The organism is Methylocystis sp. H62 (assembly GCF_015709515.1).
Taxonomy (GTDB): Bacteria; Pseudomonadota; Alphaproteobacteria; order Rhizobiales; family Beijerinckiaceae; genus Methylocystis.
On record NZ_JADNQZ010000042.1, the window covers coordinates 1 to 52,821 of the forward strand.

Annotated in this window: 60 protein-coding genes, 2 tRNA genes and 2 pseudogenes (1 of these 64 only partly in view); 44 read left to right on the top strand and 20 right to left on the bottom strand. The window is 61.4% G+C overall.

The features are described 5' to 3' along the window. Positions 1–369: pseudogene (locus IYY11_RS22755) on the top strand (transposase); the annotation flags it as partial. A 262-nt stretch (positions 370–631) separates the two neighbouring features. Here the strand turns inward: IYY11_RS22755 and IYY11_RS03595 are convergent. After that, the gene (locus IYY11_RS03595; RefSeq protein ID WP_196402826.1) at positions 632–1,657 is read right to left on the bottom strand and encodes an IS110 family transposase; all 1,026 of its coding nucleotides are present in this window, start codon (positions 1,655–1,657) and stop codon (positions 632–634) included. Positions 1,658–1,733: 76 nt separating this feature from the next. Here IYY11_RS03595 and IYY11_RS03600 point away from each other — a divergent pair. Next, positions 1,734–1,988, top strand: a pseudogene (locus IYY11_RS03600) (transposase); the annotation flags it as partial. A 200-nt stretch (positions 1,989–2,188) separates the two neighbouring features. Here the strand turns inward: IYY11_RS03600 and IYY11_RS03605 are convergent. Together IYY11_RS03605 and IYY11_RS03610 are read right to left on the bottom strand one after the other, a co-directional pair. Continuing rightward, positions 2,189–2,265, bottom strand: a tRNA-His gene (locus IYY11_RS03605). Between the two features lie 70 nt (positions 2,266–2,335). Beyond that, a complete protein-coding gene (locus tag IYY11_RS03610) occupies positions 2,336–2,887 on the bottom strand; it encodes a DUF721 domain-containing protein (protein WP_196402758.1) in 552 nt (183 codons plus the stop codon). Positions 2,888–2,974: 87 nt separating this feature from the next. On the opposite strand from IYY11_RS03610, the gene IYY11_RS03615 reads away from it, so the two are divergent. Further along, complete coding sequence (locus IYY11_RS03615; RefSeq protein WP_196402759.1) at positions 2,975–4,036, top strand: A/G-specific adenine glycosylase; 1,062 nt, start codon at positions 2,975–2,977, stop codon at positions 4,034–4,036. A gap of 22 nt (positions 4,037–4,058) precedes the next feature. Continuing rightward, entirely contained in the window at positions 4,059–4,325 is a 267-nt protein-coding gene (locus IYY11_RS03620; protein ID WP_196402760.1) for an Imm74 family immunity protein, read from the top strand. 19 nt (positions 4,326–4,344) lie between these two features. On the opposite strand, the gene glpK is transcribed toward IYY11_RS03620, so the two are convergent. Next, a complete protein-coding gene (gene glpK / locus IYY11_RS03625; protein WP_196402761.1) occupies positions 4,345–5,841 on the bottom strand; it encodes a glycerol kinase GlpK in 1,497 nt (498 codons plus the stop codon). Positions 5,842–5,936: 95 nt separating this feature from the next. Between glpK and IYY11_RS03630 the strand changes: the two genes are divergently transcribed. From IYY11_RS03630 to bfr, 3 genes are all read left to right on the top strand, one after another. Beyond that, positions 5,937–6,311, top strand: coding sequence for a hypothetical protein (locus tag IYY11_RS03630; RefSeq protein ID WP_196402762.1), 375 nt, complete (start codon positions 5,937–5,939; stop codon positions 6,309–6,311). Positions 6,312–6,598: 287 nt separating this feature from the next. Next, positions 6,599–6,835 (top strand): bacterioferritin-associated ferredoxin, encoded by a 237-nt coding sequence (locus IYY11_RS03635; RefSeq protein WP_014891379.1) that lies wholly within the window; start codon positions 6,599–6,601, stop codon positions 6,833–6,835. Positions 6,836–6,862: 27 nt separating this feature from the next. Beyond that, complete coding sequence (gene bfr / locus IYY11_RS03640) at positions 6,863–7,345, top strand: bacterioferritin (RefSeq protein ID WP_196402763.1); 483 nt, start codon at positions 6,863–6,865, stop codon at positions 7,343–7,345. Positions 7,346–7,399: 54 nt separating this feature from the next. Here bfr and IYY11_RS03645 read toward each other — a convergent pair whose 3' ends face one another. Further along, positions 7,400–8,017 (bottom strand): helix-turn-helix domain-containing protein, encoded by a 618-nt coding sequence (locus IYY11_RS03645; protein WP_196402827.1) that lies wholly within the window; start codon positions 8,015–8,017, stop codon positions 7,400–7,402. A 188-nt stretch (positions 8,018–8,205) separates the two neighbouring features. Here IYY11_RS03645 and IYY11_RS03650 point away from each other — a divergent pair, with 188 nt between their 5' ends. The 3 genes from IYY11_RS03650 to IYY11_RS03660 all read left to right on the top strand — a co-directional run bounded on the left by IYY11_RS03650 (position 8,206) and on the right by IYY11_RS03660 (position 11,084). Continuing rightward, positions 8,206–9,096 (top strand): UDP-2,3-diacylglucosamine diphosphatase, encoded by an 891-nt coding sequence (locus tag IYY11_RS03650; protein ID WP_246719603.1) that lies wholly within the window; start codon positions 8,206–8,208, stop codon positions 9,094–9,096. Further along, a complete protein-coding gene (locus IYY11_RS03655) occupies positions 9,096–10,196 on the top strand; it encodes a glycosyltransferase family 1 protein (RefSeq protein WP_281431670.1) in 1,101 nt (366 codons plus the stop codon). Before IYY11_RS03650 ends, IYY11_RS03655 begins: the two co-directional genes overlap by 1 nt. 105 nt (positions 10,197–10,301) lie before the next feature. Continuing rightward, positions 10,302–11,084 carry a molybdopterin-synthase adenylyltransferase MoeB gene (locus IYY11_RS03660; protein ID WP_196402765.1) on the top strand — a complete coding sequence of 261 codons (783 nt, stop codon included), beginning with the start codon at positions 10,302–10,304 and terminating at the stop codon, positions 11,082–11,084. Here IYY11_RS03660 and IYY11_RS03665 read toward each other — a convergent pair. The 5 genes from IYY11_RS03665 to IYY11_RS03685 all read right to left on the bottom strand — a co-directional run bounded on the left by IYY11_RS03665 (position 11,068) and on the right by IYY11_RS03685 (position 16,005). Next, complete coding sequence (locus IYY11_RS03665; RefSeq protein ID WP_029649346.1) at positions 11,068–11,421, bottom strand: RidA family protein; 354 nt, start codon at positions 11,419–11,421, stop codon at positions 11,068–11,070. The two genes, IYY11_RS03660 and IYY11_RS03665, sit on opposite strands and share 17 nt — an antisense overlap. 337 nt (positions 11,422–11,758) lie before the next feature. Next, positions 11,759–13,660, bottom strand: coding sequence for a sulfate adenylyltransferase subunit CysN (cysN, locus tag IYY11_RS03670; protein WP_196402766.1), 1,902 nt, complete (start codon positions 13,658–13,660; stop codon positions 11,759–11,761). Continuing rightward, a complete protein-coding gene (gene cysD, locus IYY11_RS03675) occupies positions 13,660–14,562 on the bottom strand; it encodes a sulfate adenylyltransferase subunit CysD (protein WP_196402767.1) in 903 nt (300 codons plus the stop codon). Before cysD ends, cysN begins: the two co-directional genes overlap by 1 nt. A gap of 462 nt (positions 14,563–15,024) precedes the next feature. After that, positions 15,025–15,603 (bottom strand): HdeD family acid-resistance protein, encoded by a 579-nt coding sequence (locus tag IYY11_RS03680; RefSeq protein ID WP_026222690.1) that lies wholly within the window; start codon positions 15,601–15,603, stop codon positions 15,025–15,027. Between the two features lie 186 nt (positions 15,604–15,789). After that, positions 15,790–16,005: a hypothetical protein gene (locus IYY11_RS03685; protein ID WP_210331226.1), complete on the bottom strand. Its 216-nt coding sequence runs from the start codon at positions 16,003–16,005 to the stop codon at positions 15,790–15,792. Between the two features lie 430 nt (positions 16,006–16,435). Between IYY11_RS03685 and IYY11_RS03690 the strand changes: the two genes are divergently transcribed. Next, positions 16,436–17,182 carry a hypothetical protein gene (locus IYY11_RS03690; RefSeq protein ID WP_196402768.1) on the top strand — a complete coding sequence of 249 codons (747 nt, stop codon included), beginning with the start codon at positions 16,436–16,438 and terminating at the stop codon, positions 17,180–17,182. Positions 17,183–17,282: 100 nt separating this feature from the next. On the opposite strand, the gene IYY11_RS03695 is transcribed toward IYY11_RS03690, so the two are convergent. Further along, complete coding sequence (locus IYY11_RS03695) at positions 17,283–17,747, bottom strand: hypothetical protein (protein ID WP_196402769.1); 465 nt, start codon at positions 17,745–17,747, stop codon at positions 17,283–17,285. An 855-nt stretch (positions 17,748–18,602) separates the two neighbouring features. Here IYY11_RS03695 and IYY11_RS03700 point away from each other — a divergent pair. The 6 genes from IYY11_RS03700 to IYY11_RS03725 all read left to right on the top strand — a co-directional run bounded on the left by IYY11_RS03700 (position 18,603) and on the right by IYY11_RS03725 (position 21,663). After that, positions 18,603–18,678, top strand: a tRNA-Phe gene (locus tag IYY11_RS03700). A gap of 251 nt (positions 18,679–18,929) precedes the next feature. Next, positions 18,930–19,214 (top strand): peptidoglycan-binding protein, encoded by a 285-nt coding sequence (locus IYY11_RS03705; RefSeq protein WP_196402770.1) that lies wholly within the window; start codon positions 18,930–18,932, stop codon positions 19,212–19,214. Positions 19,215–19,227: 13 nt separating this feature from the next. Continuing rightward, positions 19,228–19,713 (top strand): peptidoglycan-binding domain-containing protein, encoded by a 486-nt coding sequence (locus IYY11_RS03710; RefSeq protein WP_196402771.1) that lies wholly within the window; start codon positions 19,228–19,230, stop codon positions 19,711–19,713. 98 nt (positions 19,714–19,811) lie between these two features. Continuing rightward, on the top strand, positions 19,812–20,273 hold the full coding sequence (locus IYY11_RS03715) for a peptidoglycan-binding protein (RefSeq protein WP_196402772.1): 462 nt from the start codon (positions 19,812–19,814) through the stop codon (positions 20,271–20,273). 62 nt (positions 20,274–20,335) lie between these two features. Then, complete coding sequence (locus IYY11_RS03720; protein ID WP_196402773.1) at positions 20,336–20,782, top strand: peptidoglycan-binding protein; 447 nt, start codon at positions 20,336–20,338, stop codon at positions 20,780–20,782. Positions 20,783–20,913: 131 nt separating this feature from the next. After that, positions 20,914–21,663 carry a L,D-transpeptidase gene (locus tag IYY11_RS03725; protein ID WP_196402774.1) on the top strand — a complete coding sequence of 250 codons (750 nt, stop codon included), beginning with the start codon at positions 20,914–20,916 and terminating at the stop codon, positions 21,661–21,663. Positions 21,664–21,798: 135 nt separating this feature from the next. Here the strand turns inward: IYY11_RS03725 and IYY11_RS03730 are convergent, their stop codons facing one another. Then, positions 21,799–22,848, bottom strand: coding sequence for an alkene reductase (locus tag IYY11_RS03730; protein ID WP_196402775.1), 1,050 nt, complete (start codon positions 22,846–22,848; stop codon positions 21,799–21,801). Positions 22,849–23,201: 353 nt separating this feature from the next. On the opposite strand from IYY11_RS03730, the gene IYY11_RS03735 reads away from it, so the two are divergent. Continuing rightward, on the top strand, positions 23,202–23,816 hold the full coding sequence (locus tag IYY11_RS03735) for a hypothetical protein (protein WP_210331227.1): 615 nt from the start codon (positions 23,202–23,204) through the stop codon (positions 23,814–23,816). A gap of 72 nt (positions 23,817–23,888) precedes the next feature. Here the strand turns inward: IYY11_RS03735 and IYY11_RS03740 are convergent, their stop codons facing one another. Next, positions 23,889–24,383, bottom strand: coding sequence for a DUF302 domain-containing protein (locus IYY11_RS03740; protein ID WP_246719604.1), 495 nt, complete (start codon positions 24,381–24,383; stop codon positions 23,889–23,891). Positions 24,384–24,637: 254 nt separating this feature from the next. Next, positions 24,638–25,057 (bottom strand): DUF3617 domain-containing protein, encoded by a 420-nt coding sequence (locus IYY11_RS03745; RefSeq protein WP_196402777.1) that lies wholly within the window; start codon positions 25,055–25,057, stop codon positions 24,638–24,640. A 164-nt stretch (positions 25,058–25,221) separates the two neighbouring features. Here IYY11_RS03745 and IYY11_RS03750 point away from each other — a divergent pair, with 164 nt between their 5' ends. Further along, positions 25,222–25,875, top strand: a complete 654-nt coding sequence (locus IYY11_RS03750) for a pentapeptide repeat-containing protein (protein ID WP_196402778.1) — start codon at positions 25,222–25,224, stop codon at positions 25,873–25,875. Positions 25,876–25,985: 110 nt separating this feature from the next. After that, entirely contained in the window at positions 25,986–26,849 is an 864-nt protein-coding gene (locus IYY11_RS03755; RefSeq protein ID WP_196402779.1) for a c-type cytochrome, read from the top strand. Position 26,850: 1 nt separating this feature from the next. Here IYY11_RS03755 and IYY11_RS03760 read toward each other — a convergent pair whose 3' ends face one another. After that, positions 26,851–27,720, bottom strand: a complete 870-nt coding sequence (locus IYY11_RS03760) for a serine protease (RefSeq protein ID WP_196402780.1) — start codon at positions 27,718–27,720, stop codon at positions 26,851–26,853. Between the two features lie 323 nt (positions 27,721–28,043). Between IYY11_RS03760 and IYY11_RS03765 the strand changes: the two genes are divergently transcribed. The 12 genes from IYY11_RS03765 to IYY11_RS03820 all read left to right on the top strand — a co-directional run bounded on the left by IYY11_RS03765 (position 28,044) and on the right by IYY11_RS03820 (position 38,456). Next, entirely contained in the window at positions 28,044–29,918 is a 1,875-nt protein-coding gene (locus IYY11_RS03765; RefSeq protein ID WP_196402781.1) for a methanol/ethanol family PQQ-dependent dehydrogenase, read from the top strand. 110 nt (positions 29,919–30,028) lie between these two features. Further along, a complete protein-coding gene (moxJ, locus tag IYY11_RS03770) occupies positions 30,029–30,934 on the top strand; it encodes a methanol oxidation system protein MoxJ (RefSeq protein ID WP_196402782.1) in 906 nt (301 codons plus the stop codon). Between the two features lie 35 nt (positions 30,935–30,969). Beyond that, complete coding sequence (gene moxG, locus IYY11_RS03775; protein ID WP_196402783.1) at positions 30,970–31,551, top strand: cytochrome c(L), periplasmic; 582 nt, start codon at positions 30,970–30,972, stop codon at positions 31,549–31,551. 68 nt (positions 31,552–31,619) lie between these two features. After that, positions 31,620–31,910: a methanol dehydrogenase [cytochrome c] subunit gene (locus tag IYY11_RS03780; RefSeq protein WP_196402784.1), complete on the top strand. Its 291-nt coding sequence runs from the start codon at positions 31,620–31,622 to the stop codon at positions 31,908–31,910. A gap of 104 nt (positions 31,911–32,014) precedes the next feature. Further along, entirely contained in the window at positions 32,015–33,070 is a 1,056-nt protein-coding gene (locus IYY11_RS03785) for an AAA family ATPase (protein WP_196402785.1), read from the top strand. Next, positions 33,067–33,912: a DUF58 domain-containing protein gene (locus tag IYY11_RS03790; RefSeq protein WP_196402786.1), complete on the top strand. Its 846-nt coding sequence runs from the start codon at positions 33,067–33,069 to the stop codon at positions 33,910–33,912. The genes IYY11_RS03785 and IYY11_RS03790 overlap by 4 nt, the downstream gene beginning before the upstream one ends. 8 nt (positions 33,913–33,920) lie before the next feature. Continuing rightward, positions 33,921–34,814 (top strand): nonribosomal peptide synthetase MxaA, encoded by an 894-nt coding sequence (locus IYY11_RS03795; RefSeq protein ID WP_196402787.1) that lies wholly within the window; start codon positions 33,921–33,923, stop codon positions 34,812–34,814. Beyond that, positions 34,811–35,812, top strand: a complete 1,002-nt coding sequence (locus IYY11_RS03800) for a vWA domain-containing protein (protein WP_196402788.1) — start codon at positions 34,811–34,813, stop codon at positions 35,810–35,812. Before IYY11_RS03795 ends, IYY11_RS03800 begins: the two co-directional genes overlap by 4 nt. 17 nt (positions 35,813–35,829) lie before the next feature. Beyond that, the gene (locus tag IYY11_RS03805) at positions 35,830–36,417 is read left to right on the top strand and encodes an MxaK protein (RefSeq protein ID WP_246719605.1); all 588 of its coding nucleotides are present in this window, start codon (positions 35,830–35,832) and stop codon (positions 36,415–36,417) included. Continuing rightward, a complete protein-coding gene (locus IYY11_RS03810; protein WP_196402790.1) occupies positions 36,417–37,421 on the top strand; it encodes a vWA domain-containing protein in 1,005 nt (334 codons plus the stop codon). The genes IYY11_RS03805 and IYY11_RS03810 overlap by 1 nt, the downstream gene beginning before the upstream one ends. After that, on the top strand, positions 37,418–37,942 hold the full coding sequence (locus IYY11_RS03815; protein WP_196402791.1) for an SRPBCC family protein: 525 nt from the start codon (positions 37,418–37,420) through the stop codon (positions 37,940–37,942). The genes IYY11_RS03810 and IYY11_RS03815 overlap by 4 nt, the downstream gene beginning before the upstream one ends. A gap of 7 nt (positions 37,943–37,949) precedes the next feature. Then, positions 37,950–38,456, top strand: coding sequence for a hypothetical protein (locus IYY11_RS03820; protein WP_196402792.1), 507 nt, complete (start codon positions 37,950–37,952; stop codon positions 38,454–38,456). A gap of 119 nt (positions 38,457–38,575) precedes the next feature. On the opposite strand, the gene IYY11_RS03825 is transcribed toward IYY11_RS03820, so the two are convergent. Then, complete coding sequence (locus tag IYY11_RS03825; protein ID WP_018406713.1) at positions 38,576–39,208, bottom strand: response regulator transcription factor; 633 nt, start codon at positions 39,206–39,208, stop codon at positions 38,576–38,578. Between the two features lie 109 nt (positions 39,209–39,317). Between IYY11_RS03825 and IYY11_RS03830 the strand changes: the two genes are divergently transcribed. From IYY11_RS03830 to IYY11_RS03845, 4 genes are all read left to right on the top strand, one after another. Beyond that, positions 39,318–40,706 carry an ATP-binding protein gene (locus IYY11_RS03830; RefSeq protein ID WP_196402793.1) on the top strand — a complete coding sequence of 463 codons (1,389 nt, stop codon included), beginning with the start codon at positions 39,318–39,320 and terminating at the stop codon, positions 40,704–40,706. A 156-nt stretch (positions 40,707–40,862) separates the two neighbouring features. After that, the gene (gene pqqA, locus IYY11_RS23675) at positions 40,863–40,940 is read left to right on the top strand and encodes a pyrroloquinoline quinone precursor peptide PqqA (RefSeq protein WP_409455217.1); all 78 of its coding nucleotides are present in this window, start codon (positions 40,863–40,865) and stop codon (positions 40,938–40,940) included. A 261-nt stretch (positions 40,941–41,201) separates the two neighbouring features. Next, on the top strand, positions 41,202–41,471 hold the full coding sequence (locus IYY11_RS03840) for an usg protein (RefSeq protein WP_018406715.1): 270 nt from the start codon (positions 41,202–41,204) through the stop codon (positions 41,469–41,471). Between the two features lie 75 nt (positions 41,472–41,546). Next, positions 41,547–42,002 (top strand): hypothetical protein, encoded by a 456-nt coding sequence (locus tag IYY11_RS03845; protein ID WP_312029693.1) that lies wholly within the window; start codon positions 41,547–41,549, stop codon positions 42,000–42,002. A gap of 112 nt (positions 42,003–42,114) precedes the next feature. Here IYY11_RS03845 and nifA read toward each other — a convergent pair whose 3' ends face one another. Further along, complete coding sequence (nifA, locus tag IYY11_RS03850) at positions 42,115–43,857, bottom strand: nif-specific transcriptional activator NifA (protein WP_196402795.1); 1,743 nt, start codon at positions 43,855–43,857, stop codon at positions 42,115–42,117. A gap of 841 nt (positions 43,858–44,698) precedes the next feature. Here nifA and IYY11_RS03855 point away from each other — a divergent pair. Beyond that, positions 44,699–44,905 (top strand): molybdopterin-binding protein, encoded by a 207-nt coding sequence (locus IYY11_RS03855; protein WP_196402796.1) that lies wholly within the window; start codon positions 44,699–44,701, stop codon positions 44,903–44,905. Positions 44,906–44,928: 23 nt separating this feature from the next. Here IYY11_RS03855 and IYY11_RS03860 read toward each other — a convergent pair whose 3' ends face one another. Then, a complete protein-coding gene (locus IYY11_RS03860) occupies positions 44,929–45,354 on the bottom strand; it encodes a group III truncated hemoglobin (protein WP_196402797.1) in 426 nt (141 codons plus the stop codon). A gap of 43 nt (positions 45,355–45,397) precedes the next feature. Continuing rightward, complete coding sequence (locus IYY11_RS03865; protein WP_196402798.1) at positions 45,398–45,835, bottom strand: response regulator; 438 nt, start codon at positions 45,833–45,835, stop codon at positions 45,398–45,400. 505 nt (positions 45,836–46,340) lie between these two features. On the opposite strand from IYY11_RS03865, the gene IYY11_RS03870 reads away from it, so the two are divergent. From IYY11_RS03870 to IYY11_RS03900, 7 genes are all read left to right on the top strand, one after another. Further along, a complete protein-coding gene (locus IYY11_RS03870; protein WP_196402831.1) occupies positions 46,341–48,824 on the top strand; it encodes a TonB-dependent receptor domain-containing protein in 2,484 nt (827 codons plus the stop codon). Positions 48,825–48,837: 13 nt separating this feature from the next. Then, on the top strand, positions 48,838–49,521 hold the full coding sequence (locus IYY11_RS03875) for a Fe2+-dependent dioxygenase (protein ID WP_196402799.1): 684 nt from the start codon (positions 48,838–48,840) through the stop codon (positions 49,519–49,521). A gap of 5 nt (positions 49,522–49,526) precedes the next feature. Continuing rightward, positions 49,527–50,210, top strand: a complete 684-nt coding sequence (locus tag IYY11_RS03880) for a Fe2+-dependent dioxygenase (RefSeq protein ID WP_196402800.1) — start codon at positions 49,527–49,529, stop codon at positions 50,208–50,210. Further along, positions 50,207–51,016 carry a tonB-system energizer ExbB gene (gene exbB / locus IYY11_RS03885; protein ID WP_196402801.1) on the top strand — a complete coding sequence of 270 codons (810 nt, stop codon included), beginning with the start codon at positions 50,207–50,209 and terminating at the stop codon, positions 51,014–51,016. The genes IYY11_RS03880 and exbB overlap by 4 nt, the downstream gene beginning before the upstream one ends. 3 nt (positions 51,017–51,019) lie before the next feature. Beyond that, positions 51,020–51,445 carry a TonB system transport protein ExbD gene (gene exbD, locus IYY11_RS03890; RefSeq protein WP_196402802.1) on the top strand — a complete coding sequence of 142 codons (426 nt, stop codon included), beginning with the start codon at positions 51,020–51,022 and terminating at the stop codon, positions 51,443–51,445. Beyond that, positions 51,442–52,233 carry an energy transducer TonB gene (locus IYY11_RS03895; RefSeq protein ID WP_196402803.1) on the top strand — a complete coding sequence of 264 codons (792 nt, stop codon included), beginning with the start codon at positions 51,442–51,444 and terminating at the stop codon, positions 52,231–52,233. Before exbD ends, IYY11_RS03895 begins: the two co-directional genes overlap by 4 nt. A gap of 211 nt (positions 52,234–52,444) precedes the next feature. After that, complete coding sequence (locus tag IYY11_RS03900) at positions 52,445–52,651, top strand: NepR family anti-sigma factor (RefSeq protein WP_196402804.1); 207 nt, start codon at positions 52,445–52,447, stop codon at positions 52,649–52,651. 23 nt (positions 52,652–52,674) lie between these two features. Here the strand turns inward: IYY11_RS03900 and IYY11_RS03905 are convergent, their stop codons facing one another. Then, positions 52,675–52,821: the 3' portion of a hypothetical protein gene (locus IYY11_RS03905; RefSeq protein WP_246719606.1), read on the bottom strand. 48 nt of this gene lie beyond the right edge of the window; the window shows 147 of its 195 coding nt (coding positions 49–195); its start codon lies beyond the right edge, outside the window; the stop codon is at positions 52,675–52,677.

The following is a 52,821-nucleotide window of genomic DNA, read 5'->3' on the forward strand; positions in this document are numbered from 1 at the left end:
TTGCGGTCTGACGTTCAAAAAAAGACCGCCCATGCGAGCGAACAGGACCGCCCGGACGTAAAGGCGCGGCGCGAAGCCTGGTTCGAGAGCCAGCTCGATCTCGATCCGGAAAGGCTCGTCTTCATCGATGAGACCTGGACCACGACCAACATGGCGCGCAAATGCGGGCGCGAACAGAAAGGCGAGCGGCTGCGCGCGAGCGTTCCGCACGGACATTGGAAGACGACGACCTTCATCGGCGGTCTGCGCTGCGACCGCATGACGGCGCCGATGGTTCTCGACGGGCCGGTCAACGGCCAATGGTTCCAAGCCTATGTCGATCAGGTTCTCGTCCCGACGCTCTCGCGGGACGACATCGTGATCATGGACATGTATGGACGCCCCCGCCGGTGCAAGAAGAATCTTCGAAGTTGCGCAGCGCATGGTCAGGTGCTGACATGTATCCGGCCTCTGATGCGGCGCAGTCACATGCCGCGGGCCCGTATGGGAGTTCGCGGATCGGATCCATTACAATCTCGCGCGCTCGTGGCGCTCGTCCATGAACTGGTTTTCCCGATCCCGTCTCGTCGACCGTTGCGCCATACCCTCCGCTTGACCTTCCTACGCCGTCGACAACCCTCGCGATCCCGCCCTATGCGGCCACGATCGGAGTTCGATATACCCCACCATTGGCGAGCAGAGCCCATGCGACGCGCGCCATCTTGTTGGCCAATGCCACCCGCACCAGCATGGGCGGCTTACGGCGCAACATTCGATCGAGCCATGACCCGGCCAACGCTCCCTTGCGAGCAGTCCAGGCTGCAACTGAGCTTGCCCCGATGATCAGCAAGCGTCGCAATGTTCGCTCGCCCATTCTCGAAGTCCTGCCGAGGCGTTCCTTGCCGCCGGTCGATCGTTGGAGAGGTGTCAATCCGAGCCAGGCTGCAAAATCGCGCCCACGCTTGAAGGTCTCAGGTGATGGTGCGAGAGCGGCCAATGCTACGGCTGTCACCACGCCGATGCCTGGAATCGTCATCAGCCGACGAGCGACCTTATCCTCCTTCGCTCGACCTGCGATCTCCCGATCAAGCCTGGTGACGCGTTCTTCAAGCGCGCGTAATTGTTCGACCAGCAGCGCGAGAATTGAACGTGCGGCTTCCGGCAGGTGAGAAGTTGGGTCGCCCACCATCGCGATGAGCTTGGACAGGTGTTGCGGCCCCTTCGCGATGATCATGCCGAACTCGGCCAGGTGACCACGCAACGCGTTGATCGTCTGCGTGCGTTGACGGACAAGCAGATCGCGAGTGCGGAATACGATCGCCGCAGCTTGCGCCTCTTCGCTTTTGACGGATACGAATCTCATCGTCGGTCGTTGCGCGGCTTCAGAAATTGCTTCGGCGTCGGACGCATCGTTCTTCTGCCGCTTGACGAACGGCTTCACATAGGCCGGCGCAATCAGTTTGATAGAGTGGCCGAGCTTGCCGATCTCGCGCCCCCAGTAGTGGCTGCCGGCGCAGGCTTCCATGGCGACGGTGCAAGGCGGGAGGGTGGCAAAGAACGGCAGAACCTGTTGGCGTCGTAGCTTCTTACGAAAGACCACAGCGCCGCTCTTATCGGCTCCATGCGCTTGGAATACGTGCTTCGCGAGATCGAGGCCGATTGTGCTAACATTCTTCATGGACGCATCCTTTGCGAGTGGCTTGAAACACCACCACTCTGGCACACGATGCCGTCGAGGGGGCGTCCACCCCATCAATCTTGGCAGCCACAAGGGCGCCGGCGTGCGCAAGGCCATCGAGGCGGCGGGCGCGACCCTGCTGTATCTCCCGCCTTGCAGCCCTGACGTCAATCCGATCGAAAAGGCGTTCTCAAAACTCAAGGCCCTGTTGCGCAAGGCCGCAGAGCGAACCGTCGACGCGCTATGGGACAGGATCGGCCTGCTGCTGAAGGAGTTCTCGCCGACAGAATGCGCAAACTTCTTCGCCGCCGCAGGATATGAACCGGTTTAAGGCGAATCCGCTCTAAGCGTAAAGGGCTTGCCCGGCGCCGAACTGCCCAAACTGCGTCACGCAAGCACAGCGATGATCCCCTCGTTGTCGGGCTCAAAGCCACAACGTCTTGGAAGCTGTGTTCTGCTTACCGAATGCTTACCGAGAGTGATTGGCCAATGCAAAACAGAAAAAAACGTGACATAACTAATTTATATACATGGTACCGCCACCCCGGCTCGAACGGGGGACCCCCAGATCCACAATCTGGTGCTCTAACCAACTGAGCTATGGCGGCGTTTAGCGGCGCGAACCTAAAAGCAAGCGTTCGCGATTGCAAGCCTTCGCAAGGGCGGATCGGGGCGCCGTCAAGCGTCGCCGGGCGCGCCGCTCGGGCCGGCGAGCGCATGTTCGCCGAGCCTGATGAGCGCGTCGCGCAGGCCTTCCTCGGCGACGCCCTCGGCCGCCGCGATGGCGCGGGCGCGCGCCGCCGCGTCGGGCTTGGGCGCCCGGGCAAGGCTTGGCCGAGACGCCGTTGCGAGGGGGATGGCTTCCTGTCGCAGCGCGATCCGCGCGACGCAGCGCCAGCCAAGATGCGCATTGACCCGATCGATGATGGTCGGGGCGAGATGCTGCGCCTCAAGCCCGAAGCCCGGGTCCACCCGCAGCACGAGAGTCGCCGGCTCGCGCGGCGTCTTTTCGCGGCGCTTCCCCGGCGAGGGGTCAGCCGGCTTCGCCCGCCGCTGCGGCGGCCACTGCAGCGAGGCGGGCGCGCAGATTCGCGCGATTCGGACGCCGACGATCTCGCGCCAGCACAAGAGCAGCGAGGCTTCCCCGAAGCCGCGCGCGGCGATGAGCGGGTCGAGTTCGCGCGCAACGTAATCGGCGAGCGAGCGCGCTTTGAAGCCTTTGGCGCGCATGGGGACGCTCGAAGATACGCTCATCGGACTTGCGGCGACGCCGCCCTCCTTGCCGGGGCGAGGCTTCGCCCTCTATCAATCGCTCTCATGATAAAGCCTCGCGCGAGATCGACCAAACCGGGCGCGGCGCTGCTCGTCTGGTACGACGTCCATCGGCGCGACTTGCCCTGGCGCGCGCGGGCCGGCGAAGCGCCGGACCCCTATCGAATCTGGCTTTCCGAAATCATGTTGCAGCAGACGACCGTCGCGACGGTGAAGGAGCGTTATGCGGCCTTCCTGACGCGCTGGCCGGCGATCGATGATCTGGCGCGCGCGCCGCTCGATGACGTTCTCGCGCAATGGGCGGGGCTCGGCTACTACGCCCGGGCGCGCAATCTGCACGCCTGCGCCCGCGCGGTCGTGGATTCTGCCCGCGGATTTCCGCGCGACGAAGCGGCTCTGCGCCGGCTTCCCGGAATAGGTCCCTATACGGCGGCGGCGATCGCCGCCATCGCTTTCGATCAGCCCTGCGTCGCCGTCGACGGCAATGTCGAGCGCGTTATCGCGCGTCTTCACGCGATCGAGACGCCGCCGCGCAAGGTTGCCTCGCTCGTTCGCGAAAAGGCCGCAGCGCTGATGAGCCCTGCGCGCCCCGGCGATTCCGTTCAGGCGCTGATGGAGCTCGGCGCGCTTGTGTGCGCGCCGCGAACGCCGGACTGCCCGGCCTGTCCGCTGTCGTCTTTCTGCGCCGCGCGGCGTCAGGGCGCGCAAAGCGACTACCCGGTGCGCGAGGTCAAGCGGCCGAAGCCCAGACGCCGCGGCGCGATCTTTATTCTGCGGCGCGGCGACGAGGCGTTGCTGCTGCGCCGGCCGCCGCGCGGGCTCTTTGGCGGCATGAACGCCTTTCCGTCGACGCCTTTGACGCAGGACATCGCCGCCGCGGAATTCTCGGGTTTCGCGCCCTGCGCGGCGCGGTGGCGCGCGCTCGAAGAGCCGGTGACGCATATTTTTACGCATTTCGCGCTGGAGGCGACGGTGTTCGTGGCGCAAACGCGCGCCAAAGCGGCGCCCTCGGATTGCCGCTGGGCGGCGCGCGCCAATCTCGGTAAAGAAGGATTGCCCACCCTCATGCGCAAGGCCGCCGCTCACGCCGGACTTCTCGACGCATGAGACTGCGAGGCTGGAGGGAGCGATGGCGCGACGCGCAGGCGGCTATCAGGTCGAAGTGACGGAGGGCGCGATTCGCGTGCGCCGCGCGGGGAAAACGCTCACCATCCCCGCCGCGCCGCCGGACGGCGAATCAGAAGAAGACGCCGATTTCATCGTGCGTCTCGACGACCTCGAACATTGGGACGCGCCCGATGAGGAAACGCCGATCGGCATCGAGGAGCTGCAGAAAATCCTCGACGCGGTCGAAAAACAGCTCGAAAAGCACGGTTTGAGCGCGGATTTCGAATAGCGCGCAAGTCTCAAACTTGTCAGACCGCCCAGCCGAGCGAACGCTCGACGGCCTTTTCCCAGGATGCGATGAGGCGCGCCCGCTCCTGCGGCGGCATATGGGGCGTAAAGCGACGTGATTGTCGCGTGTGCGCGGCGATGTCATCCAGGCTTTTATAAACGCCGACAGCAAGACCCGCCGCATAGGCGGCGCCGACCGCCGTCAACTCCAGCTGGCTGGGACGGACGACCGGCGCGTCGATGACGTCGGCCTGAAACTGCATTAACAAATCGTTCCCCGCCATGCCGCCGTCGACCTTGAGCGCGCCGATCTCGACGCCCGCGTCGGCGATCATCGCCGCCAGGACTTCCCGGGTCTGAAACGCCGCGGCTTCGAGCGCCGCGCGCGCGATATGGCCCTTGTTGGAGAAACGCGTCAGCCCGGCGATGATCCCGCGGGCGTCGCCACGCCATCGCGGCGCAAAAAGACCAGAGAAGGCCGGCACGAAATAGACGTCGCCATTGTCCGGCACGCTCCTCGCCAGCGCCTCGATCTCGCGGCTCTCTTTAATGATCCCGAGATTGTCGCGTAGCCACTGCACCAGAGCGCCGGCGATCGCGATCGAGCCTTCCAGCGCGTAGCAGGGTTTGGCGTCTCCAAGCTGATAGGCGAGCGTCGTCAGCAGGCCCTTGGTCGATATGCGCGGCGTCTCGCCGACGTTCATCAGCAGAAAACAGCCGGTGCCATAGGTGTTCTTGGCGTCGCCAACATTGACGCAGGCTTGCCCGAGCAGCGCGGCGTGCTGGTCGCCAAGCGCGCCGGCGAGCGGAACGCCGGCGAGCGCGCCGACGCATTCCCCATAGACCTCGCTCGAGGAGCAGATTTTCGGCAGGCAGGCCGCGGGAATGTCGAAGATCCGCAGCAGCTCTTCATCCCATCGCAGGGTTTCGAGAGTCATCAGCTGTGTGCGCGAGGCGTTGGTCGCGTCGATGAGATGGCGGCCGCCGCCGGGGCCGCCGGTCAGGTTCCAAATGATCCAGGAATCGATCGTGCCGAAAAGCACGGCGCCCTGCGCCGCCCTCGCGCGCGCGCCGGGGATTTCGTCGAGAAGCCAGGCGAGTTTGAGCGCGGAAAAATAGCTCGCGAGCGGCAGGCCGGTTTTTGCGCGGACCAGATCGCCCAGGCCTTGCGCCGCGATCCGGTCGACGGCGGCTTGCGTGCGCGTATCCATCCAGACGATCGCGTTGTGAAGGGGCGCGCCGGTCGCCGCATCCCACAAGACCGTCGTCTCGCGCTGATTGGTGACGCCGACGGCTGAGAGGTCGCGGGGCGAGAGCTTGGCCTCGGCCAGCGCCGCCTCGATCACGGCCTGCGCGTTGCGCCAAATCTCGGCGGCGTCATGTTCGACCCATCCGGGGCGGGGATAGATTTGCCGGTGCTCGCGCTGCGCCTGGGCGATGATCCCGCCCTGACTGCGCATGACGATAAAGCGGGTGCTCGTCGTGCCCTGATCAAGCGCGCCCAGGAGTTTGGACATTCATAACCCTCTGATGAACGGAAGTTTCAGCCTCGGTTCAGCGCGCCGGCCGCAATTTGAAGCAGTTAAGTTCTTTCCCCTCAGGAGGATGCTCCATGAAATCGGCAGCCGTCAAAATCCTATCGGCGCCAGTCAAGCCGGCCGTCGCTGCGCTTCTTTTCGTTCTCGCTTCGAGCGCATTCGCGCCAGAGGCTTCCGCGCTGCCGGGGATTGATCGCGCGCCCGCGGCTCAGCTGGGGCAGGGCGTCGAGAAGGCGCGCTGGGTGTGCGGACCCTATCGCTGCTGGTGGCAGCCTGGCTACGGCTGGGGCGGCGGCTACGGCTGGGGTGGTCCCCGTTGGGGCGGCGGCTGGGGTGGCGGCCCGGGCTGGCGTCGCCAAGGCTGGGGCGGACCTGGCTGGGGCGGACGCGGCGGCGCTTGGGGTGGCGGCGGCTGGGGCGGCGGCGGCTGGGGACACCGTCACTGGTAGGAAAAATTTAGCCCCGAGATCAGGAGCCGCGGACGTCGTTCGCGGCTCATCTTTTTTCACTTGCCGGGAGACCAACTCGTCCAAAATGTATTTGATGAACCGGCATGGTCCTTGCCAATTAGAGTTCATCAGCGCGCGTTTGTCCGAAAGGCGACACGCGAGAGTTGGCAAACGAGAGGAGATGTTGTAACCTACTGATACGAAAGGTAGTTTGCAATGTTTCCAAAGAAGGAAATTTGCAACCTTTCCAGAAAGCAGTTTGCAACCTTTCCAAACTAGGCTAAGTAATGATCGTCTGTTCGTGCAACGTCCTGTCGGACCGCGATGTGCGCGATACGCTTGGGCCACGCGGTGACCGGCCTTCGGTTTCAGCTGTGTTCCGGCATATGGGCTGCGAGGCGAAATGCGGGCGCTGTGTGCGCAGCATTGTCGCCATCGTCGACCAGCACGCCGCGAGAGGATTGGATGAGTGCTCGGGCAGCGGCGATTGTGAAGGCTGTCGCGCCGACGAACTGGCGGCCTAAGTCTATTTTCATGGAAAGGATGCGGATATGCGCGGTGACGCGAAGGTCATCGATTATCTCAATCGTGGGTTGCGCGCAGAATTGACCGCGGTCAATCAATACTGGCTGCATTACCGCATTTTCCACAATTGGGGTTTTCTCGAACTCGCCAAGAAATGGCGGGAAGAGTCGATCGAGGAGATGCGTCACGCGGATCATTTCGCCGAGCGCATCCTCTTCCTTGAGGGCTTCCCGAATATGCAGGTGCTCGATCCGCTGCGTATCGGCCAATCCGTCGAGGAGATCGTCAAGGCCGACCTCGAGACCGAGTTCGCCGCCCGCGAGCTGTATCTCGAAGCCGCGGCCTATTGTCTCTCGATCAACGATCGCGTTTCGGAGCAGCTTTTCGAAGGCGTGGTGAAGAGCGAGGAGAAGCACATCGACTTCCTCGAGACGCAGCTTGAGTTGATCAAGCAGCTCGGCGTCCAGCTTTACTCGCAAAAGCACATCGGCGAGTTGCATTCCTCCTGACCGGGGCCGCCATCGACCGCCGCAGGATGCTCACGCGTCCGCGGCGGCGGCGGTTCATTCCATCACCGCCGCCTTCAGAATGCACACCATCGTCGCCTGCGCCGGCGTTTTGCCGAGGTTGCGGATAATGTGCGGCCGGTCGCAGCGATAGCGCAGGGTTTCCCCAGCTTTCACGCACGATTTCGCGCCGGCGACCTCGACCTCAAGCTCGCCGTCGCGCACGGACAGGCTTTCGACCGAGCCACGCTGATGCGCCTCGGATTCCAATACGCCGCCGGGCGCGGCCGCGAATTCATAGCACTGCAGCCATTCGACGGTCTTGATCCAGCCGATGATCTCGAGCCGGCATTTGCCGTCGTCGGACACCAGGAGGGGCGTGTCCGCTTTGCTGGTTTTCTCGAGGAAGGGTCCATCTTCCGTCGTCTGCAAAACCCGCTCGATCGAGACGTCGAGCGCCTGCGCGAGACGCCAGATGGTCGCGAGCGTCGGATTGGTTTCATTGCGCTCGATCTGGCTGATGATCGACTTGGCGACTCCAGACTGCGAAGAGAGTTCGGAAAGCGACAAATTATAGGCTTTCCGCAGCCGCTGCACGGTCGCGCCGAGCTGTCCAGAAAGCGCCAGCGCGCCCGCCTGCAACATTTTCTGCTTGTCCTGACCTTCGACGCCCATCATCCCCAGCGCTTCAGCTGCGCCCGTTACGTTGCAGAATCGATCGGCAAGATAGCCGACTGCGTTCGAAATATCGAACAGCGAACCCCCGCGCGTGCGTCTGCTCGAGCCGAGATGGCCATGTCATCTGGCTGTGATGCGAATCTGGTCAATCAGCCCAAGCGGCGAAGGCGAGAGGCGAACAGCTCATGCTCGACAGAAACGCCAGGGTGAAGGTCTCCCAAGCGGTGCGCGCCAACACGGCGCAGATGTCGGATCCGGCAAGTGAACATGCAGTGAGGCGCTATCGGACGCTGTTTTTGTCCGATCTGCATCTCGGCGCACGCGGCGCCCAGGCTGAACTGCTGGTCGATTTTCTCAAACATAACGACGCCGACACGTTCTATCTTGTCGGCGACATCGTCGACGGCTGGCGGCTGAAAAACGGCTGGTATTGGCCGCAGGCGCATAATGACGTGATCCAAAAGCTGTTGCGCAAGGCTCGAAAGGGCGCGCATGTCATATATGTGCCGGGCAATCACGACGAATTCGCCCGCGAATACACCGGTCTCAACTTCGGCGGCGTCGACGTCGTCGACCACGCGCTGCATAAAACCGCCGACGGCAAGACCATGCTGGTCATCCACGGCGATCAGTTCGACATCGTCGTGCGCAACGCCCGGTGGCTCGCCTTCTTCGGCGACTGGGCCTATGATTTTGCGATCGTCGTCAACACCTGGTTCAACCGTGCGCGCCGCATGTTCGGCGTCGGCTATTGGTCGCTTTCCGCCTGGGCGAAGCTGAAGGTCAAGAACGCCGTCAATTTCATCGGCGATTTCGAGAACGCCCTCGCGTCCGAGGCGGCCCGCCGCAACGTTGACGGCGTGATCTGCGGACATATCCATCACGCGACGATCAAGACGATCAGCGGCAAGCTCTACGTCAACACCGGAGACTTTGTCGAAAGCTGCACCGCGATCGCCGAACATGACGATGGCGCATTTGAGATTTTGCGGTGGCACAAGACGGCGGCTGAACGTGAGGCGGCGGACGCTGTCGAGCGCGCCAAGTCCTTGCCCGAGAGAGCGGCGGCGGCTTGATGCGAATATTGGTGGCGACGGACGCCTGGCGTCCGCAGGTCAATGGCGTCGTCCGATCGCTCGAGACCATGGCGCAGTCGGCGCGCGCGCTGGGCGCCGAGATCGACTTTTTGACCCCGCGCGATTTCAATTCGCTGCCCATGCCGACCTATCCGGAGATCGCGCTGGCGCTCGCTTCGCCGCGCGCCGTTCGCCGGCGGCTCGAAGATGGTTATGATCACGTCCATATTGCGACCGAAGGGCCCATCGGCCTTGTGACCCGCGCCGTCTTGCTAAGGGCGCGCCGCTCTTTCACCACGAGCTTCCACACGCGCTTCCCGGAATATATCCAGGCGCGTTTTGGGCTTCCCGTCGGAGTCGCCTATGCGGCCTTGCGCCGCTTCCATAACGCCGGCGCCGGCGTGATGGTGTCGACGCCAAGTTTGTCGCGCGAATTGTCAGAGCGGGGATTTCGGCGGGTCCTGCGCTGGTCGCGCGGCGTGGACCACGCGTTGTTTACCCCCGATGCGGCGACGCCGCTCCCCTATGAGCGGCCGATTTTCCTTTACGCCGGGCGCCTCGCCGTCGAGAAAAACATCGAGGCGTTTTTGTCGCTCGATCTGCCGGGCACGAAGCTTGTCGCCGGCGACGGACCCGCGCGCGCCGGGCTGGAAGCCAAATTTCCGCAGGCGAAATTCCTCGGAGTCAAAACGAGCGCCGAACTCGCGGCGCTCTACGCCGCATCTGACGTCTTCGTTTTTCCGAGCCGCACCGACACGTTCGGCATCGTGCTGCTCGAAGCCATGGCCTGCGGCCTGCCGGTCGCAGCCTATCCGGTCACGGGACCGCTCGACGTCATCGGGGCGAGCGGGGCGGGCGCGCTGAACGAGGATCTCCGGAGCGCCGCGCTGGCCGCGCTCGACATCAGCAGGGCGGCGGCGCGCGCGCATGCGCTGACCTTCACCTGGGAGAATTGCGCGCGACAGTTCCTCGACAATATCGCTTATGCGCGCGGCGCGGCCGCGCTCGGCGGCGTCGGACTTGAGGCGTTGCGCGAAACGAGCCAGGCCTCCGCCGAGGACCGTCGATCGGTGAAAAAGCGGCAGCCCGTCCAACCCTGACTCATCGTCATTTCAGCGCTTGCAACGGTCACTGCTGGAGACAAGAGAGCGAAGCCGCTATGGTCGCGCCGCCGCAATCCCCGCGCGGCGCACCGGAGAGTCTTATTGAGCCTTTCGCCTGAAGAAATCGAACGCTACGCGAGACATCTCGTGCTGCGCGACATCGGCGGGCCGGGCCAGAGCAAGCTCAAGGATGCTCGTGTACTCGTCGTCGGCGCTGGCGGGCTCGGCGCGCCGCTGCTGCAATATCTCGCAGCGGCCGGCGTCGGCGCGCTCGGCGTCGTCGACGACGACGCGGTTTCACTGTCCAACTTGCAGCGCCAGGTGATCCACGCGACGCAGGATGTCGGCCGCCCCAAGGTCGAAAGCGCGCGAGACGCCATCGCCCGCATCAATCCGCACGTCGTTGTGGAGCCGCATGCGCTGCGACTCGATGAGACGAACGCCCGGGCCTTGATCGGGCGCTACGATGTCGTGGCCGACGGTTCGGACAATTTCGCGACGCGCTATCTCGTCTCGGACGCCTGCTACTACGAAAGAAAGCCGCTCGTGACCGCGGCGCTCGGCGGCTTCGACGCGTCGCTGACGACGTTGCGGCCCTTCGAACGCGCCCCCGACGGCGGCCCTAACCCGACCTATCGCTGTCTGTTTCCGACGCCGCCGCAGGCGGGGGAAATCCCGACCTGTGAAGAAGCCGGCGTTCTTGGCGCGCTTGCCGGCGTCGTCGGCGCGATGATGGCGCTCGAAGTCGTGCGTGAAATCGTCGGCTTTGGCGAGGGGCTGGTCGGCCGTCTGCTGCTCATCGACGCGCGCGGCATGCGTTTCGAGACCATCCGCTATGCCTTTGACCCGGAAAATCCGCTGAGCGGCGCTAGAGCGCCGCGATGACGGCGATCTCGACCTTGTAGGCCGGCGCCACGAGCTTCGCTTCGACGGTGGCGCGTGCGGGCGGATTGGCCTTGTCGACCCATTCGTCCCAAACGCCGTTCATCTCTGCGAATGTCGCGATGTCGGCAAGGTAAATCGTCGCCGACAGGATATTGGCCTTGGCGCTGCCGGCTTCGGCGAGAAGCGCGTCGATCTGCGCGAGGATTTCGCGAGTCTGATCGGCGACCGATCCGCCCTTGGTCTTGTCGGCCACCTGGCCGGCCGTGTAAACGGCGTTGCCGCGAACGACCGCCTGGCTCATACGCGGCCCCGCGCCGATCCTTTTAATGTTGCTCATCTCGCCTCCATGCGTCCCGCGCCGGTCTAGGCGAAGCGCGTGTCACGGGCAAGCCGGGAGATAAGGCGGAGCGCGGCAAACCTACCGCTTTGCGCCCTGGCGAGCGGCTCCTGGCCCGAGCGGCGCCACGGGGCGCGACTTGCATGATCGCGAACAAGTCTTCGCCACGTCAGTGCGACGCGTGGCGGGACAATCGATGTAACCTAGGAGGCAACGTGCGGCGCGGGCCTGCGTGACTGCGCAGCTGCGTTTCCGTCAGACTAACCATTGACGAAATTTTTTCGCGAAGCGCGAGTTAGGAGAAGAATGAAGCCGATGCTGAGCTGCGCCGCAAGGGCTAGACCCCCAGCGTCCCGTTCGCCTCAAGATAGGCGATGATCTGATCGGCGATGGCTTCGGCCGAGCGCTCGGCTGAACTCAGCTTCAATTCCGGAAACTCCGGCGCTTCATAGGGCTGATCGACGCCGGTAAAATTCTTGATCTCGCCGGCGAGCGCGCGTCTATACAATCCCTTGGGATCACGCTCCTTGCACACATCGAGCGGCGCGTCGATGAAGATCTCGATGAATTCCTGTTCGCCGACCAGCGTTCGCACCATGCGCCGTTCAGCGCGGAAGGGTGAAATGAAGGCGCAAAGCACGATCAAGCCTGCGTCGACCATCAGTTTCGCGACTTCTCCCACCCGACGGATGTTTTCGACGCGGTCGGCTTCGGTAAAGCCGAGGTCCTTGTTGAGGCCGTGCCGCACATTGTCGCCGTCGAGCATCAGCGTATGGGCGTGACGTTCGACAAGCTTGGATTCGACGAGATTGGCGATCGTCGATTTTCCCGCGCCGGAGAGTCCGGTAAACCATAGGACCGCGGGCGTCTGATGTTTGAGACGCGCGCGCGTCGCCTTGGAGACGGATTGCTCCTGAAGATGGATATTCGTCGCACGGCGCAGCGGAAAGGCGATGATCCCCGCGGCGGCGGTCGCATTGCTGAAGCGGTCGATCAGGATAAAAGCGCCGGTCGTGCGGTTTTCATCGTAAGAATCGAAAGCGACGGGCGCGGCGGTCGCGACATTGCAAAAGCCGATCTCATTCAGGCTCAGCGTTTTGGCGGCGCTCTTTGCGCCAGTGTCGACGTCGAGCTTGTGCTTGATGTCCGTCACGCTGGCGGCGAGAGACCGGCCGTTGATTTTCATCAGATAGGAACGGCCGGGCATAAGACTGTCGTCGCTCATCCAAATGAGATGCGCGGCGAATTGGTCGGCGACGTTCGGGCGCGTTGTCGGGTGGCAGAGAACGTCGCCGCGAGACGCGTCGATTTCGTCGGCGAAGGTCACCATGACCGAGTCCGGCGCGGCGGCGCTGAACAGGTCCCCGCCCATGGCGACGATACGCGCGATTGTGGTTTTCCGTCCGGAGGCGGCCGCCACGATTTCATCGCCGACCTGGAGGCGGCCGGAAGCGATGGCGCCGGCGAAGCCACGGAAGGCGTCGCTTCGGCGATTGACCCATTGCACCGGCAGCCGCAGCGGCGCCTCGCCGCCATCCGTCTCGACGTCGGCGTTTTCGAGATAGGTCAAGAGACTGGGGCCGCGACGCCACGGCATATTCGCCGAGTCGGCGACGACATTGTCCCCATGGCGGGCGGAGATGGGGATTGCTTCGACGGAGCGAAAGGCGAGCGATGCGGCGACGCTTTCAAATTCGCCGACAATTCTTTCAAACACGGCTTCGTCGTAATCGACAAGATCCATTTTGTTGACGGCCAGCACGATGTGCCGGACGCCAAGGAGAGAGGCGATCGTCGCATGTCGCCGCGTTTGCGTCAGCAGACCTTTGCGGGCGTCGACGAGCAGTATGGCCAACTCGGCGTTCGACGCTCCCGTCGCCATGTTGCGCGTATATTGCTCATGGCCGGGTGCGTCGGCCAGGATGAACGAACGCGCCGGGGTGGAGAAATAGCGGTAAGCGACGTCGATCGTGATGCCTTGCTCGCGTTCGGCCTCAAGTCCGTCGACAAGCAAAGCGAAATCGATCTCCTCGCCCAAAGTGCCGTGCCGCAGCGAGTCGCTGCGCAGAGCGGCAAGTTGATCATCGAAGATCAGCTGACGTTCGTAGAGAAGGCGCCCGACGAGCGTCGACTTGCCGTCGTCGACCGATCCGCAGGTCAAGACCCGCAAAGTGGGTCGCGGCCGGCTTGGTTGAGCTTTTGAGAGAATTTCCGCAGCTGCGATAAAGGGGGCGGTCATCAGAAATAGCCCTCGCGCTTCTTTCGCTCCATGGACGCAGACTCATCGAAATCGATCAGCCTGCCCTGACGTTCGGAGGTCGAGGCCAGTCGCATTTCCGCGATGATCGCCTCCAGCGTATCCGCCTCGGATTCAATCGCGCCGGTCAGCGGATAGCAGCCCAGCGTTCGAAAGCGCACGCGCCGCGATTCGACCACCTCATCCGGCGCCAGCGGAAACCTTTCATCGTCGACCATGATAAAAGCGCCGTTACGGCGGACGATTGGCCGTTCCTTTGCGAGATAAAGGGGCACGACCGGGATGTTTTCCGCGGCGATGTAGTCCCAGACGTCGGTTTCGGTCCAATTCGACAGCGGAAAGATCCGCATGGTCTCGCCGGCTCCCAGACGAGTGTTGAAAATCCGCCAAAGTTCCGGGCGCTGAGTTTTAGGATCCCATCCGTGCGAAGCGGTTCGATGCGAGAAGATGCGCTCCTTCGCCCGACTTTTCTCCTCGTCGCGGCGCGCGCCGCCGAAGGCCGCGTCGAATCCGCCTTCGTTCAGCGCCTGTCTGAGCGCCTCGGTTTTCATTGCTTGCGTATATGCGGATGAGGAGCAGGTGAAGGGCGAGACGCCGCGCTTTCGCCCGTCTTCATTCGTATGAACGATCAATTCCATTTCGACGCGCGCCGCGGTTTGGTCGCGGAACGTAATCATTTCGCGAAACTTCCACGTCGTGTCGACATGCAACAGCGGGAAGGGCGGCTTGGCTGGGTAGAAGGCCTTGAGCGCGAGATGCAACATCACGCTCGAATCCTTGCCGATGGAATAGAGCATCACCGGACGCCGGAACTCGGCCGCCGCTTCTCGCAAAATGAAAACCGCTTCGGCTTCGAGCCGGCGTAGATGGGGCGTGAGGGGCATTCTTCCTCAAAATTAGCAATAATCTCATCATGTTGGACGTCAAAGGAGTCGAAAATGTGATAGACTGGCTGGGCAGAAGGCGCGCTTGAGCGGGCTCAACGCGCGCCAACTCTGCGCGCGTCACCGAGCTGTTCGCACCGTTCTGAAATAGCGCTCAAATCCTCATAGGGTTGAGCGATCGGGGGAGGATCCGGGGGGCCCCCGTTCGAGCCGGGGTGGCGGCTACCATGTCCTCAGCCCGGCAATGTGGCGGGCCGCTTCCGTCATGATCCGGTCGCCGCGGATGCTTCAAGGCAAGTCGGCGCCGCCGATCTGTGTCCTGCGCTTCAGCTACTGATTGGCGAATACGCCCTTCTCAAAAAAGGCGTGGCGGGAGCCGTGTTCGGCTCCCGCCTGATTTTATTTACGGCGACCCAACCCGCCGATTGAGGCTGACGGGCGCTCGCGCGCCCGTCCAGACGCTTAAAGCAGAGCGCCTTCCGAGATCGCCCGAAGGCCAAAGCCGAGAGCGATGATTCCCCATCCTTTGAATAGCAAATCGATGCCCAGGAAGGTGCCGATCGCCCACAGCCCGGTGAACGGCCATCCGGTCACCAACAGCGCGCCCAGCAGCAGCGCGACGCCGCCCTGCAGGAGATACATCCACAGACCGTCGATCTGGGAGGTCAGCGCAAAACCGATGACGAGTATGCCTTCGGCGATGAAATAGAAGGCGATGAGAAGCGTGATCGCCTCGGCGCTGATCGCCGGGCGCGTCAGCAGCATGATTCCGACGATCGCCAGAAGAACCGCCCAGATGACGTGGACGAAGAAATCTGTCCACAGGCCCGCGGCCGAAAAGGCGAAGATGAGAACCGACACCGCGCTGACGATGAGCAGCGCGCCAAGAAAGCCGACCGCGATGAACGTCGCCATTCTGGCTCGGATGATTGCGAGGATTCCAAGCGCCCCGACCAATATTCCAAGGGCGATGACCCAGCCCCAGTGAACGGCGAGAACATCGGGGGCGCCTGAAACGAAAGAGTCAAACTGTCGCTGCATCTAAGGCTTCCATGGTGAGATGAGGAAAGCGGAATCTTTGCCGATTGGGCGCAAATAGCAAGCCGATAATTGTGACCGCATGATTTGACCGACAGCGGCGTTCGGGTCCGCGCCGAAATCTCGAATAGCGGGACGTGGCTCTCGTCGCAGCCGCCATCCGCCCGCCGCCCGTCCTGAGCGGCCCCTTCAACGCCCTTCGCTGTCGACATGCGCCATCTGCGCCTTCGCGTAGCGCGCTCCGGAGACGGAAGACGCGAGATTCTCCAGAGCGGCCAGGTCCTCGCGATCGAGCGTCAGCGCGAGCGCGCCGAGCGATTCGGCGAGCCTGTCGCGCCGTCGCGCGCCGATGAGCGGCACGACGTCGTCGCCGAAGCGCTGGAATTCGCGCTCTGGATGGCGCAAAAGCTCACCAAAACCGCGCGTGGCAAGGTCGCGAGCCTGGGATTCATGCGCGCCTTAGGCGACAGCATGGAGCCGCTAATCGAACCCGGCGCGTTGCTGCTGGCCGATGAGAGCGACTCCGATCATCGACGATCGCCCAAGCCGAGAAAGGCCTCGGATCACCATAATATTAGATGGCGACGCACTCACGCCTATTATCTCGCCATAGGCAAAGCCAACAGGGCGCGGGGCGGTAGGTCAGTTTGAATTTCAGGTTGTGACCCGACTAAGCTGTTCCTAAGGGCACAATCTTGGATGAAATACCGCTCAACTTTTGCAACAGACTTTTGCACGCTCCAAGGGCCTGATTTTCAAGGCTTCGACGCTTGTTGCGAAAGTCTTGATATTTGCGCCGTGCCCATAGCTAAGGGATGCGGTAGAACTCGCCGTCATGACGGCGAGTGCAAAGGAAGAAATCAAGCCCCACGCGGGCGACCTGTTGATTTTCGGTGACGACACCGGGCACGAGACGTTCGCCGGCGATCAGCCTTTCTACGGACTGGGATGCTGCCTGATTCTGGCAGAACATTACGAGCATTTAAAATCGAGATGGCGCGACGTAAGAAAAATTATCAAAGGCGACCCGAACGCTCCCCTGCATGCTTCGGACATCACCATTAGTGCGAAGCCGGAAGATTTCGTCGCGCTGGGCGATGCCTTCAAAGACCCATGCTTCGCAAGGGTTGCGGTGACAACAACAAAGACCGTCCTACTGCCGGCACTAATGGAACCTTGCGAGCCGGTTATGGGTCTGCTCGAAGACCAGATTAGGGCGATAGCTGATTTGTTGCCCTGCAAGCGCATATGGATCGTCCTGGAAGCGTCGAAGCGTGCTGACCCCACGGTTATGCGGTGCTTCGGCAAGCTCGCATCTCTCCGGCCTGTGTCGAGCTTGCCTGCCGAGCATCGGTTTCTTCCCAAGAGTGCAAACGAGCCGGGACTAGAGGTGGCAGACTTTATCGTCAGCGCTGCCGGCACACAGGTGCGGCACTGCATGCGCGGCAAATCCGGCGAGCCACCCGATTTCAAGCTGGTCTTTCGCCAGCTCCCTCGCATCGGCTGCCGTTATCGGGAGGTCACAAAGGTGACTGATCACCCGGACGGCACCATAAGCATCGACAGTATTAGCCCGCTGTAAAATTCCGGGTGGTGCGCATCCGCGCCGCGCCACAGTTTCTCAAAACCCCTGATTTTCGGCCCGAATCCTACGTCACGGATTTCTTGATTTATGCAATCGCTCACTTGTTCCGCAAGTCTTTCAGATTACGAAACCGAGTGCGCGCCGACTCCTCAATTGCACTGATAACCTTCGCATGCTGGACTGCAGCGTCCATCATCTGTGTTGAATCTTTCAAATCAATGTCCGGCGGGAGCTCAGTCAGCATCGACCGAGCAAAAATCAGCTTATCGATAGCCCGCTTATTGCCAAATTCAATTTCGTATGAAGTTTGTGCCGCACGACATGCGTGTTTGCCAGTGGTATCACGTTCATCTTGATATTCCGCAAGATAATGAATGAATGAGCGAAGTTCAGCTTCCGACATTTGAGCAATATCAGCGAGCGCGCTAGTTAAAATCTTCTCACTGTAAAATGTCTCTTTTGGCGTATACGATCCCGTATCCGCCTTCGTAATCCCAGCGGACAGGGCAAGCACCACGGCAACGTAGCACGCCGCTAATTTTTCAAATCCTTTTTGGCGCATTTTCAAGCCATCCGCGATCTAATGCTCATAGAAAATCACGGGAAGGTGATTTGTGCGGCTAGGAGACCTTACCAGCGCACGAATTTGAAAATTCGCTCCATCATCTTGCAATGGCTTTCCATACAATTTTTCGGCCGCCTGCTTCGCAGTTGTAGCGTCCACCTTTAGGTATGGTCGCCCGTCCCATCGTCCTTTAGGCCACAACTGAACTTGAAAGGTCGTCATCTCGACTCCCGCGGGTTTGAAGCCAAGGTTTGTCAATGCGTCTGTAGAATTAAAAATACCAGATTCTTCTGTGAAAATCACTCACGTCAACACTCCTTATACGCCTTTTGTGAATCCGCGACGCGTGTGGATCCGATAAGGCCCATTAGGGAACCGAATGAAAGATATGGAAATGGCGCTTTGCGGATTTCAAATCGACCCACGGCTGCCTTCAAAGCCCTTTCCGGTTCCTAGTTTGCAAATGCGCTAGAATATTAAAGACCGGGCGCTTTCCTTAGATGTTTGGACGTTTCAGCTGCTTTGATCCTTGCACTCTCGATCGGCGCTGACTTCCGAGTTCGCGCGCCAGGCCAAGCTTTAACTCCCGCTTTTCCCGGCTTTTTGATTTACTAGGCGCCGCTCCGCGCAATATTTTAGGCCATTTGATCTGTCGCCGCGCACACCGCTATCAAAGCCCTGCGGAACGCGCCATTGCCCGCTTTTCGGGCCCTATGACCGCTCAATCCCGCGCAATCCCACCTAAACCCGCCTGGGCCATGTGATCTGTCGCGTTACAGATTTCGCCACCGTAGCGGGTCTGGACAAGTCGTTGCGCGCTTTCTATAAGCCCGACACATCGCGTCCGCGCGAGCCCAGGTAGCTCAGTTGGTAGAGCATGCGACTGAAAATCGCAGTGTCGGTGGTTCGATCCCGCCCCTGGGCACCAGAATGCTATTTTAAATCAAATATTTAAGGCAGGCTGCAAATTTCTCGCGGCCAAACCGCGCCGAGCTGCGCACTGTAAAGCGTCCCTCGAGATTTAGGTTCGCGAGCGCGGCGGAAATATTCGTGTCGCAACTGAAGCAGCGTCAGCCGATTTCCGCGCATCCTCATCAATTTGCATGATCACAACCGCGCTGAGCGAACTATGATTTGTCAGTAGCTCACGAGCGGCGTGCAAATGCGAGGACGAGGGTCATGACGCAGGTCGCAGTAAATTTGAAAACCATCGACCTCCGGAAGGCCGAACTGCATTCAATTGAAGTTGACGACATCAAGACGCTGCAGGCGCTGCTCAATCTCTTCCTCACCGCCGGCGATGTCGGCGAGGATGGCAGTCCGATTTCGCCCCTGATTCTGGACGGGACAGCCGGCGCGGACACCAAGCAGGCGCTGCTCGCCTTCCAAACGGCGGCCCATCTCGCCAAGGACGCCATCGTGGGTCCGCTGACCTGGAGGAAGCTCATCGAGCAGGACTTCTAAACGCGAGCGACCGATGAACGAAGGGAAACTCGACATGCCGGCGACGATCAAACTAGGCGACACCGGAGACGACGTGCGGCGACTTCAGCGTGTCTTCGCCCGCAACAAGGTCTTGGGACCAGACGAGGTCGACGGGGTCTTCGGACCGCGGACGGAAGAGGCCGTGAAGGACTTCCAGCAAGCGAACGGGTTGGTGGCGGACGGCGTCGTCGGGCCGGTCACATGGAGCCACGTGCACCCGTATCGCGAGGCGTCACCGACGCTTCAGGCTGGATCCTTGGGCCCGGTGGTGGCCATGCTGCAGGGCGTGCTCAAGACGGGCTTTGGTTACGCCGGCGCGATCGACGGCGTTTTTGGCCCCACAACCGAGAATGTCGTCCGTCAATACCAGACTAATGCCGGGCTCCCGGTTACTGGCGTCATGGACGAGCGGAGCTGGATGGCTCCCGCGGGCGCGGCCGGCGCGACGCTCGAGAGCCTCTCGGGTCTTATCCTTTAATCGAACTGGCAGCGCGGTCCGTATTGACAGCCGTCGTCATCTTTCAGTCGAGGCTCCTAGATTTTTTATTTCCATTAATATCGCGGGGAGGCATCGTAATGTCTGGCAGCATCAGTCCTTGGCCAGTGGTCAAAACCGGCTCCAGCGAACATCCCACAAAGACGCTGCAATATCTGCTGCGGGCGCGCGGACATAGCGCTGTCGTTGACGGCGTGTTCGGTCCGCAAACCGAAGCCGCAGTGAAAGCTTTTCAAGCAAGCCAGGGGTTAGCGGCGGATGGGATTGTCGGGCCTTTGACTTGGGCGGCTCTTGTCGTGGAGGTCAAAAAAGGAAGCCAAGGCGACGCGGTTAAGGGGGTGCAGGAGGAATTTCAGTTCCGCAACCTGTCTGGCGATCCTAGCAAAGGACCGCAAGTCGATGGAATCTTCGGACCCGTGACAGACGCATCGGTGCGTGGGTTTCAGCAAGCGCTTTCGCTCGATATCGCTTCCGTGAAAGTGGACGGAATCGTCGGTCCGGTTACGTGGCAGGCTCTGGTGAGCGGCATGCTTTCTTTTTAGCGTCGGCTTCAAGGTGGTCCGGAGACCAACCGGGCTCGTGTTTTTTGACAGGATGGCACCCCATGGCGGAACCGATATTGAAGTCAGGATCCAGTGATCCCGCCGTGCGGGACCTGCAAGAGGCCCTTAAGTCTCTCGGATATGATGTCGGCGCTGTTGATGGAGTCTTTGGGGCGAAAACCGAGAGCGCAGTCAAGAAATTTCAGCAGGCGCGGGAAATCGCGGTTGATGGCGTGGTGGGCCGAGTTACGTGGATCAACATCGACGAAGCTGATCAAAGCCATCCGGTGCTGAAGGTCGGCTCGACTGGCCTACCTGTTCGCCGTTTGCAGAGCCGAATGAGCGCCGTCGGTTTCAACACCGGCGGAGTCGACGGGCGCTTTGGCGTCACGACTGAAGCAGCCGTCAAGAAGTTGCAGCAAGATAACCGCCTACATATCGACGGCATCGTTGGTCTGAAGACTTGGCAAGTCGTTGACGCCCTGGAGAATGAGGGAGGCGTAAGCTAATCTGATCACGATTTCGCAGCCATGTTGCGCTTCCAACCTCGCCATCCCCCGCGCCGATCCCTGCCGGGCGAATTGGTTAACGGCGCGGATTTAGCTATATTGACGGGACGCAGCCGAGGACGGTGATCCCCATGCCTCCCAGAATCCGACAAATCCTGATCATATTTGCCTCAGCAGCGGCTGGGGCCGGCCTCGCCGGATGCGCCAGCACGCAGACGCCTGCGACGCTGAGCGCCTCCGCCGTCGCGCCGACGCCGCGCAGCGATCCCGCCGGGACGGCGGGACGCGTCGACGCGGTCGGCGTCCAGGGTGGGAATCTCTACGGCGAGATGAAGGACGCCGGCTTCAGCGTTCCCGCAGTCAGACCGGGCCTCGTCGATGCAGCATTCCATCGCGCCAACGTCGCCTACTCGACCAGAGAAACGCCAGGGACGATCGTGGTCGATCCCGCCGGACACTATCTCTATTACGTCGAGGCGGGCGGCCGGGCGACCCGCTATGGCATCGGCGTTGGACGCGACGGTTTCGCCTGGTCAGGGGAAGCGACGATCAAGAGCAAGCAGGAATGGCCGGACTGGTATCCGCCAAAGGAAATGATCGAACGCAGGCCCGACCTTAAAAAACAGCTGGTTGAGCTGCAAAGCGGTCTTGGCATGCATGGCGGTCCTGGAAATCCGTTGGGAGCCCGCGCGATGTATCTCTGGCAAGGGGACCGAGATACCCTCTTTCGCATCCACGGCACGAATGAGCCATGGACCATCGGGAAGAGCCAATCGTCTGGCTGCATCCGGATGATCAATCAGGACGCGATGGATCTCTACCAAAAAACGACCCCTGGAACCCGAGTCGTCGTTCTTCCCGCCAGAGTGGCGCGCCGGTAGCCCCGGCTAAAGCCGTTCCAGCCAGCCGGTTGCGGATGGGATTTCGGCGGCGCGCCGGATGATCTCGCGCGTTGGCCCGCTATCCGCCTGGCGCCCGCGCTCGCAACGGAATTTCCTTGGGCGGGCGAACCCCGCTCATGCCGCCGGATAATCCGTGTAACCTACCGGACCCTTCGTATAGAAGGTCGCCGGTTGGGGTTCATTCAACGCGGCATGCCTGTGAAGACGCTCGGGCAGGTCCGGGTTGGCGATGTAGAGCTTGCCGAACGCCGCCGCGTCGGCGTCGCCCGCGGCGATCGCGGCTTTGGCTGTCTCTGCGGCATAGCCCTCATTGACGATATAGGCGCCGCCGAATTCCTTTTTGAGAAAGGGCCCCAGCGCGTCTGGCCCCGCATGTTCGCGGGCGCAGATGAAGGCGACGCCCCGCTTGCCGAGTTCGCGCGCGACATACCCGAACGTCGCCTTTGGGTCGGAATCGCCCATCGAGTGGGAATCGCCGCGCGGCGCCAGATGCATGCCGACGCGGCCCGGCCCCCAGACGGAGATGGCGGCGTCGGTCGCTTCAAGCATCAGGCGCGCGCGGTTTTCGACCGAGCCGCCATAGCGATCGGTTCGCGTGTTCGCGCTGTCCTGGAGAAACTGGTCGAGCAGATAGCCATTGGCGCCGTGCAACTCGACGCCGTCGAACCCGGCCGCTTTGGTGTTTTCCGCGCCGCGCCGATAGGCCTCGACGATTTCCGCGATCTCGGAAAGCGCCAGGGCGCGCGGAATCGGATAGGGCTGGTAGGGGCGCAACAGGCTCACATGTCCGGCGGTCGCGATCGCGCTCGGCCCGACAGGAGTTGCGCCGTTGAGATAGATCGGATGCGAGACCCGGCCGACATGCCAGAGCTGCAGCATGATCCGCCCGCCAGTATCGTGCACCGCCTCGGTGATCCGTCTCCATCCTTCGGTCTGCGCGTGCGACCAAATCCCCGGCGTGTCGGGATAGCCGACGCCCATCGGCATGATCGACGTTGCTTCGGTGAGGATGAGGCCAGCGGAAGCGCGCTGCACATAATATTCCCTCATGAGCGCGTTAGGGACGCGCCCTTCGCTGGCGCGGCAGCGGGTGAGGGGCGCCATGATGATGCGGTTCGGCAATTCCATCTCGCCGATGCGCACGGGTTGAAACAAGATCGACATTGGGATGCTCTGCCTATGTGAGGACCTAATTTTCAGGGAAGGAATTCACGTGCTCGGCTCCGCGCGCCGAGCTTTACAAACGCCAAGCATCGTCTCAGCCTAGCTTTTGAACCGTTGAGACACAGTGAAAGCTTCTACGGGATTTTCCGAGGCTGACAATGCCGCGCAAGGCGTCTGATGCGAACATCGAAAGACTGGAGTGAAAGATGAGCAAGACCCTTCTCAGCGACTGGATCCTCGTCGCGTTCAAACAAAGGGAGGAAGAGCGTCGTGGAGGAGAAAATCGTCGCGTAACAGAGCAGGCCCGTGCGGCCTCATGCGCGCCAGCCGAGGCGCCGCCGCGGGACAACGAGATGTTGCGCAGCGAGTGGACGATCGCTGCTCTGCAAAAACGGTTTGCCGCTTTGGAGCAAAGACTCGCCTCCATGGAACAAAGAGAAGAAGAGCGCCAGCGATCTGAACGCGTCGAGGCCGCGGCGCGCGCCCGGCGAGAGGAAGAGCAGGAACAGGTCGTTTTGGGGACCTCGACTGACACAGCTCCTGATCAGAGTCAGGCGCACTGGCAGGAGGTCGAACAACCGCAATTTGTTCAGGCCGAGGTTGAACCGCGAGAGGCGGGAGCGATCTTACACGCCCACGAGCAAGTATTTGAGCAAAAAGCCCCTGAGATTGTAAGAGACAGTCAAGGATACAAAAGCCGTTTCGAAGTCCATCCTGCTCCCCGTCGCGGGATCGTTCGGACGATCGCGTACGGGTTCGTTTCCGCAGTCATGACGGCTTTGATCGCCGCAGCGATAGGTTTCGGGATCGCCGTTTTCACCGTGCCGATCGAGAAAGCGACGCAGTTCCACACTTACGTCAATCGCGCGCTCGCCGGTTTGCACGACAAATACCGAGTCGAGCGGCGCACGCCTCCCGCTACTCCACCCGATCAGGGACGTCCGTCATCCCCTGATGGATCTCGCTGAGAGAGGCAAGAACGTAGATAAGAGTAATTGCTACATGCAGAAATTGGGTCAGCGTGGCAATTTCGCGCCGCCTTAGTCGGCCGCTTGAAGCAATGCAGCTTCAAGCGCGGCGTCGAGATATCGGCCGACCTCGGTTACGCGTTCATCGTCGAACTGCCCGAAGAGCGATGACGGCTGGTCATATTCGAAGACCGAACTCCCATCTTCATCTTCGAACAGCACGACACGTAGCGGCGCATAGAGAGCGGCGGCGAGACAGTGACGCGTCATTTTGGATGCGGTTAAGGGATTGCCAATCTCATATTGAATCGCGTTGCGGCGTCCTCCAGCGATTTGCAATAAGGCGCCATGGTCCCGGGCGAGGAAGATCGATAGCTTGGCCCCGGCGTCTTGGTAAACCTTGACCGCTTGCTCGTCGTTCCGGCTTAAGTGTTCGACGATTTGCGCATCGAGCTCCGGCAGCGCAGCTTCGAGTTGTTCTCTAACCTCCGCAAACGTTTTTGCCGAGCGAATCTTGATGTGCTTGATGGCGACTGTTTTTGACGTGACCTCTGCTTTCGTCATCATGCCTCTCCTGCTTCGTGATGCGTTGCAGTTAGAATACGAGCATCACGAACGCTGAGGCTAAAAAAACGGCTCGCTGTAATCGCTGTATAAGTTTGAAACGAAGCGTGGGGACTGCCGAACTCGGAACAGAGCCAATGCCTAAGACCTACGACGCCATCGTCATCGGAGCAGGAGAGAACGGTCTCACCTGCGCCTGCTATCTCGCCAGAGTAGAGCTTTCGGCGTCGCAGTCCCGACTGGATCGTCGGGAGCGGCTAGTTCGTGCAGCGTTTGGACAGAAACTTCGCGTCGATCGTGAAGCCTGAGCGAGTCCCCTTCGCGGTTGCCTTGGACTGCGCGCGATACCAGCTCTTGAAATCGCCGGTGAACAGCAGGCTCGTGACGTCGCGCGCATCCTTCGGGTCGCATTCGATCGTGACGATGATCTGATCATTCGCGTGCGTAACGGAGGGCTTCGCGCAGCTTTCGTCCTGCGCGCCGATGATGCTGTCGCCCTCTTCGATGCAGACGTCATTGGTCTGCAGCCCGATCTCTGGCGAGATCGTCGAAATGCGCCAAAGGCCCGGCCGGCGCTTCGGCGGTTCAGCGTCGCTCGAAAGGGCAGGCGAATGTGCGCCCGCCAAAAACAAGAGAGCGACGACGAGACCGGAGGAAAAAAGTTGTGCGCGTTGCATCTCCATTCCTTATCGCGAAAGCGTATGGCGATCTACGTGCTGCCGGCGCCGTGGCCGAGGGCTGCCGCTGTTTCCCCGCACGCCCGGGAGATTGTTCTGTTGCGTCTTTTGAGCCGCCGTACATACCTTTGCAGAGCCATATGCATATGCCGGGGATTCGCGTGATGAGTTCGCCCAATCTGAAGCGCGTCGGTCGCGAACTCTTTTTTGTCGCGACCGCGCTTCTTTTCGCCGCCGCGCCCTTGTGCGCCTTAGCTGCGGAGATGACTCGCGCCGAGATCGAATATAGGGTCACCGAAGCGCAGGGTAAGCCGATCGATCTTTCAAATCTCGATCTCTCAGGCGTCGATGTCTCCGGCCTTAACCTGCATGGCGCAGACTTCTTCTCCACCAAGCTCGCGGGCGCGAAGCTGGCGAAGGCCGATCTGTCGGGCGCGAATTTCACGCGCGCCGATTTGCAGAACGCCGACTTCTCGGGCGCTCAGATGAAAGCCGCGATGCTCTATGCCGCGCTTCTCGACGGCGCGAAGTTTGACGATGCCGACCTCTCAAATGCGCGCATCATTGGCGGCGGAAAAAGCGTCAACTTTCGCCATGCGAAGCTGATCGGCGCGGATCTCGGCGCCGATCCCGCCAATCAGGGCATGGTTCCCGTGCGCGCCGAACTCCCCGACGCCAATTTCGACGGGGCGGACCTTACGCGCGCCAATCTCACCCATGCTGTTCTTACAGGCGCCAATTTCACCGCGGCGATCGTCACCGGCGCACGTTTCGACTATGCCGTCCTCGACGGCTCGAACCTTTCTCTCGGGCGCTGACTCCTGCGGCGTCTTACCGAACGTTCCTGCTCCATCTGGGAATATCTCCGCGAGACGCAAAGAGAAGGTTGCATTGAGTGCGCCATATCCGACACCAACGAATCTGCATCATGAGCGCTAAAGGACCGCCATCGTCTCTGGCAATGCTGCTCGCGTTCTGCCTGATCGGTCCTGCAGCCCATGCTGGCGATAGCGAACGCGGCCGCTATCTCGTCGAAGCGCTGACGGCCTGCGACAATTGCCACACGCCGCGCGGCGCAGCAGGCTACGACCTCTCCAGTCGCTTTAGCGGCGGCGCGCAGACATTCTCCGACAAATCCTATGTCGTCCGGGGTCCAAACATCTCTTCAGATAGAGAGACCGGCGTCGGGGCATGGACTGACGAAGAATTGCGCGCCGCGATCGTCGACGGCGTCGGCCGGGATGCCCGCCTTGCGCCCGTCATGCCGTCGGACTCGTATAAGCCGCTAACGCAGAGCGATCTTAACGCGATCATCGCTTTTCTGCGCTCGGCGACGCCGATCCGCGCGCCGCTTCAGGCGCCGCAGCAGCGCAGCGGCGAATGGGCGCCCCATCCGATGCCCGGAGCGTCGGCGGCCTTTGATGAAGCGTCTCTTGCCGACAAAAACACGCGCGGCCTCTATGTCGCGTCGATCGCGCGCTGCCTGTCGTGTCACAGCGAGGAGATCGACGGCGCGCCTGATTATCAAAATCGTCTCGGCGCGGGCGGAAAAACCTTTCGCAACGCCGCGGGCGTCGTCGTCGCCTCCAACATCACGTCGCATCCGGCAAAGGGCGTCGGCGCCTGGTCGGACGATGAGTTGAAGCGCGCGATCACACAAGGCGTGGCGCGTGATGGCGCGCCGTTGAGGCCGCCGATGTCGACGCTCTCCAAGGCGCATTTTTCGAAAATGTCGCCCGATGATCTCGACGCGCTCGTCGCCTGGATACGGACGATTCCACCAAAAGAATGAGCTAACGCGGCTTCGACGCGGCGTCACGGATCGCCTCGGCGAGTTCGCCTTCGAAAAGCATCGCCGAACCGAAATGCGTCTCGATATCGAAAGGCCGCTTCTGATTCATGTCGAGCGAAGCGCTATGCATGGCGATCAGACGGCCGTCTTCGGTGAACAGGCCGGAACCCGAGCCGCCATAGCCGTCATTGCAGTCGTGGCGCACGCGACGAGTGTGGCCTTCGGTAGGTTCGTCGACGCGATAAACATCGCATGACTCAGTGGTGGCCGCGAGGCGGGTATTGGAATGTCCGGCGGGCGAGACCATCACGACCTTGAAGCGCGCGCCCGTGGCGATATCGCTCGTATCCGGCGCGGGCTGCGGCCTCACGGGTTCAGGCGTTGGCTGAAGCAGACGCAGCAAGGCCCAGTCGTCTGTGATGTGCAGGGCTTTCGACTCGACGGACGCGCCGATGCGCAGGCTGTCCTCATCGAAATAGTAATCGCCGCCGGCGATCCTGAAGAAGCAATTCGTCACCGGATGCGTAGGGGCGAGACGCCGGTCGACGAAATTATGCGCGTTCATCACGACGAGGTCATGCGAACCGATGAGCCAGGCGGCCGCCGCGCGCTCCAGCGTTCCGAAATCGGAGTAGCACATGAGCACGCCGGCGCCCGTGAAGCGATTCATGTCCGCCTCGGTCATCGCTTGCCGCCTGTCGTCGGGATAAAGCGCGGCGTGGGCCGTTTGCGCGCCGATGCGCGCAAGCGTCGCGCCGAGCAGCATGAGCATGACCAGGGCGACCGGAAGAGCGGACGGGCGCAGAATCGCCGGAGTGAGCAGGCGATGACGGCGGGCAGGCGAAGTCATTGGCGAGAGAGGTTTTGGCATTCGATGCTTCTGATGAGGAGGGGATGAACGCCCTTCAACAAAATCTGTGTGCGGTTTTGCGTCAAGCGCCCCGACGTCGGGAAGCATGGGCAGCAAACATGCCAATCTTTCCCGAGACACATTACCGATAAATCGTGAAGACTCGGCCTTGCGCTTAAACTTATATGCCGGCGGATCGTCTCTCGAATTTGCGCCGACGCGCAGCGAGAATAAGCGACCGTCAATGAACCACGGCGGCTGCATTTTGCCGTCTATTTGCGGGGCGACGTCGCCGTCGAAGACGCCATGAAGGCGTCCGGGCGAGGTTGCAGGAGGACTCGTCGATGAGGAAACTGCTGAATTCCGTGTCCCTGTTGTCCGTGCTGATCGCGGCGCCGATCGTGACGATGTCCGCTGCGACTGCCGAGGATAAGCTCGAAGCTCTGACGAAGAGCGAAGACAACTGGGCGATGCAGGGCAAGAACTACAGCTCCAACCACTACAGCACGCTGACCCAGGTCAACGCCGATAACGTCAAGAACCTCAAGGTCGCCTGGTCGTTCTCGACCGGTCTGCTCAGCGGTCACGAAGGTTCGCCGATCGTCATCGACGGCAAAATGTATGTTCACACGTCTTTTCCCAATAATACGTTCGCGCTCAACCTCGACGACCCGACCCGCATTCTCTGGCAGCATAAGCCCAAGCAGAACGCCGCGGCGCGCGCCGTCGCCTGTTGCGACATCGTCAATCGTGGTCTCGCCTACTGGCCCGGCGACGGCAAGGCGCCCGCGCTGATCGTGAAGACGCTGCTCGACGGCCATGTCGTCGCGCTGAACGCCAGCACCGGCGAGGAATACTGGAAGATCGAAAACTCCGACTTCAAGGTCGGCTCCACGCTGACCGTCGCGCCGCACATCTATAAGGACATTGTGCTCATCGGCAGCTCGGGCGCCGAACTGGGCGTGCGCGGCTACATGACCGCCTATGACGTGCGCACCGGCGAGCAGAAGTGGCGCGCCTACGCGACCGGTCCGGATTCGGACGTGCTGATCGGCGACGACTTCAACAAGGCCAATCCGCATTACGGTCAGAAGGGCCTCGGCACGGCGACCTGGGAAGGCGACGCCTGGAAGATCGGCGGCGGCACCAATTGGGGCTGGTTTGCTTACGATTCGGGCACCAACCTCGTCTACTACGGCAGCGGCAATCCGGCGCCGTGGAACGAGACGATGCGTCCTGGCGACAACAAGTGGACGATGACCATTTGGGGCCGCGACCTCAATACGGGCGAGGCGAAGTTCGGCTATCAGAAGACGCCGCACGATGAATGGGACTACGCCGGCATCAACTTCATGATGCTCAGCGAGCAGAAGGACAAGGACGGCAAGCTGCGCAAGCTGCTGACCCATCCCGATCGCAACGGCATCGTCTACACGCTGGACCGTACCGACGGCACGCTGGTTTCCGCCGACAAGATCGACGACACGGTCAATGTGTTCAAGAAGGTCGATCTGAAGAGCGGCCTGCCGGTGCGCGATCCGGAATATGGCACGCGGATGGACCATCTCGCGAAGGACATCTGTCCCTCGGCGATGGGCTATCACAACCAGGGCCTCGACTCCTACGATCCCAATAAGGAGCTGTTCTTCCTCGGCGTGAACCACATCTGCATGGACTGGGAGCCCTTCATGCTTCCCTATCGCGCGGGTCAGTTCTTCGTCGGCGCGACGCTCAACATGTTTCCGGGTCCGAAGGGCGATCGTCAGAAGGCTGAAGGCCTCGGCCAGATCAAGGCCTACAACGCCATCACCGGCAAGTTCAAATGGGAGAAGATGGAGCGCTTCGCTGTTTGGGGCGGCACCGCCGCCACCGCCGGCAATGTCGTCTTCTACGGAACGCTCGACGGCTTCATCAAGGCCCGTCATAGCGACACCGGCGAACTGCTGTGGAAGTTCAAGCTTCCGTCCGGCGTCATCGGACATCCGATCGTCTATCAGCACAAGGGCGTCGAATATCTCGCCATCTTGTATGGCGTCGGCGGTTGGCCGGGCGTCGGCCTCGTGTTCGATCTCCAGGATCCGACAGCCGGTCTCGGTGCGGTTGGCGCCTTCAAGCAGCTCGCCAATTACACGCAGATGGGCGGCGGCGTGATGGTGTTCTCGCTCGACGGCAAAGGCCCCTACGACGATCTGAGCGTGGGCGAATACAAGGCGAACTAATCGCCGCTCGTTCCATCGATCTCATCCGCCTGAGGCGGTTACGAGACGCCTGTTCGGACGCGCCCCCATGCGTCCGAGCAGGCGATCGAAATGATCACGGAAAGAAAGCCATGTCGCGATTCACTCGCTTGCCCGTCGGCGCGTGCTGCGCACTCTTCGTCGCCCTTGCGGCCATGAGCGCAGAAGGCGCGTCGCTCGGCGTTACTGGCGACGCCGTCTCGAACGCCGCGACCGCTTCGGCGGCAGAGCCGTCCGATCCCAATACGCTTCGCATCTGCGCGGCGAAGAACCAGCCGCCGCTCTCGATGGAAGACGGCTCGGGACTTGAGAACAAGATCGGCGTTGCGCTCGCCGACGCCATGAAACGCAAGCCGCAGTTCGTCTGGTCGCAGCAGCCGGCGATCTATTTCGTGCGGGATTCTCTCGACAAGAAGCTCTGCGACGTCGTCATCGGGCTTGATACCGGCGATCCGCGCGTCGCGACGTCGAAGCCGTACTATCGCACCGGTTATGTCTTTGTCAGCCGCGCCGATCGCGACCTCGACATCAAGTCATGGTCCGACGCGCGTCTGAAGAAGCTCGGCCACATCGCCGTCGCCTTCGGCTCTCCGGGCGAAACGCTGCTCAAGGATATGGGCAAATACGAAGACAACATGGCCTATCTCTATTCGCTGGTGAATTTCAAATCGGCGCGCAATCAATACACGCAGATTGATCCCGCTCGCATGGTCGGGGAGGTGATCAGCGGCGCCGCCGACGTCGCGGTCGGCTTCGCGCCCGACGTCGCGCGCTACGTCAAGGCGTCATCGGCGCCGCTGCGGATGACGCTGATCGAAGACGATGCGGCGAAGAGCAGTGGCGAAAAAGTGCCGCAGCGCTTCGACCAATCGGTCGCGGTGCGGCGCGACGACAAAGCCTTGCTGACTGAAATCGATCAGGCGCTCGTAGCCGCTCGGCCAAAGATCGATGACATCCTCAAAGCGGAAGGCGTTCCTCTGCTTCCCGTCACCCAATGATGCGCCGCGCGCAAACGAAAAGCAGGACGAAATACGTGTCGAATAGCAAAAGAAGCGTTTCCCTGTCCCTCATCGGCGCCGCGGCCTGTTTGGTTGCGCTCGGCGCCATCGCGCAGACTGCAGGGATCACATTCCGCAATACGATCACGGGCGAGGTGCTGAACTTTGATGACGCGCTGCCTGAGGGAAAGGACACCGCGGGCGTCAAGGAATTCATGGCGTCGGGCAAGAATCCCTATAACGAGGATGCAAGCTGTCTGAAGCTGGGCGAACAGCTCTTTCTTTCCGCCTGCTCCGGCTGTCACGGCCACCTTGCCGAAGGAAAGATCGGCCCCGGCCTCAACGACGCCTATTGGACCTATCCGCAGAACGAGACCGACGAAGGCCTGTTCTCGACGATCTATGGCGGCGGGCAGGCGTCGATGGGGCCGCAGTACCAGAACCTCACGCTCGACGAAATGCTGAAGGTCATGGCCTGGGTCCGTCACGTCTTCAAGGAAGCGCCGGAGAAGGCGACCTGGCTGACGGACGCTCAGCGCAAGTCTTTCAAACCCTATGCGGGTCACGAAACCCTGCCGGACAGCCCGCCTGGAAAGTGCCAGGAGAAGGCGAAGTAAGTTCTACGCCGCCGTCGCCGGAGGCGCAAACACCGAGGCGCAAGCCTCGCAAAAAGGAGGAAACAGGGATGCGTAAGATGCATTTCGCCGCGGCGCTCACCGTCGGCATTCTATTTACCGCCGGAAGCGCGCTCGCCTATGACGGCACCAAGTGCAAGGCCCCCGGAAATTGCTGGGAACCCAAGCCCGGCTTCCCGGACAAGGTCGAGGGGTCGAAATACGATCCCAAGCACGACCCGAAGGAAATCGCCAAACAGCAGGCGTCAGTCCAGGCTATGGAAGAACGCAACAAGAAGCGGGTCGAGAACTTCAAGAAGACCGGCAAGTGGGAATATGACGTGAGCAAGATTGCTCAATAAGTTTCATCGCGACAAAAGCGCGATGATCTAGCGGCCACGATCTGGAGCCGGCGTATTCGACAACAGCGCATCGGCTCTATTCCCGAGATCGTGGCCGCCTCTTTATGTTTGGCGCGCTAGGTCAGGCCTTGAACGAAACTCTGCACGTCGTCCAGAAGCTCTCCGATTGGCGCGCGCGCGCCCTTGAGTTTGAACAGGAAATTCAAAAGGCGGTCATCGGGCAAGCGCGCGTCGTCAGGCTCGTGACGATCTGCATTTTCGCGCGCGGTCATGTGCTGATCGAAGGCGATGTCGGAGTCGGCAAGACGACGCTGCTGCGCGCCGTTTCGCGCGCGCTTGGCGGCGACTTCGCTCGCGTCGAAGGCACCGTCGATATGATGCCGAGCGACATTCTTTATCATACCTATCTGGGCGAAGACGGCCGCCCCCGCGTCGATCCATCCGAGCTTCTCCGCCATGCGGAGACGCTGCCGGTGTTCTTCTTCAATGAGATCAACCGCGCGCGCCCGCAGGTTCATTCGCTGTTGCTGCGGCTGATGGCCGAGCGTAGCGTGTCGGCGTTCAATCGCGTGCATCACTTCCCCTATCTCAATGTGTTCGCTGATCGGAACATGGTGGAGCGGGAAGAAACCTTCGAATTGCCGGCGGCCGCGCGCGACAGATTTTTCATGGAAATTCTTATGGCCGCGCCGGATGATGAGGAGGCGCGCCGCAGGCTGGTTTTCGATCCAGCGTTCCATGATACGGAAACGCTTCTCGAGAGGGTGAGCCCCGGCACGCTGGACTATCGCGAGACGCCTGCTGTTGCGCGCGCGATCCAGACGCATGTGAGATCGAGCGAAGCGCTTGAACGCTACGTGCTGAACCTCTGGCGGGCTCTCGTCGACCCAAGTTCGGCCGGCGTGTCGCTGCCGGACGTCGACCTCGACAGCCTCGTCAAGGGCGGCGCGAGTCCACGTGGACTGGCGGCGCTTGTGCGCGCTGCGCGGGTGCGCGCCTGGCTCGAAGGGCGGGATTATCTCATTCCGGAAGATGTGCGCGATGTCTTCATTGAAGTCATGGCGCACCGCATCTTTGTCGATCCGATCCACGCTTTGCGCAGCGACGACATCGTCAAGCGACTGTGCCGCGCGGCTTTCGACGCGACGCCCGTTCCATGAATACGCTCGTCGATATCCTATATCGACCGCGCGGTCGCTTTGCCGCCAACCACGTCGGCGCTCACACGTCGAGCGAGGTCGGCGGCTTTGGAGTCTTTCGCGACCAGGCGCCTTTCATGCGCTATCCGGACGCCCGCCGCATCGACCTCCGCGCGACGCTGCGCGATCCGTTCGGCGTCACCTATGTGCGTCGCTTCGAGCAAAGGGCGGCGATCGACGTTTACGCGCTCGTGGACCTTTCCGCCTCGATGGGCTTCGCCGGAGCCGTCAACAGATTTCAGGTCGCCGTCGATCTTTGCGGCGCGCTGGCGTATTCGTCCACACGCAACGGCGATCGCTTCGGCGTGTTCGGTTTCAAAGAGGCGTTGATTGATCGGGCGACGTTGCCGGCGACGCGTTCGAGAAGGGCGGCGCTCGCCGCCGTCGAAAGGATCGGCGCCGAAACGCCCGGCGGCTCGAGCGCCAAAGGCGTGCTCGATGCGGCGGCGGCTCTCGGCGCCACGCGCAAGCTCGTGTTTCTCATTTCCGATTTTCGCTGGCCGGCGCAATTGATTGAGCGGGCGTTGGAGGCGCTTTCACTGCATGATGTCGCGCCCCTCGTTCTGATCGACTCTCTTGAAGTCGCGCCGCCGAAGTGGGGCGTATTGGAGCTTTGCGACAGCGAGAGCGCTCGCCGCCAGCTCCTGTTGATGAGGCCCGCGCTTCAGCGGCGCTGGGTCGAAGCCGAGAAGCTCCGTCGCAAAAATCTTGACCGCGCCTCTTCAAGACGCAGCCGCGCGCCAATATTCATTCAGGACAGTTTCGACGCCAGCGATCTCAGCATGCGGCTGACGGCGGCGTGAGGCCTGCGATGCGCATGGCATGTGTCGCCCTCATGCTCGCCGCGTCGCTTCCTGCATTTGCGCAGGAAACGACGGTGCGCATCCACTCGGCGCGCCCGTTCGGCTATTTCGTGGGCGATCTCATTCATGCGCGCATCGACGTCTCCGTCCCCGCGGACGCCGTGCTATCGCGCGCCTCCCTGCCCAATCCCGGTCCGCTCAGCGGTTCGCTCGATCTCCGGGACGTCAAACTTCGCGAGACGATGGAAAACGGCGCGCGCCTATGGCGTCTCGACCTCACATATCAGAATTTCTATGTCGCGCTCGATGCGCGTGACATCGAGGTTCCTGGGTTCGATCTCTCCATTACGACGGCGACGGGCGCGCAGACCATCGCCGTTCCTGCATGGAGGATTGGCGTTTCTCCTTTGCGGGAGATCGCGCCGCAGAAGCAAGAGCAGGCGTCGGATTATCTGCGTCCCGACGGTTCGTCGGCGTTCGTTGACGAAGCCACGCCGCTCAATCTGGCGTTCGGCGCAGGCGCCGCCGCCCTGCTGGCGCTCGCTCTCGTCGCGCGTGATCGCGCCTGGCCGCCCTTCCAGCAACGGAAGGCGCGAGTGTTTTCAGCGCTCGCGCGTCAAATATCGACGCGGCGCGGCGCTGATGGCGGCAATCTCGCCGTGGCGATTCAATCGGTGCATCGCGCGCTCGATCAGGCCAATGGCGCAATTCTGCTGTCAGGCGACGTTCCGGAGTTCCTCCGCAGACATCCGGAATTCGAGCTTCTGCGCGTTGATTTCGAGCGATTTTTCGAAACCTCGAAGCGGCTTTTTTTTGGCGGCGAAAGCTCGGAGGACGACGAAGCCGCCGAGCAGCTCGCGCAATTTGTCAGCAGGCTCGCCAGGCAGGAGCGCGCAGGATGAGCGGCTTCGGCTTTGAGCACATCGAGCCGCTGTTCCTAGCGCCTTTGGCCCTGCTCCCACTGCTGCGGTCCGTCCTGCGCGGCGCGACGATCCCCTCGCTCCTCGCAGCGCCCGTCGACGGCCTTTCCGTCGTCGCCGGCATTCTTCTGAAGTTCTGCGGCGTCGTGGCCGTCGGCGCCAGCCTACTCGGCGCAGCCAGCCCCTATGTCGCAGGCGCGGACGTCGAGCGCTTTTCCGAGGGCGCGCAGATCGTCATGCTGATCGACCGCAGCGGCAGCATGAACGAGACCTTCGCGGGGCGAACGCCGTCCGGGGGGGAAGAGTCGAAAGCCGCGGCGGCGAGGCGCATTCTCAAGCGCTTTGTCGAAGCGCGCCGTCACGATCTCGTGGGCGTCGCGGCGTTTTCGACGGCGCCGATGCTGGTGACGCCGATTTCGGATCATATCGGCGCCACCGAAGCCGCCATCGACGCGATCGACCGTCCGGGCCTCGACTATACGAATATCGCGCGCGGGCTCGCCATGGCGCTCTCGATGTTCAAGACGAGTCAGGCTGATCTGTCGCGCGCGGTTCTGCTGATATCCGACGGCGCCGGCGTGATCGATCCAAAGCTGCGCGATGATTTACAGGCGGAATTCCGCAAGACGAACGTCAGCCTTTACTGGCTGTTCCTGCGCACCCAAGGCAGCAGAGGCATCTCCGATCAGCCGGCGGGCGACGATGAGTCGCCGCAGGCCGCGCCAGAACGCCATCTCGATCTCTTCTTCAAATCGCTCGGCGTCCCTTACCAGGCCTTCGAGGCAGAAGGCGTCGAGGCGACGCAGGAGGCCGTCAAGCAGATCGACAGGCTCGAACGCCATCCCGTCCGATATGTCGAAAAATTGCCGCGCACGGATCTGAGCGCATGGGCCTTCGCGCTCGCGCTCGCCGCCATGGCGCTTCTTCTCGCTGCGAAGCTCGCAGAGGTCAGGCTGAGCGTCGGGGACAACGCGCGATGAGGACCTTCGAGACCAGGATGACGATCGTGCGCAACAAGGCGCGCGCGCTTTGGCGAGAAGGAAAATCGTCAATTCTGGTCGCGCTTTGTCTCGCGCTTATCCTGACGACCGCTGCATTGCTTACCGATTGGCGCGGCGCCGTCGACGCAAATGACGCGATCGAGGCGATGCGCGAGGGCCGTGACGTCGCCGTCGACGCGAACGACAGGCCGGAAACGATTCTCTCGCGCGTCGCCTTTCTTGCGGCGCGAAGCGAAGTCGATCGCGCCCGAGCCTTGGTGGAGGCGCTCGACCGTAGCGGGAGCATCGAAATGCGCGCGCGGGGACATTATCTCTTGGCGAACGCGCTGCTGCGCAAAGCGTTCGATCATATCGAACGATCGCAACTCGAAGCGGCCAACCCGTTCGTCAATCTCGCCAAGCGCGAATATCGACGTGCGCTGCAACTCGCGCCCGACGATTGGGACGCGAAGTTCAATCTCGACGTCGCGGCGCGGCTCGTCCGGGACTTTCCGGATTTCGAGAGAAACAGCGGCGACGAATTGAGCGCCGATCCCAAAAAGCTCTGGACCGATATTCCCGGCAAACCGAAAGGACTGCCGTGATGCGCCCGGATGTGCGCGATCCCCGCGTCGCTCTTCTCGCGTTGGCGACGCTGTCGCTTGCAGCCACTTTCTTTGCGCCAAAGATTATGATCTGGCGGCCGTCATTCGATTTTCTCGCCATCGTCGACATCACCGGCAGCATGAATGTTCGCGATTACGCCGCGTTCGGTCGGCCGGTCAGCCGTCTCGACGCTGTGAAAGCCGCGCTTCGCGCCATGCTCGCGGAATTGCCCTGTCCGTCGCATGTCGCGCTCGGCGTTTTTACCGAACGCAGGCCATTCCTGCTGTTCGAACCGATCGACGTCTGCGCAGATTTCACGCCTCTGCAAGCTTCGATTGAGGCGCTCGACTGGCGCATGGCCTGGGAAGGCGACAGCCGGATATCCGCAGGCTTTTTCCGCGCGATCGATATGGCGAGGGAGTTGAAAAGCGATTTGCTGTTTTTCAGCGACGGCCAGGAGGCCCCCCCGCTTCCCGCGCGTGGCGCGCCGACGTTCGAAGGGCGTGCGGGCGAGGTGCGTGGCCTTGTCGTTGGCGTTGGCGGCTACGAGCTTTCGCCCATCCCGAAATTTGACGATAGGGGCCGAGAGGTTGGATTCCACGGCGCGGACGACGTTCCGCACGAGAGCCGCTTCGGCTTGCCGCCTGAAGGCGCGGAGCGGCGCGAGGGCTACAACGCCCGCAACGCCCCCTTCGGCGCGAGTGCGGCGGTCGGCGTCGAGCATCTGTCTTCCGTAAAGGAGGACTATCTTCGGTCGCTCGCCGAAAAGACCGGACTTTCCTACGCCCATCTCGAAGACGGCAAGCGACTGTGGAAGGACTATGCCGCAGCTGCGTCCGTTCGACCGCGTGAAGCAGCGCTCGACCTGCGACCGTTTTTTGGCGTGACAGCTGCGCTTCTCACGTTCATGGCCGTCGCCGCATCTTTTTTCGCGCAGGCTTTCATTCAGATTCGCCGCGCCACGCCGTTCTACCGCTTTCCCCAACCAAGGAGAATAAAATGAGGAAGCTGCTGGGGCTCTTCGCCCTTCTGATTTGCGCGCCTGCGCTCGCGCACGGACCGACGCCGATCAAGGTCGACGAGACGATCGTCATCGCCGCCGATCCCAAGGCCGTATGGGCTGTGGCCGGCAAGTTCGACGGGCTCGCGAACTGGCATCCTGACGTTCAGAGCGTAGCCGCCAAGGGCGGAGACGCCGCCGGCGCGGAGCGCGAAATAACCCTCAAGAAGGGCGGCGTTCTGAAGGAAGGGCTCGACGAATATGACGCTTCGGCGCTCAAACTGTCTTGGCGCATGTCTGATCCAAATCTCGATGCGCTGCCCGTAAGTTCCTACACCGTCACCTTCACGATCGAACCTGCGTCGGCGGGAGGGAGTTTGGTGAAATGGTATGGACGTCTCTATCGCGGCGACACCAGCAATGAGCCGCCGGAAAATCTCAACGATGACGCCGCGCGCGCGGCGATGACGAGCTACGTGCGCGACGGCCTTCAGGGCCTGAAGAAGAAAGTGGAAGGGAAATAGCGCCGCGATGCGCTTTCGCGAAGCGATCATTCTTGCAGGCGTCTGCGCGCTCTTCGCCTCATGCGGCGAAGAGCGGCGCAGCGCCGAACAGGACGATCTGATCGAGTCTGAGGCGCATAAGGGCGCTGACGTCTGGCTGCGCGCGACTGATCGCACTGAACCTGCGCTCTGGCTCGCCCAACGCGAAGCCGGCGGCGCCGTCGGCGTGCGTGAACCCGCGGTAGAGCGCATACGCGCGGCTCTGCTCTCGGCGCAGCCGCATTTCCTCGAGTCCGACCGCATGCTCGCGAATCGCACCGCTCAGGTCGGACAGATGCTCGCGGCCGACGGCCATGCGGAGGATTTCGCGGGGCTGATCAACTCGCTTGTAGAAGTCGCCGCGATCGCCGGCCAAAAGCAGACCTATGGAGAGGTTTGCCAGCACTATTACAATCTGCGCCACAGCGGAGTTGAACGGGAGGAGGCGCTGCGGATGCTCGCCGCCCGTTATCGAACGCAGAAGCAATTCAGATAGCGACGCCTAAAGCGCTTCCCCGATCACATGGGAGCCATGTGATCGATAAGGAAACGCTCGAAATCAAATGTTGAGCAGGTTCTCATCGAAAAAGTCTGTCAACTTTTTCGGAACCTGCTTTAGGCAAGTTTCATCGCAACCTTGTTTTCGACGGCGATACGCAGAAGATCCGCTTTCGAACGCGCGCCGAGCTTGCGCTTCAGCAAAATGCAATTATTCGCGACGGTCTTGTAGGAGACCTTCAGAATATGCGCGATTTCGGTCATATCCTTGCCGTCGGCGAGATTGCGCAGGATCTCGATTTCCCGACCGTTCAGCGCGTCGAGCGGGTTGCTTGCGCGGCTCTGGTCGGCGAATGCGAGCTTGAGCGCGAGAGTGTTTGACAGATAGCGCTCGCCCGCCGCGACGGCGCGGATCGCCTTGATAAAGACGCGTGGGTCCTCGTTCTTCGCGACATAGCCGCGCGCCCCGCCCTCGATCGCCCGCGCCGCAAATACCGGATCGTCGTTCATGGTGAAAACGATGATTTGAGCGTTCGCGTCCCGCTTCAAGATGCGGCGCAACAGTTCGAAGCCGGAGACGCCGGGTAGATTGATGTCGAGCACGACGACGTCGGGCGCTGCGGACGCGTAGGAGTCAAGCGCCTCGTTGGCGTCATGCGCCTCGAGCACTTCGATGTCTTTTTGTCCCGAAAGCATGCCGCGGCAGCCCTCGATCACCATGGGGTGGTCGTCGACGATGAGAATGCGCATCCTTTTTCGCTTGTTTGAGAGCCTGAACCTATGTTGTGAAAACCGCTAGTCTTGTCAATCGACTGTGAATGGACGTCAACGGTTAAGCATGGAGACGAGGGCGTTCATCATGCGCGGAGTTTCGCTTAAAGCCAGACTGGGCGGATTGATCGGCGTCGTGCTCATCGCGACGTTGCTGATCAATCTTGCAATCCAGCTTCTTCACGCCGGCCCGCGCGTGCGCGCGGAAGCGGGAAGCAATCTCAGATTGATGCGGGAATTTGTCTTAACAACGATTGCAAATCTTCCCGAAAATGAAGATCCGCTCCCCGCGTTGCGGCGCCTCTACGGATCGCTCGGGAACCTTCGCCATGCTGACGTCGAGATCCTCGCCGCCAACGAGGCGGCGCCGCGCGATTGGCTGGAGAAGATCCGCCATTCCGGTCAGGACGTGCCCGAATGGTTTGTGAAGCTGGTTGGCGCCTCGCCGCGCGTGTTGACGATTCCCGTGATGGTCGGCGGGCGCGCCTACAGCAATATTGTGGTGATCTCGAACCCCTTCGACGAACTCGAAGAGATCTGGTCCGACATGCTGTGGCTCGCCGCGATCAGCCTCGCCGTCACGATCATCTTCCTGACGCTCGTGCTCCTGTTCCTGCGCTACTCGCTTGCGCCTTTCGATGCGCTGAAGTTCGGCCTGGCGCAATTGGAGGCTGGCAGGAGCGGCGTGCGCCTGTCAGTCAGCGGCGCGACGGAATTCCGATTGATCGCCGCCGCCGTGAATTCGCTCGGGGCGACGCTCGATCGCGTCAAGCAGGAGAATCGCGAGCTCGTCGACAGGCTTTTTCAGGTGCAGGAAGGCGAGCGCAAGGATATCGCGCGCGATCTGCATGATGAAGCCGGTCCTTGTCTGTTTTCGATACGCGCCACGGCGGCGACGCTACAGGAGCTTCTCTCGCATCCCGCTCCCGATCTGGGCCGACTGAGACAGATGAGCGCAACGATCGACAAAGCGAGCGAGTCGCTTCAATCGTTGTTCAGAGGCCTGCTCGGACGGCTGCGGCCGAAAGGTCTTGAGGAACTTGGTCTGGAACCAGCGCTGAAGGCGCTCTTCGCCTCATGGGCGCTCACCCATCCCGAGGTCGATCTGCGGCTCGTCGCGCGCCACGATCTTTCGTCTCTCGACGAGGAGACGGCGCTGACGGCCTACCGTGTGGTGCAGGAGGGCGTCACCAATATCTTCCGCCACGCGGGCGCAGATAAGGGCGAAGTCACGCTGGAGTTCGGCTTGGACGCGTCTGGGAATTTCTCTGAACTCGACGCCGAAGCGTCGCCGCAACTGAAGATCACGATTGAGGATAATGGGGTCGGCATTTCGGAGCGCTTTGCTCCAGGCATGGGTCTGCTTGGCATGAACGAGCGCGTGCGTGCGCTTGGCGGCGCGCAGCGGATCGAAAGGCGGGAGTCCGGCGGCACGCGGATCACGGTGTCGCTTCCGCTGCAAGACGACGGTGAATGATTTGGCAAGGAGTATGTTCGACTGACGCCCGTCCGGAGCAGGAAAATTTGGAAGCATGGATGGCGAAAGTTTGAAGGTGTAACGATGCGCGCCCTTCATTATTCTCCACCGGAGCCGTCATGTCGGACGGACTACGAAAATTGGAGGAGCAACGCCATGGTCTGGTCGCAACCGATCGTCGTCGAGATCTGCGTCGGTATGGAAATCACCAGCTACGAATCGGCTGAGATCTGATCAGCCCGTCGCGGCCGGCCGCGGCTGGCCAACCGAGTAAACATGAGCTGGCGCCGTCGCTTGCGACGGCGCTGCTGTTTCTGCGCGCCTTCCGCGCGCAAAATTTTTTTTTAGCTGCGCCAGCGTTGACAAGGGCATTTTTGGCACTCACGCAAGTCTGCTGATAGCACATTGTTTTTTCAGGCCTTTGCCCTTCCTGGCGCTTGCACTCCGAGGATTTGCTCCTAATCTGAAAGGAATCAGATCGTCAAGGAGCATGGCATGGCGTCCAGCGGCTTCCGTTTGCAGCTTCAGGGCTACGGCCTGACGACGGCGAATATTCTCTATCGTCTGCCGGATTATCCGAAGATCATCCAATCCTACATCTGGCAGGAATATGATCTTCATCCCGAGTTTCCGGAGCTGCGCAAATTTCTCGATTTCTGGATGCGCAGCCTCGATGGCCCGCTGCATTCCGTCACCGTCGCGCATTCGAACCTCATCAAACCGGCTGAGTTGAAGCTCCTCGATAAAGAATTCAAGCTGCACTGAAAACTAATATGACCGCTGCCTTGCGCTACGCGCTTCGTCGAGACAAAATCGACGCGGGTTGGAGCGAGGGCTGCCGTGAGGGACGAAGGCGATACGAAGTCATGGATGGGGGTCTGGGAAGCGGCCGCGCTGATCGTCATCGTGGCGACGGCTTTCCTTCTCGCGAGGCAATATCGGGAAAGCCTTAATATCGATGAGCCGCCGGAGCCCCTCTCGCTGGCTTTGGAGCGAGAAGCGGCCGAGGTGAACGCGACGCTTCCAGAGATGGTCAGCGAGGGCGTGCGTCTCGACAAGGCGACGGCCGGTCCGGGCAACGCGTTCAACTACAGCTATACGATCGTCGACGATGAAACGGCGCGAACTCTGGTCGGCAACGCCAAGAAGCTCGCCGCATTGAGGGCCCAGCTGCAGGAGCGCGTGTGTCTGACGATGCCGAATCATCGCACGACCGGCGCCATCGTCCGATATTCGCTGAAGGACAATAAGGGCGAGGTGATCGCCGACGTCTCAATTGATGCGGGCGACTGCTGAGAAGGGTGGGCGCGCCGACTTTAGCGCGGCGCGCGCGGGGGACGACGTCGACGGCACGCCACGATTGTCGGCCGTCGAGCAAATCGCCGAGCTCTTCGCCCGCGCCAGGAACTCAGAACTTCTTTACCTCGACGCCATGTTTTTGCAGCGCGTAGCCAATCTGACGAGGGGTTAGTCCAAGCAGCCGGGCCGCCTTCGCCTTGACCCAACCCGCGCGCTCCATGGCGTCCACCAAACGTTCGCGATCGGAAGGGCCGTCACGCTCCACGGCGGTGCAGTTTTCGGCGCCGGGACAGGTCTCGGGCGAAGGGTCGGCGTTCGGGCGCTCACTCGTCGTCGCCGGCGGCGGGGCAGGCTGACGTTCGCGCGGCGGCGCCAGGGCCGGCAAGCTCGCGACGGGTGGAGGCGGCGCCGAACGCTCCAATGAGCCGCTCCAAAGCACCGAAGAGAGACAGCCGTCGTTGCGACAGGAGAAATCCTTGTCGGTGATGACATTCCCTTGCGCCAAAGTCGCTGTCCGAAACACGCAGTTTTCCAGCTCTCGGATGTTGCCCGGAAAGGCGCAGGCGGTGAGCACGTGCATGGCCGACTCCGAAAAGCTCAGCCGTCCGCCTTGCTCCGCGTTGAAGCGACGCAGAAATTCGTTGGCGAGAGGTTCGAGATCGCCCTTGCGGTCGCGCAGCGGCGGCACGAAGATGGGCACGACGCTGATGCGGTAGTACAAATCGGCGCGAAATTCATTGCGCTTGACCGCCTCTTCGAGATTTTTGTTCGTCGCGCACACGAGTCGAACGTCGACCTTCTGCGTGCGCGTGCCGCCCACCCGTTCGAATTCGCCTTCCTGTAAGACGCGCAGCAGCTTTGCCTGAAACGCCGGCGTGATTTCGCCGATCTCGTCTAGAAACAATGTGCCGCCGTCAGCCAGTTCGAAACGGCCCTTGCGCATGTTCACGGCGCCGGTGAAAGCGCCGCGCTCATGGCCGAAGAGCTCCGATTCCAACACGCTCTCGGGGAGCGCCGCGCAATTCAGCTTGATGAAGGGTTTTGAGCGGCGCGGCGAGAGATTGTGTATCGCCGCGGCAAACAGCTCCTTGCCGGTGCCGGATTCGCCGCGCAGAAGGACGGTGGACTTGGCCTTGGCGACGACGCGAATCTTATCGATCACCGCGCGCAGCGCCGGGCTGCTGCCGACAACGCCATTGATGCCGCTGTTCTTAGTTTCGATCTGCGGAAGGCGATCGCCTTTTTCGAGCCAGGCCTTTTCCTGCATCAAACGTTCGCGGTCGCGTGCGATGAGCTTGTGCAGCCGAAGGGTCTGGCCGACGAGATTGGCGATCATCGTCAGGAAGCGCACGTCATGGTCGAACAGCGTCACGGAACGATCGTCATAGACGCGATCCACCGTCAACGTGCCGACGACGGCGTCGCCCTCCTTGATCGGGACGCCGATCAGCGAGAACGGCCGGCCGTCGGTCGGTCCCCATTCGGAAAAGTCGGAGCCTTGGAAAAGCGGCGAGGCTGCGACGTTCTCGACGACGAGCGGCATTTTCGTCGCGACGATCTGCCCCACGGCGCGTTCGGGAAGCCGGTCGAAGAAACGCTTGGCGGAATCTTCGCTCCAGCCCGATCCGACCACAACCTCGGGCCCGCCTGCCGCGTCGAGCAGCGCGACCAAGCCATGGCGCATATCAAGAAAACTCGAAAGCAGCGCAAGCACGCCCGCAAGCGTGGTTTCCAGACGGTTTGGCGACGCCAGGAGCTTCGATATTTCGTAGATGCCGACGAGAGCAGTGTCTCTCACATCGAATTCGCGCGCCTTCGGCGCGCACGCGCCGCCTGCCAGCTGCAAACCCATACTATTTAGCCTCACGACATGCGTGGGTGTTTTCACTGGTTTTGACGCAAGCACCGTGCCATACCGCCTTTTTGTCCTTAGCCTCACAAAAACAATGGCCTGCAATTGCCGCGACATCGGCGTTGGCGCGCAGGCTTGATCAACTCTTGCGCCTTCTGCCGTCTCCTCCGGCGCCGCCGCCCGATTGATCGGCGACCGGCTCCATCCAAACCGTGCTTGCGCCGTACCGATTTTGGTCTCGCCGCGCCGACGCCGGCGCGAAGACTTGCGAAGCGCTTAGCGCCACGCGCATCGTAACGAGTCGATAGCTGATTTACAGGCGCGTCCATGCCTTATGCGGCATTTCGCCGCCATGAGGCTTCTGTCGCGCTTAACGCTTTCCGCGCTCCCGATCCCGCTGCGCAGCGGCGTGACCTATTGAGCACAATCCTTGACGATCTGGCGGAGAGCCGTGCGCGTCGATCGACATGTACGCAGATTCTTCCTTACCTTGGCGCAAGAGCGATCGACGCAAAGACGACCGACTGCGTGTGATCCACGCACTCAGCGGCCGACGGCAAGCCGCCTTGGTTGGATGCAGTCGAAGCTGACTCGGCGATCTGACGTGAAAGACAGGATCGCTGCTGCCTAGATTTGTAACAGATTGGATAGTTATTGGTCGGTTATGCAGAAGGCGTGTGATATGCGCCGCGCCATACCGATGATATAGACGCGATTGCAGTCTCATTTCATCGAAGGAAACCCGGCTTAAGCGGCTGACTATTATGCCGCAGTCGTGGCGACGTCGGGCGCCGTCGAGGGGAGGCCATAGCGATAACCACTTTTCTTAGGAGCCGACGGCATGAAGATTTCCGCGCGCAACAGCCTTCCCGGGACGGTCAAGCACATCCAGAAGGGCGCAACCACGGCGCATGTGACGATCGACGTCAACGGATTGACCGTCACAGCTTCAATCACCAACGAATCTGTCGAGGAGCTTGGACTCCGCGAAGGGTCGAAGGTCAGCGCGGTCATCAAATCGTCGGATGTGATGATCGCGGTCGACTAACGCTCGTGGGCGGCCGATGGGCGCTATGGCGCTGGAACGCGCGACGGCTTTCCATCGGCGCCGACGAAGGGGAACAGCCCAGACTGGAAACATTGCGTCATGTGGGCGGCTTTCGCGATCGCCTGCTCGGCCTGCGTCTTAGGCAGCGCTTCATTGGCGCTTACGCTAAAGAGTTCGAGCCAGCGCGTAAAATGCTGAGGCTCAATCGGCAAATGGATATGCGCGGCGAAGGGCTGGCCCTGATAGCGCTCCGTGCCAAGCAAGGTCCTGGACCAGAAATTCGCGACGATCCCTATGTGCTGGTCGAGACCGTCAATCGCCATAAAGATGGGACCCAACAGCGGATCTTCGGCGCCCTTGGCGTAGAAGCGACGCACGCAATCGTCGATTGCGATCTCTAACCTGTCACGTTCGGCGCCGTCCTCGATCGGCGGAATGACAGGCTCCATGGCGACCTCCCTGCATCAGTGTCGATTGGCGGCTGTTCCGGCGCTAGCGCAGGTTCAGAACGGCCTGCGGGATCGTGCCGGACTTTTTCCTGGCGCTCAGCAGCGCGTCGACCTTATCGCGCAGCAGTTCAATTTGCAGCGGCTTCGCCAAAAAGCCGTGCGCGCCCTCGGCGACGCACTCCTGGCCGAATCCGCTCGATATCTGATCAACGATGACGATGATTTTGGTTTCCGGAACCCGCGCCAGAAACTCCTGAATGAGATCAAGCCCGTTGACGCGGATGACCCCTTCGGCAAGCACCAGTAAGTCCGGCCTTATTTGCTCTGCTTTTGCGAGCGTTTCGGACGCGCTCGCGAGTTCATGCGCCTCATATGTGTCATGGAGCATGAACTCGATCGCCGTGCGAAAGCTTTCATTGTCGTCCACGACGAAAACGCGCCTGCGTTCAATGGCTTTCGCCACCTTTACGCTGATCTGCATGGCAGCCTCGCGCGGTGATTGACTGACGATCGTCAAGCAAGTCGCGTGCCGCGCTTGATGCTGCAGCGTTGCGCAGCGCCGCGACTTTTCGACCTTTTTGCATTGGCGCACCTGCGTCAGCAGCATAGCGGCGCCGAAATTAGGGGAGGGGCGGCCGACCGCTCGGCTCAGCCAAACGCGAACTCTTCCGTCGCAACTCAACGGCGCTCGGCTCTGCGCTGTGATCAAGAACAATATTTTCGCAGGAAAGTTACTACCGCTTAGTTTGGAATTAAAGCGTTTCCAAACTAGCGTGTGGCCGAAAGGTAACAATTGTCCAAAAAATTGTTGTATCTGTCTGAAACTATACAGATTACAATACTTCCATTCAACAGTTTATCAGTTGACCGTGGCCGCCGCCAAATTTAGCTTTAATCAACTTCTTCGCACGAGGCGAAAGTAGACAACGCACAAACCTCCCTGGCGGTTCCCCATGAGCGACGTAAAAACTCCAATTTCTCTAAGAATGCTGACTCAGTCGCTTCCGCGGACTCGTGCAGGAGATCTGACGTCGGTGAAGGCGCTGAGCGTTGCTGCGGCGCTTGCGTCGAGCGTCAGCGCTTCGGCTCTGGCGCAATCCGCGTCGACGACGCTGCCGCCCGTTAAAGTCGACGCGCCGCAGGAGAAGCCGCGCGCGGCGGCGCCGGCGAAACCCAAGCCCATCGCCGCCGCTCAGCCGCAACCGGCGCGTCATGCGGCCGCCACTCAGGCCTCGGGGCAGCGGCGCGGCGCGCCGGGCGCTTCAAGCGCCGGCGGCCAAGGCGCAGGCAGCGGAGGCCTTCCGATCTTCGCTGCGGCGCCCAACGCCAATCCTTACGCCGATCCGGTTGCGCCCTATAAGGTCGACCGCCTGTCTTCGCCGAAATTCACCGAGCCGGTGCTCAATACGCCGCGCACCATCACGGTGCTGACCAAGGAAGTGCTCGACGACAAGAACGCCTTCACGCTGCGTGAAATCGGTCGCAGCACGGCGGGCGTGACGCTGGGGACGGGCGAAGGCGGCAACGCCTTCGGCGATCGCTTCTTCATTCGCGGCTTCGACGTGCGCAACGACATCTTCGTCGACGGCGTGCGCGATCCTGGCGTCAGCATTCGCGAGAACTTCTATACCGAGCAGGTCGAAATTCTGCGCGGGCCGGGATCGACGTTTGCCGGTCGTGGCACTGCGGGCGGCGCGATCAACATCGTCACGAAACAAGCGACCGACCGCGATTTCGTCGAACTCAAAGCGATTGGCGGCTTTTCCGACCACATGAAGCGGGTGACGGCTGACGTCAACAAAGTGATCAGCCCGATCCTCGCGGTGCGCGTCAATGCTCTTTATCATGACTCGAATGTCGCGGGCCGCAGCTTTGTCACCGACTATCGCGACGGCGTCGCTGGCTCGGTGGTGTTCAAGCCGATCGAAGACCTGACGCTGACCGCTCAATACACGCATGTCTATCAGAATGGCCTGCCGGACTTCGGCGTGCCGTACAACCGGGTTTGGAACCGGCCGTTCCCCGAAGGCGTCATTCCTCGCAGCAACTGGTATGGCTTCCTCGATCGCGATTTCCAAGTTGCGATGCAGAATTTCGGCACCTTCACGGCCCACTATCGCTACAACGACAATCTCGTATTCGACAATCGGTTCCGGCAGAGCCGCTCCATGCTGGACTATATCGGATCGCTCGCGGGCAGCGCGGATCTATTCGCTTCGACTGTGAGAATCGGCGCGCAAAGCCGCTACCAAGTGGTGAACACGCTCGACAACCAGACGGAGGCGACGCTGAAAGTCGAAACAGGCCCCGTCAAGCATGCGCTGGTCGCCGGCGTCGAGTTCGCCCGCGAAGGCGTAACGCGCACCAACTATCAGGGCCTCGCTTCCGAGTTGAACGGAATACCGACCGGCAACAACGTTACGTGTAACCTCTATCTTCCGTGCACCTATCTGCCGTTCCTCAACACGCCTTACCGCAATACCAATCCCACGCGGATCGCCGTCGACACGAAATCAGGCTATCTGATCGAAACCGCAAACTATCAGGACGTCGTGATCGTGAACGGCGGCGCCCGCTTTGACGATTACAACATCACGAACCGCACGGAGACGCTTTCGACTTTCTCTAAGAGCCATTCTGGGCTGTTCAATTGGAACGCCGGCGTCGTCTTCAAGCCGCTCCCCAACGTCAGCGCCTACGCCGCCTACGCCACCTCGGCGACGCCCGTCGGAGCCGAGCTTGACGGCGGCGCGGCGAATTACGGCGGCTTGACGACGGCGTCGCAAATCTTTGCTCCCCAACTCAACAAGGCGGCGGAGGTCGGCCTGAAATGGGAGCTGTTCGACAGGCATCTGCTCGCGACAGCCGCCTTCTTCAAGACGGATGTGAGCGGCGCTAGAGAAGTGAACTCCGGCACCACCACGGGCGACGCGTCCTATTACGTCCAGGGCGTTGATCTCGAGGTTGCGGGCAACATCACCGACAAGTGGATGGTCCTTGGCGGCATCGTGCTGATGGACTCGCGGGTGACCAACTCCTACGCGCGAACGAATATCGGTCTTCAACTCGCCAATATCGCGCATGAGTCCTTCAGCTTGCTGTCCAAGTACAAATTCGGCGACCTTATCGGCCTCGCTCCGAATGCGCTCGAATTCGGCGGCCAAGCCATCTATCGTTCCAGGATCTATGGCGGCAACAATATCGTCGCCAATGGCGGCACATCGTTCAACGCGTTTGGCCTGCCGACTCCGACCGCGACCAATTTTCTTAACGTTCCGACGATCCTGCCTTCGTACTGGCGCTTCGATGTTTTTGCTGAGGCCAAGATTGGCCAAAACATCACGATGAAGTTCTCGGTCAACAATCTCTTCGACCGCACAATCTATGACGCCTTCTATCAGACTGCGACGCCCTTCGCGCAGATGTCGCCCAGCCGCTCCGTCTATCTCGAAACGAGCATCTTGTTCTAAAGGAACGCTTCGAATGCTTGCTCACATACAACGCGCGCTTAATAGGAAGGAGGTCGACGTCCTTCGCGAGGCGATGGCGCAGGCGGCGTGGGAGGACGGCGCCTCCACCGCCGGGGCGAACGCCGGCGAGGCGAAGCGCAACGAGCAACTCCCGCCTGACTCTGAAATCTCGCGCGCGCTCGGCAAGCGGCTGCTTTCGTCGCTCCTCGCCAATGCCGCTTTCGTTTCAACGGCTGTCCCGCTGCGCATCTATCCGCTGTTGTTCAACCGCTACGGCGTCGGCGACCACTTCGATCCGCATGTCGACAATGCGATACGCGGCGACGCCATGACCGGCGCGCGTATCCGCGTTGACCTCGCCGCGACCGTGCTTCTTTCTGATCCCGGCGAATATGAGGGCGGCGAACTGATCGTTGAAGACATATATGGTTCAAGGCGCTTCAAACCGCCGGCCGGCGACCTCATTCTTTATTCGGCCGGCAGTCTGCATATGGTGACGCCCGTCACCAGCGGCCTACGTCTCGCCTCATTTTTGTGGCTGCAAAGCATGATCCGCGCCGACGAGGCGCGCAGCCTCGTTTGCGATCTCGACGAATCAATACAGGAACTCGCGCCGCGCGTGGGCGCGGACGATCCGGATCTGCGCAAGCTGGTGACCGTGTACCACAATCTCATCCGCTACTGGGGAGAAGCATAGCGCTGATGCTTATTTGCATACCCGAAGTTCTTTCCAAGCAGCAGGTAGCCTTTTTCCGCGCGGCCATGGGCCGGGCGCAGTGGGAGGACGGGCGCACGACCGCTGGTTCGCAGTCGTCTCTGGTGAAGAACAATCTTCAACTGCCGCAAGCCGGCGAAGTCGCGCGCGAACTTGGCGAACATGTGCTCGAGGCGCTTGCGCAGTCGTCGATGTTCGTCTCGGCGGCGCTGCCGCACAAGATTTTTCCGCCGCTCTTCAATCGCTATGGCGTTGGGCACGACTTCGGATTGCACGTCGACAATGCGATCCGCGGCATTCCCGGAACGCCGATTCGCATTCGCACGGATCTTTCTTGCACGCTGTTCCTCTCGGAGGCGGACGAGTACGATGGCGGCGAATTAGTGATTGAGGATCGGGTCGGCCAGCAGGAGGTGAAACTTCCCGCAGGCGATCTCGTGCTTTATCCTTCGACGAGTCTTCATCTTGTCAAAAGCGTCACTCGCGGCGAGCGCATCGCCTCGTTTTTTTGGATGCAGAGCATGATTCGTGACAACGTGGCGCGCGCCTTGCTCTTCGATCTCGACCAGGCCATCCAATCCCTGACCACTCGACTGGGCGCCGGCGATCCTGCCTGCGTCAAAATGTCGGGCGTTTATCATAATCTGATCCGAACATGGGCTGAAGCATGAAACGTTCTTTGCAGTTTCTCGTGGTCTCAATCATCGCGCTTCTCGCTGCGCAGAGCGTCGCAGCCGCACCAGGGTCGCCAGCGCTCGACGCAGCGATAGCGGCCACTAAGCCTCATGATCTTTCTGTGTGGACGATGTTCGTCAACGCCGACATCGTCGTGAAGATCGTCATGATCGGCTTGTTGTTGGCGTCCGTCGCGACATGGACGATCCTCATCGCCAAAACGATCGAATTGAAACGGGCGCGCGAGCGCGTGACGACGGCGATACGCCGCCTCTCCGAGGCGCGCGGTCTCTCCGAGGCGCGACTGGCGCTTGGCGGCGGCGACCGTTTGACGCAGGCGCTGCTTGGCGAAGCGACGCGGGAAATGAAGCTGTCGTCCGATATTCTTGGGGCGCCGGGCGTGAAGGAGCGCATCGCAGCGTGCTTCGCGGAAATCGAGCGCGCCGAAGCGCTTTCGATCAAGCGGGGCACCGGACTGCTCGCCTCGGTTGGATCGACGGGCCCCTTCATCGGACTGTTCGGCACCGTCTGGGGCATCATGAACAGCTTCATCGGCATTTCCAAAGCGCAGACGACCAATCTGGCCGTGGTCGCGCCCGGCATCGCCGAAGCGTTGCTCGCAACGGCGGTCGGCCTCTTCGCCGCCATCCCGGCTGTGCTCATCTACAATCATCTTGCGCGCCAGGCGACGGCCTATCTCGAGCTCGTTTCCAATCTCTCCGGCGAATTGCTTCGCATCGTCTCGCGCGACCTCGATCGCGCCGGACAAGCCGGCACAAACAAGATTCATGCGGCGGAGTAGATCATGGCCGTTCATCTCAAAAGCGATCTTCAGGAAACGCACGAAATCAACGTCACGCCGTTTATCGACGTGATGCTCGTGCTGCTCATCATCTTCATGGTGGCGGCCCCTCTCGCCACTGTCGATCTTCCGGTCGATCTTCCGGCGTCCAACGCCGCGCCGCATGAAAAGCCGGACAAGCCCATTTACGTGACGATCCAGGGGGATCTCGCGCTTGCCCTGGGCGAGACGCCCGTCAAACGCAATGATCTTGTTTCCGCACTCGACACGCTCCTGGGCGACAAGTCGAAACGCATCTATTTGCGGGCCGACACCAGCGTGCCCTATGGCGAGATGATGGCGATCTTGGAGCGTCTGCGCGCTGGCGGTTATCTGCGCGTGGCGCTCGTCGCGCTCGACGCCGGCGGCAAGGAGCAGGCCCCGCAATGAGCGCCGCCGCCGCTCTCCAGAAGCCGCAGTCGAACGGCAAGCTTTGGGGCGCCGCAGTCGCGCTCGCCCTGTTTCTGCATGTCGGCGGCGCCGTCGCGGCGCTGGTGACCTTGCAAGGCGATCTCGACGAGAACGCCTCCGGCGCGCCGGCGATCGAATTGTCTCTCGAGCCCGCCGCGCCGCGAGACGCCGAGGCCGCGGATCTGCCGCCTGGACCGCTCTCTGACGAAGCGGCCGCCGCCGCGCCTTCCGTCGCCGCATCAGAGGCGAAGGAGACGAACGAAGAGCGGATCACCCACGCCGAGTCGGAAGAAGCCGAGCTCACGCACAATGTTCGGCCGGAGAAGCCGATCGAGGAGGAGAAGAAACATCAGGCGCAGCCGGTCGTCTCGGCCGAGTCTGCCGCCTCCGAGGCGACTGCGCCGCCCAAGTCCGACGCCGACCGGCAATCCGACAGGCCCGTGGCGCCTGTTCAAGGGGCTGACGCCGTCGCCAACGCCGTCAAGCTGACGTGGCAAAAAGCCTTGCTCTCGCATCTCAACCGACACAAGCGCTATCCGGGCGCCGCCGGTCGTCGATCCGCCGAAGCGAGCGTTTCCTTCACGCTCGACAGGCACGGCCATGTCGTCAGCTACAGCATCAAACGTTCTGCGGGACATCCACTCTTCGACGACGCTGCGCTCGCGATGATGAAGCGGGCCGACCCCGTTCCGCCGCCGCCGCCGGTGATCGCGGACGAGGGGCTGACCTTCGAAGTGCCCGTGCAATTCCGCGTCGGCAAAAAATAGCTGCGGCTTGATCGAACGGAGGCGGTTCGAGAGCCGGAGGCTTCCGACCCGCCGCAATGAACATTCAGCTGCGACTGAACCTTGTGAAGGTTAGTTTTGGGTTCTCCACAGCGCTTATTTGCGGCTAAGCTTTTCTATTTCTTAAAAAATATGGAGCATCGTCGGAACAGATTTTCGAATCGGCGCTTCATCTCCGTGTGGAGAGGTCCTCATGCCGCCACATGAACAACGAGCGAGACTGGCAGAGACGACAATGAGAGGAAGTCGATACATACGCGATGCGGTTGATGTGGAGCCGAGCGTGAGGCGGCTCGGTGAGCAGCTTCGGCGCCAATTTTCCGATATTGCTTCGGAGCCGCTGCCGGACGACATGCTGGCCCTTCTGGAAGAGCTTAGCCAGATAAGCGCGGTCGAGTGACGCGCAGAGAGATTTCTAGAATCTCAGCGCATCTTGTTCGGACGATCCGCGAAGTCCAATTTGATCAGGAGACCTTTAAGGTCCTCGGGTACCGGCTTCATGATCAAGTCGAGATATAAAAGCGAGAAGCGTTTTCCGAGCGCCTCGCTTATAGAGCGCTGAAGCAGCGC

Excerpts from the sequence above, each read along its gene's own strand:
- pqqA (WP_409455217.1), top strand. The coding sequence starts at position 40,863 with ATGGTCTGGTCGCAACCGATCGTCGTCGAGATCTGCGTCGGTATGGAA.
- IYY11_RS03735 (WP_210331227.1), top strand. The coding sequence starts at position 23,202 with ATGTTGCGCAGCGAGTGGACGATCGCTGCTCTGCAAAAACGGTTTGCC.
- IYY11_RS03615 (WP_196402759.1), top strand. The coding sequence starts at position 2,975 with ATGATAAAGCCTCGCGCGAGATCGACCAAACCGGGCGCGGCGCTGCTC.
- IYY11_RS03860 (WP_196402797.1), bottom strand. The coding sequence starts at position 45,354 with ATGGAGCCTGTCATTCCGCCGATCGAGGACGGCGCCGAACGTGACAGG.
- IYY11_RS03870 (WP_196402831.1), top strand. The coding sequence starts at position 46,341 with ATGCTGACTCAGTCGCTTCCGCGGACTCGTGCAGGAGATCTGACGTCG.
- IYY11_RS03790 (WP_196402786.1), top strand. The coding sequence starts at position 33,067 with ATGAATACGCTCGTCGATATCCTATATCGACCGCGCGGTCGCTTTGCC.
- IYY11_RS03785 (WP_196402785.1), top strand. The coding sequence starts at position 32,015 with ATGTTTGGCGCGCTAGGTCAGGCCTTGAACGAAACTCTGCACGTCGTC.
- exbB (WP_196402801.1), top strand. The coding sequence starts at position 50,207 with ATGAAACGTTCTTTGCAGTTTCTCGTGGTCTCAATCATCGCGCTTCTC.
- cysN (WP_196402766.1), bottom strand. The coding sequence starts at position 13,660 with ATGACCGCCCCCTTTATCGCAGCTGCGGAAATTCTCTCAAAAGCTCAA.
- IYY11_RS03820 (WP_196402792.1), top strand. The coding sequence starts at position 37,950 with ATGCGCTTTCGCGAAGCGATCATTCTTGCAGGCGTCTGCGCGCTCTTC.
- IYY11_RS03745 (WP_196402777.1), bottom strand. The coding sequence starts at position 25,057 with ATGCAACGCGCACAACTTTTTTCCTCCGGTCTCGTCGTCGCTCTCTTG.
- IYY11_RS03595 (WP_196402826.1), bottom strand. The coding sequence starts at position 1,657 with ATGAAGAATGTTAGCACAATCGGCCTCGATCTCGCGAAGCACGTATTC.
- IYY11_RS03795 (WP_196402787.1), top strand. The coding sequence starts at position 33,921 with ATGCGCATGGCATGTGTCGCCCTCATGCTCGCCGCGTCGCTTCCTGCA.
- IYY11_RS03875 (WP_196402799.1), top strand. The coding sequence starts at position 48,838 with ATGCTTGCTCACATACAACGCGCGCTTAATAGGAAGGAGGTCGACGTC.
- IYY11_RS03715 (WP_196402772.1), top strand. The coding sequence starts at position 19,812 with ATGTCTGGCAGCATCAGTCCTTGGCCAGTGGTCAAAACCGGCTCCAGC.
- IYY11_RS03895 (WP_196402803.1), top strand. The coding sequence starts at position 51,442 with ATGAGCGCCGCCGCCGCTCTCCAGAAGCCGCAGTCGAACGGCAAGCTT.
- IYY11_RS03800 (WP_196402788.1), top strand. The coding sequence starts at position 34,811 with ATGAGCGGCTTCGGCTTTGAGCACATCGAGCCGCTGTTCCTAGCGCCT.
- IYY11_RS03710 (WP_196402771.1), top strand. The coding sequence starts at position 19,228 with ATGAACGAAGGGAAACTCGACATGCCGGCGACGATCAAACTAGGCGAC.
- glpK (WP_196402761.1), bottom strand. The coding sequence starts at position 5,841 with ATGTCCAAACTCCTGGGCGCGCTTGATCAGGGCACGACGAGCACCCGC.
- IYY11_RS03840 (WP_018406715.1), top strand. The coding sequence starts at position 41,202 with ATGGCGTCCAGCGGCTTCCGTTTGCAGCTTCAGGGCTACGGCCTGACG.
- IYY11_RS03690 (WP_196402768.1), top strand. The coding sequence starts at position 16,436 with ATGACGGCGAGTGCAAAGGAAGAAATCAAGCCCCACGCGGGCGACCTG.
- IYY11_RS03810 (WP_196402790.1), top strand. The coding sequence starts at position 36,417 with ATGCGCCCGGATGTGCGCGATCCCCGCGTCGCTCTTCTCGCGTTGGCG.
- IYY11_RS03705 (WP_196402770.1), top strand. The coding sequence starts at position 18,930 with ATGACGCAGGTCGCAGTAAATTTGAAAACCATCGACCTCCGGAAGGCC.
- IYY11_RS03620 (WP_196402760.1), top strand. The coding sequence starts at position 4,059 with ATGGCGCGACGCGCAGGCGGCTATCAGGTCGAAGTGACGGAGGGCGCG.
- IYY11_RS03750 (WP_196402778.1), top strand. The coding sequence starts at position 25,222 with ATGAGTTCGCCCAATCTGAAGCGCGTCGGTCGCGAACTCTTTTTTGTC.
- IYY11_RS03635 (WP_014891379.1), top strand. The coding sequence starts at position 6,599 with ATGATCGTCTGTTCGTGCAACGTCCTGTCGGACCGCGATGTGCGCGAT.
- IYY11_RS03695 (WP_196402769.1), bottom strand. The coding sequence starts at position 17,747 with ATGCGCCAAAAAGGATTTGAAAAATTAGCGGCGTGCTACGTTGCCGTG.
- IYY11_RS03855 (WP_196402796.1), top strand. The coding sequence starts at position 44,699 with ATGAAGATTTCCGCGCGCAACAGCCTTCCCGGGACGGTCAAGCACATC.
- IYY11_RS03720 (WP_196402773.1), top strand. The coding sequence starts at position 20,336 with ATGGCGGAACCGATATTGAAGTCAGGATCCAGTGATCCCGCCGTGCGG.
- IYY11_RS03825 (WP_018406713.1), bottom strand. The coding sequence starts at position 39,208 with ATGCGCATTCTCATCGTCGACGACCACCCCATGGTGATCGAGGGCTGC.
- IYY11_RS03780 (WP_196402784.1), top strand. The coding sequence starts at position 31,620 with ATGCGTAAGATGCATTTCGCCGCGGCGCTCACCGTCGGCATTCTATTT.
- IYY11_RS03805 (WP_246719605.1), top strand. The coding sequence starts at position 35,830 with ATGACGATCGTGCGCAACAAGGCGCGCGCGCTTTGGCGAGAAGGAAAA.
- IYY11_RS03725 (WP_196402774.1), top strand. The coding sequence starts at position 20,914 with ATGCCTCCCAGAATCCGACAAATCCTGATCATATTTGCCTCAGCAGCG.
- IYY11_RS03830 (WP_196402793.1), top strand. The coding sequence starts at position 39,318 with ATGCGCGGAGTTTCGCTTAAAGCCAGACTGGGCGGATTGATCGGCGTC.
- IYY11_RS03630 (WP_196402762.1), top strand. The coding sequence starts at position 5,937 with ATGAAATCGGCAGCCGTCAAAATCCTATCGGCGCCAGTCAAGCCGGCC.
- moxJ (WP_196402782.1), top strand. The coding sequence starts at position 30,029 with ATGTCGCGATTCACTCGCTTGCCCGTCGGCGCGTGCTGCGCACTCTTC.
- IYY11_RS03665 (WP_029649346.1), bottom strand. The coding sequence starts at position 11,421 with ATGAGCAACATTAAAAGGATCGGCGCGGGGCCGCGTATGAGCCAGGCG.
- IYY11_RS03765 (WP_196402781.1), top strand. The coding sequence starts at position 28,044 with ATGAGGAAACTGCTGAATTCCGTGTCCCTGTTGTCCGTGCTGATCGCG.
- IYY11_RS03650 (WP_246719603.1), top strand. The coding sequence starts at position 8,206 with ATGCTCGACAGAAACGCCAGGGTGAAGGTCTCCCAAGCGGTGCGCGCC.
- IYY11_RS03880 (WP_196402800.1), top strand. The coding sequence starts at position 49,527 with ATGCTTATTTGCATACCCGAAGTTCTTTCCAAGCAGCAGGTAGCCTTT.
- IYY11_RS03755 (WP_196402779.1), top strand. The coding sequence starts at position 25,986 with ATGAGCGCTAAAGGACCGCCATCGTCTCTGGCAATGCTGCTCGCGTTC.
- nifA (WP_196402795.1), bottom strand. The coding sequence starts at position 43,857 with ATGGGTTTGCAGCTGGCAGGCGGCGCGTGCGCGCCGAAGGCGCGCGAA.
- IYY11_RS03740 (WP_246719604.1), bottom strand. The coding sequence starts at position 24,383 with ATGATGACGAAAGCAGAGGTCACGTCAAAAACAGTCGCCATCAAGCAC.
- IYY11_RS03645 (WP_196402827.1), bottom strand. The coding sequence starts at position 8,017 with ATGGGCGTCGAAGGTCAGGACAAGCAGAAAATGTTGCAGGCGGGCGCG.
- IYY11_RS03900 (WP_196402804.1), top strand. The coding sequence starts at position 52,445 with ATGCCGCCACATGAACAACGAGCGAGACTGGCAGAGACGACAATGAGA.
- bfr (WP_196402763.1), top strand. The coding sequence starts at position 6,863 with ATGCGCGGTGACGCGAAGGTCATCGATTATCTCAATCGTGGGTTGCGC.
- IYY11_RS03865 (WP_196402798.1), bottom strand. The coding sequence starts at position 45,835 with ATGCAGATCAGCGTAAAGGTGGCGAAAGCCATTGAACGCAGGCGCGTT.
- IYY11_RS03655 (WP_281431670.1), top strand. The coding sequence starts at position 9,096 with ATGCGAATATTGGTGGCGACGGACGCCTGGCGTCCGCAGGTCAATGGC.
- IYY11_RS03610 (WP_196402758.1), bottom strand. The coding sequence starts at position 2,887 with ATGCGCGCCAAAGGCTTCAAAGCGCGCTCGCTCGCCGATTACGTTGCG.
- IYY11_RS03815 (WP_196402791.1), top strand. The coding sequence starts at position 37,418 with ATGAGGAAGCTGCTGGGGCTCTTCGCCCTTCTGATTTGCGCGCCTGCG.
- cysD (WP_196402767.1), bottom strand. The coding sequence starts at position 14,562 with ATGCCCCTCACGCCCCATCTACGCCGGCTCGAAGCCGAAGCGGTTTTC.
- IYY11_RS03760 (WP_196402780.1), bottom strand. The coding sequence starts at position 27,720 with ATGCCAAAACCTCTCTCGCCAATGACTTCGCCTGCCCGCCGTCATCGC.
- IYY11_RS03680 (WP_026222690.1), bottom strand. The coding sequence starts at position 15,603 with ATGCAGCGACAGTTTGACTCTTTCGTTTCAGGCGCCCCCGATGTTCTC.
- exbD (WP_196402802.1), top strand. The coding sequence starts at position 51,020 with ATGGCCGTTCATCTCAAAAGCGATCTTCAGGAAACGCACGAAATCAAC.
- IYY11_RS03730 (WP_196402775.1), bottom strand. The coding sequence starts at position 22,848 with ATGTCGATCTTGTTTCAACCCGTGCGCATCGGCGAGATGGAATTGCCG.